We start from the raw sequence: 46131 nt of genomic DNA, 5'->3' as shown, positions 1-46131 counted from the left end.
CCCCCTTGTGTGCTTCGCGCGGGTTCTGAGGGTGGTGTCGCCGCGGGCCGCGCGCGCGGGCGGGGGGCCCCGTCCGGGTGAGCGGGGGAGAGACGTGGACAGCGCCCTGGTGGCCGCGGGTGAGCGGAGGATCGGGTGGGCGGCGCGGGCGATGCCGGTGCTCACCGCCCTGGGCGAGCGTTTCGCCGCCGAGCGCCCCTTCGAGGGCCTGCGGATCGCCGCCTGCCTGCACGTCACCGCCGAGACCGCCGTGCTCATGGGCACGCTCCGGGCGGGCGGGGCCGAGATCGCCCTGGCCGCCTCCAACCCCCTGTCCACCCAGGACGACGTGGCCGAGGCGTTGCGCGACTACGGGCTCGTCGTGCACGCGCAGGCCGGGGTGACCCGGGAGGCCTACTACCGCCACATCCACCAGGCGCTCGACCTGCGTCCCGACATCGTGCTGGACGACGGCTGCGACCTGGTCAACATCCTGCACACCGAGCGGACCGAGCTGCTGGACGGGGTCTCCGGAGGGTGTGAGGAGACCACCACCGGGATCATCAGGCTCCGCCAGATGGCCGCGGAGGACGCCCTGAGGTTCCCCGTGGTGGCCGTCAACGACACCCGGACGAAGCGGATGTTCGACAACCGCTACGGCACCGGCCAGTCGACCATGGACGGCATCATGCGCGCCACCAACACGCTGCTGGCAGGGAAGGTCGTGGTCGTCGCCGGGTTCGGCTACTGCGGCCGGGGTGTCGCCGAGCGGGCCAGGGGGCTGGGGGCGCGGGTCGTGGTGACCGAGGTCGACCCGGTCAAGGCGGTGGACGCCCTGCTCCAGGGCTACGACGTGCGGTCGATGGCCGCCGCCGCCGAGATCGGCGACGTCTTCGTCACGGTCACCGGCAACCGCGACGTCATCAGGGGCGAGCACCTGGTCCTGATGAAGGACGGCGCGATCCTGGCCAATGCCGGTCACTTCGACGTCGAGATCGACGTTCGCGCCCTGGACGACCTGTCGCAGGCCGTCCACCGCGGGGTGCGTCCCAGCACCGACGAGTACGTCCTCGCCGACGGCCGCAGGATCCTGCTGCTCGCCGAGGGCCGCCTGGTGAACCTGAGCGCCGCCGAGGGTCACCCGGCCGCCGTGATGGACATGTCCTTCTCCGCGCAGGCACTCTCGGTGGCGTGGCTGGCCCGCGAGCGGACGCGGCTCGCACCCGGCGTGTACGACGTGCCGGAGGAGGTGGACGTGGAGGTGGCCCGCCTCAAGCTGGCCGCGACCGGCGTCGAGGTGGACGCGCTCACCCCCGACCAGGAGGAGTACCTGCACTCCTGGCGGCTGGGCTCGTAACCGCGCCCGCCCCTCGCGCTCACACCCGGCTGAGAGCCGCGCCGGGTTCAGGGCCGCTCAGAGCCGCGCCGGGCTCAGGGGCACGCCCGGCTCAGAGCTCGGCCTGCATCTCCCGCATCCTGCGGATCTCGGCGGCCTGGCCGACCGAGACGTCGTTGGCCAGCTCCTCGATCCGCTGGTGCGAGCCGGAGACCAGCACCTTCTCGGACATGGTGAGGGCGCCCAGGTGGTGGGCGGTCATGAGCCTGATGAAGAGCCGGTCGAAATCCTTGCCCGAGGAGGCCCTGAGCGCCTTCAGCTGCTCCGGCGTGGCCATTCCGGGCATGGTGTCGTGCCGGGCGTGGTGCTCGGGCGCGCGCAGCCCCTGCTGCTGGAGCCAGGAGGTCATGAACTGGATCTCCGGGCCCTGCGAGTCCGCGATGCGCGAGGCGAGGCCCTTCAGCCGGACGTGCTCACCCCTGGACGGGGCCATGGAGGCCATCTCCAGGGCCTGGCGGTGGTGGACCACCATGTCCTGGACGTACGTCACGTCGGCGGCGTTGGCGGTGTCGGGGGGCACGATCGTGGCCGCCTCGCTGGGGTCGACGGTCCTGGCGGGCTCGCCCGGCCTGCCCGGGACGATCACCGGTGCCGAGCCGCGGGAGGCCGCGGGGGGAGCCGCCTCCGCGGTGCACGCGGCGAGGGAGAGTGCGGCGATCACGACGGCGAACGCGGCGCGCACCCGGCCTCCTTCCGGCGGTGTCCAGTAGTGAAGGACCGTAACCCTCCGATGGTCTGCCCGTAAAGGGTTTATCTCGACAGCAGTTGCTAACACTATGACAACTTGTCGCGGGAGTCGGGAAGAGAGAGCATTTGGCTTTTATGCTCCTTTTATTGGTGCATGTCCCAAGGAGGTCCACACGTGTCCATCCTATTCAGGAAGGGCCTGACCGGCCGTTTCCTGGTCACGGCGGGGATCGCCGTCGCGACGGCCCTGGCCGCGTTACCCGCGCAGGCCGCAGACATCCCGGCGCCCGGTGAGATCGCCAAGAGCGAGAACATCGAGCACGTCCTCAACGTCCCCAAGCCCGCCGAGCTGACGGACATCCACACCGACATGGCGTTCCAGGGCGACTACGCCTACGTCGGCAACTACTCCGGTTTCTCGATCTACGACATCAGGAAGCCGAAGAAGACCTCGCTGGTCAGCTCGGTGATCTGCCCCGGCGGCCAGATGGACGTGGCGGTCTACGGCAACCTCCTCTTCGGTGCGGTCGACTCCTCCCGCAACAACGACTCCTGCTCCAGCGTCGGCCAGGGCGCCGACATCAAGGAGTCGTGGGAGGGTGTGCGGATCTTCGACATCAGCGACAAGAAGAACCCCAGGTACATCAAGGCGGTCGAGACCAACTGCGGATCGCACACGCTGACCCTGGTCCCGGGCAAGGGCAGGGACCGCGGGAACGTCTACGTGTACGTCTCCTCGTACCGGCCGGGCGACTCGTTCCCGGACTGCCAGCCGCCGCACGACAAGATCTCGATCATCAAGGTGCCGCTGCGCGACCCGGCCTCCGCCGCGGTGGCGGCCACCCCGGTGCTCTTCCCGGACGGCGGCAACCCCGGTGACGGGCTGCCGTACCCGGAGGGGACCTCGGCGACGAGCGGCTGCCACGACATCACCTCCTACCCGGAGAAGAACATCGCCGCCGGCGCCTGCATGGGCGAGGGCATCCTGATGGACATCTCCGACCCGCTCGCGCCGAAGGTCACCGCCACGGTCCGGGACGACGTGAACTTCGCGTTCTGGCACTCGGCGACCTTCAACAACGAGGGCACCAAGGTGATCTTCACCGACGAGCTCGGCGGCGGCAGCAGGGCCACCTGCAACGAGGCCATCGGCCCCAACCGCGGCGCCAACGCCTACTTCGACATCGAGAGGGGGCAGTTCGTCTTCAAGAGCTACTTCAAGATCGCCCGCCACCAGGCCGACACGGAGAACTGCGTCGCGCACAACGGCTCGCTGATCCCGGTCAAGGGCAAGGACATCATGGTCCAGGCCTGGTACCAGGGCGGCATCTCGGTCGTGGACTTCACCGACTCGGCCCGTCCGAAGGAGATCGCCTTCTTCGAGCGCGGCCCCGACGAGACCGCCTCCCCGCTCAGCGGCGGCTTCTGGTCCGCGTACTACTACAACGGGTACATCTACGGTAGTGACTTCAACCTCGGCCTCGACGTGCTGAAGATCAACGACCGGCGTACGGACAAGGCGTCCAAGGTCAGGTTCGACATCCTGAACGCGCAGACCCAGGCGTCCTACCGCGAGGGGCACGGTCACGGTCACCACTGACCCCTGATCTCCCCTGACGGACGGCACGACGGCCGCCGGGCGCTCGACGGAGCGTCCGGCGGTCGCCGTTTCCGGGGGGATACGACCGCGGTCCTTGTTGGCGCATAAAAGCGTATAAAAATACTATTTATATGGCGACGAGTAAAGGCCTGAAATAACATATTTCTGTGACAAAGCGGCAGGGTATCGACATGTGATGCCGAGGGTGTCGCGTGTCAATTCACGGGTGGATCGTCTCCACCCGCAGGAGGCGTCCCCGTGTTCGCTCCCCGAAAGGCTTTACGGGCATCGGTGCCGGTGGGCTGGGCGGTGGCGGTGGCCGTCGCCGTCGCCGTGCCGGCGTCCACCGCCACCGCGCGGGCCGACGACATCCCCGCGCCCGGCAAGGTCGTGACCAGCGCCAACGTGAGGCACCTGGGCACCCTGCCCAAGCTCCCCGGTCTCGAGGCCACCACCAACAGCGACATCGCCTTCCAGGGCGATTACGCCTACGTCGGCAACTACGGCGGCTTCTCGATCTACGACATCGGGAACCCCGCGCGGGCCAGGCTGGTCAGCGGTGTCCTGTGCCCGGGGTACCAGATGGACGTCGCCGTCCACGGCGACCTGCTGTTCACCGACGAGCTCGGTGGCGGGGCCGCGTCCACCTGCAACGAGGCCACCGGCCCGAACCAGGGTGCCGACGCCGTCCACGAGATCGTCAAGGGCCGGCTCGTCCTCAGGAGCTACTTCAAGATCCCTCGCCGTCAGGCCTACGCGGAGAACTGTGTCGCGCACAACGGCTCGCTGATCCCGGTCAGGGGCAGGGACCTCATGGTCCAGGCCTGGTGCCAGGGCGGCGTCTCCTTCGTGGACTTCACCGACCCGGTCCGTCCCAGGGAGTTCGGCCACTTCGAGCGCGGCCCCGAGCCCGACGGGGGCAGAGGCGGCATCTGGTCCGCCTACTACTGCAACGGTCACGTCTACGCGAGCGACTACCGCCGGGGGCTGGACGTCCTGCGGATCGACGACCCCCGGACCGACCCGGCCGAACGGGTCCGCATGGACCGGCTGAACGCGCAGACCCAGAGCTCCTTCCCGGAGCGCCGGCGCTGACCGTCCGTCGGGCCGCGGCCCCTCTTCCCCAACTGTTTAGACTGTTATAGTCTAATGCAAACAGTTGGAGGTGGAATCATGTCCCTGTCCGCTGTGGCTCCTGGCCACGCCGATCACACCGCGCCGAGACGGATACGTCGGCTGATCCTGACGATCCTCGGCCCGGTGTTCCTCCTGGTCCTGCCGCTGGCCGTGGTCAGGCTGTACGGCGACGACCTCCCCGGCCACGTCTTCTTCGTTGGCTGGCCCGTCGACCCCCGGTACGAGCTCACCTGGCGAGGCGTGTCCTCCCAGCCGGCCTTCGGGGTGATGATGTGGCTTGAGGTGTTGCTCGTCGTCCCCTTCGTCTACTACTGGCGCCTGCCCCGGATCCAGCGGGGACTGGTCGCCCTCGGCTTCGCCGTCGGCCTGGCCTTTCCGGTGTCGGGCGTGCTGTCGGTGCTGGCGCCGGCCTCGGGCTCCGGGGCCCGGCCGGCATGGCACCTGGCGGTGGAGATCGTCGTGTTCGCCGGCGCGTTCGCACTGGGCCGGGTGGCGGCCGGTCCGCTGCCGCAGCCGCCCGAGGTGACCGCCGCGCCACCGCCGCACGCGCCCGCCATGGCGCTCGGCCCACGGCAGCGTGTCCTGTTCACCACCTCGACCTGGTCGGTTCGCACGCTGCTGGTCGCCGCGGCTCTGTCGGTGTTCACCGTGTCGGTCGTTCTGTGGGACGACCTCGAATGGTGGCGCGAGGCGTCTCTCACCGGGATGACGCTCTTCGTGGCGGCACAGGCGCGTACCCGCCTGCAGATCGACGGCTCGGGCGTGACCCTGCGGGTGCCCTGGATGCCCGTGCTGAGCCGTACCGTGTCGTACGCGCTGATACGGTTCGCCGAGGCCGGGAACGAGCCCCCTCCCCGTCGTCACGGCAGGCCCCCCGAGGTGGGGGCGGAGAAGGCCGGCGGGCCTCCTCCCGGGCGCTACGGCCTGGGCGACAGCCCGGAGGGATGGGGTGCCGTCAGCGGGAAGGGCCCGGTGCTCGCCCTGTCCCTGGCCGACGACCGGTGGTTCGTCTGCTCCACGCGCGAGGCGCGGGACGCGGCGGCCCTGGTCAACGGGGAGCTGAGCAGGCGACGACAGGTGGAGACGGCACAATGTTGATCACGGTTGACCCCTCGTCGGCCCGGCCGCTCGCCGACCAGGTGGCGGACTCGGTCCGCGTCGCCCTGGCCAACGGTACGGCGGCACCCGGGGACCGGCTCCCCTCGGCGCGGAACGTGGCCGCCTCCCTGGACATCAACCTGCACACCGTCCTGCGCGGCTACCAGCAACTGCGCGAGGAGGGGCTGGTGGAGCTGCGCCGGGGCCGTGCGGCCGTGATCACCGGGCAGGCCGACGGGCTCCGCCTGGGGCTCGCCGCGGCGGCCGAGGAGTTCGCCAGGGCCGCCCGGCATGCCGGTGCCTCCACCGAGGACGCGCTCGCCGCGGCGCGAGAGGCGCTGGCCCGCTGACCGGCGGCACGACGGGCACGACGAGCGCCGCGACGGGTACGACAAGCGCGGCGAGCGCCGCGGGCGCGGCGGAAGGTCAGACCGGAGGGGCGAAACCGTCCCGGGAGGGCTCGGGGGCGACCGGAGGATGAACGGGCCGGGGCGGGAGGACCTGAGGGTACGCGCCGCCGGGCGGGTACGTACCCCCGGACGAGGGGACACCGGGCGGGTACGCGCCGGTGCCCCGCTCCAGGCGGAGCTGCTCGCGCCGCCGGCGCTCGGCCAGGACGGCGGTCAGGTAGGCGAACGGCGGCGCGCCGGGCGGCGCGGGCGGGGAGACGAAGGCCGACATCTCGGTGGCGATGCGCACGCCCATCTCGTGCTGGACGGCGGGCGAAAGGTCGTGCCAGCGCAGGAGGTACTGGCGCGCGGTGGCCGCGACCTCCTCGGGCAGCCGCGACAGCTCCAGCGTCGCCGCCCACGCGGCCAGCGGCGGGGGCATGTACAGCATCGGCCCGTACTGCCGGGGAGCGCGCTCGGAGATCACCACGGTGCCGGCGAAGATGTCGCCGAGCCTCTTGCCCCGCTCCGAGATCAGCGAGCTGATCAGCGCGGGGGCACCGGTGAGGATCCAGAACTCCAGCACGCCGGCCAGCCCGCGGAACAGGGCCTGCCGGAACCGCTCCGGGCCGCCGTCGTCGCTGACCACCCGCAGTCCCATGGCGAGCTTGCCCAGGCTGCGCCCCCGGGTGAGCGTCTCGAAGATCACCGGATAGCCGACGAGCACGAGAACGCTGAGCGAGAGGTAGACCATCGTGGTCAGGGCCGGGTCGCTCAGCAGGCCCAGGCTGCCGACCAGCAGGGAGACACCCAGCAACGTCGAGATCTGGACCGCCATGTCGATCAGCAGCGCCGCCGCCCTGCTCGGCGGCAGGGCGACACGTACTTCCAGGACCACGGCCTCGCCGGTCACGACATCGGACACAATGAGCACCCTACCGCCGACTGGATAGGCTGCCGGAGTGGACATCGACGCTTTCGTCACCGCGCACCGGCCCGCCTGGGACCGCCTGGAGGCCCTGATCCGGCGGCGCAGGTCGCTGAACGGCGCCGAGGTCGACGAACTGGTCGACCTCTACCAGCGGGTGGCCACGCATCTGTCGCAGGTCCGCTCCACCTCGGCCGACCCGATCCTGGTGGGCCGCCTGTCGGCGCTGGTGGCCCGCGCGCGCTCGGCCGTGACCGGCGCGCACACCCCCGCCTGGCGGGAGCTGGCCCGCTTCTTCACGGTCTCCTTCCCGGTGGTCGCCTACCGGGCCCGTTACTGGTGGGCGGGCACCACCGCCGCGTTCCTCCTGGTGTCGGCCGTCGTCGCCGTATGGGTGGCCAGGGATCCCGCGGTCCAGTCGGCGATCGCGACGCCCGAGCAGATCACCCGGCTCGTCGAGCACGACTTCGCCGACTACTACTCGGAGAACCCGGCGGCCTCGTTCGCGGGACAGGTCTGGGTCAACAACGCCTGGGTGTCGATGCAGGTCATCATCATGTCCGTCCTGCTCGGCCTGCCGATCCCGTACATCCTGTGGGAGAACGCCCTGAACGTGGCGACCTCGGCCGGGCTGATGGCCTCGCGGGACAGGCTCGACGTCTTCTTCGGCCTGATCACCCCGCACGGGCTGCTGGAGCTGACCGCGGTGTTCCTGGCCGCGGCCGTCGGCATGCGCCTGGGCTGGACGGTCGTGGACCCGGGCCCGCGCGGGCGCCTGGAGGCCCTGGCCGAACAGGGCAGGGCCGTGATGAGCGTCGCGCTGGGCCTGGTCGTGGTGCTGTTCGTCTCGGGACTGATCGAGGGCCTGGTGACACCCTCGGGGCTGCCCACCTGGGTGCGGATCGGCATCGGGGTGGTCGCCGAGGCCGTCTTCCTCGCCTATGTGATCTTCTTCGGCCGCCGGGCGCTGGCCGACCGCGAGACCGGTGACCTGGAACGCGCCCCCGACCTCGCCCCGAGCGCCGGCTGACCGCCCCTCCGGCCGGCGTGGGCGAGGGCACGGACGTCCGCGCTCTCGCCCGCCGGTGAGATTCGCGGACGGCCGCGTCGCGGGCGTCCGCCGCTCAGAGGCGTCCGGCCGCCTTCAGCGCCAGGTAGGCGTCGGCCAGGGCCGGGGCGAGCCGCTCGGGGGCGGCGTCCACCACCTCCACGCCCTGCCCGCGGAGCAGCGCGGTGATCCTGCGCCGTCCCGCGGCCAGGTGCTCGGCCGCCGCGGCGCCGTAGACCAGCTCGGAGGTGCCGCGCCCGGCCGCCATCTCGGCCACCTGCGGGTCCGAGACCGCCGCCAGGAGCACCAGGTGCCGCGAGGAGAGCCGGGGGAGCACCGGCAGCAGGCCCTCCTCCAGCGCCGCCGGGTTGAGGTCGGTCAGCACCACGACCAGGCAGCGCCGCCTGGCCCGCGACAGGACGGCCGCGACCATCCCGGCCGAGTCGGCCTCGACCAGCTCGGCCTCGATCGGAGCCATGGTGGTGACCAGCGAGGAGAGCAACTCCGTGCGGCCGGTGCCGGCCACCCAGGCGCGTACGGACCGGTCGTGGGCCAGGAAGTCGACCTGGTCGCCGGCCCGGGAGGCCAGCGCGGCCAGCAGCAGCGCCGCGTCCATCGACCAGTCCAGGCGGGGCCAGCCGGGCACGACCCGGGGCTCGCCGGCCCGGCCGGTCCGCGACACCGCGACGTCGGCCGTGGGGACCGGGGCGATGCCCACCCGCCCCGCGGAGGTGCGGCCGGTGTCGAGCACGATCAGCACCCGCCGGTCCCGTTCGGGCCGCCAGGTGCGCACCACGACGTCGTTGCGGCGCGCGGTGGCCCGCCAGTCGATCGAGCGGACGTCGTCGCCGGCCACGTACTCCCGCAGCGAGTCGAACTCGGTGCCCTGTCCCCGGACCATCGAGGGGTGCTGCCCCTCCAGCTCCCTGAGCCTGGACAGCTTGGCGGGCAGGTGCTTGCGGCTGAGGAAGGGCGGCAGCACCCGGACCGACCAGGGCACCCGGTGCGAGCCCTGACGCGCCGCGACGCCCAGCGGGCCCAGCGTCCGCACGGTCACCGTGACCGCCTCGCGGTCGCCCCTGCGGACGGGGGCGAGCGTGGTGACCAGGCGGCGGCGCTCGCCCGGGGGCACGTCCAGCGGCAGGTGCCGGGGGCCGGCCCCCGCCGAGGGGGGCCAGGCGTCCCTGAGCACGCCGCGCGCCCGGCGCGGGCCGGGGTTCTCCACGATCAGCTCCACCGTGACCGACTCGCCGAGCCGTACCAGCCGCTCGCCCGCCCGGGTGAGGCGCAGCGAGCGCACGCTCCCGGCCAGCAGCAGGTCGACCGTGACCAGCGCCGCGATCAGCAGCGCCACCCCGGCCATCGCCAGGCCCGGCCGGGGGGCGAACAGCACGGCCAGGGTGCCCACCAGGGCCAGCAGGGCGGCCCGTCCCGTCAGCGCCATGGTCAGCGGGGCACGGGGACGGAGGCGAGGATGGCGTCGATGAGGCCGTCGGCGCTCGCGCCCTCCAGCTCGGCCTCGGGCCGCAACTGGACGCGGTGCCGCATCACGGGCCTGGCCAGCGCCTTGACGTCGTCGGGCGTCACGTAGCCGCGGCCGGACAGCCAGGCCCAGGCGCGGGACGCGGCCAGCAGCGCGGTGGCGCCACGCGGCGAGACCCCGAGCCGCAGCGCGGGCGACTGGCGGGTGGCCCTGGCGACGTCCACGATGTAGCCGAGCACCTCGGGGCTCGTGTGCACCCGCGCGACCGCGGCGCGCCCGGCGGCGAGGTCGGCGGCACCGGCCACGGCCCGGACGTGCGACAGGTCGCGCGGGTCGAAGCCGAGCGCGTGCCGCTCCAGCACCGCGATCTCCTGGTCGCGGGGCGGCAGCGGGACGGTCAGCTTGAGCAGGAACCGGTCGAGCTGCGCCTCGGGGAGCTGGTAGGTGCCCTCGTACTCCACGGGGTTCTGGGTGGCTGCCACGATGAACGGGTCGGGCAGGGCGCGCGGGTCGCCCTCCACGCTGACCTGCCGCTCCTCCATCGCCTCCAGCAGCGCGGCCTGCGTCTTCGGGGGCGTGCGGTTGATCTCGTCGGCGAGCATGAGGTTGGTGAAGACCGGTCCCTCGCGGAACTCGAACTCCGAGCTCTTCGCGTCGTAGATCAGCGAGCCCGTGATGTCGCCGGGCATCAGGTCGGGGGTGAACTGCACCCGCTTGAAGTCGAGCGAGAGCGCCGCCGCCAGCGTCCTGACCAGCAGGGTCTTGGCGACGCCCGGCACCCCTTCGAGCAGGACGTGTCCCCGGCACAGCAGCGCGATCACCAGGCCGGTGACCACGGCGTCCTGGCCGACGACGGCCTTGGAGACCTCCGTCCTGAGGGCCGCCAGCGCCTGCCGTGCGGCGTCCGCCCCGGGCCCGTCCGGCGTGCCGGGCCCGTTCGGTACGCCCCGGGTCCCGGGCACTCCGAAGGCCCCGGAAGGCCCGGAAGGCCCGGAAGGCCCGGAAGGCCCGGAAGGCAAGGTTCCGGGCGTCGCCGGCGCCCCGGGCCCGTTCGGCGTGCCCGGCGTGCCGGGTCCGTTCGGTGTCCCCGGTGTGCCGGGTCCGTCAGGTGTGCCGGGTGCGCCGGGTGTGCCCGGCTCGGTCCCGGCGGGGGAGGAGACCCCTGCGGCGAGATCGCCGTTCCCCGGTGGTGTGGTCACGACTGTCCGACCTGCCTTTCCACGAAGTCCATGTATGCGGCCAGGGCCACCAGCCCTGCCTCGTCGGCCGGTGGCGGCCCGTACAGGGCGGCGCCGACGTACGGCGCGGCCTGGCCGGTCCGCTCGGCGACGGCGTTCACCAGGGCGTCGGCGCCCGCCCCGGAGGGCAGCCCGAGCCGGGGGGTGACCCGGTCGGTGAAGCCGGCGCGCAGCGCCGCGGCGGCCCGGTCCCGGGCGCGTCTCGCCCGGTACAGCCTGGCACGCCCCTCGACGGTCTCGGCCGCCCTGACCACGACGGGCAGCCGCTCGGTCACCACCGGGCCCAGCCTGCGGCCCCGCCACAGCGCCAGCAGCAGCACCGCGAGGAACACCTGCGCCACCGCCCACCTGACGCCCTCGGGCACCAGGTCGTAGAACCCCGCCGCCCCCGTCGCGGCCGCCCGCGGCCCGGCCTCGGGCGGCGTCAGCCAGATCAGGGCGGGCCTGGCGCCGGCGAGGTTCATCGCCAGCGCGGCGTTGCCGTCCTCCGCCAGCCGCAGGTTGCTCATGAACGCGTCGTCGCCGGTCACGGTGACCGTCCTGGCCCCGGTCCGCAGGGAGACCAGGGTGGGCCTGCGGCCGGAGGGGTAGCAGCCGACGGCGTCGGCGGGCAGGGTGAGGGTCACACCGCCCAGGTGGGCGCTGCCCGCCCGTGTCGCGGCCGGAAGGTCGCACCGGGGTTCGCGGGAACGCGCCCGCGCCTCACCGTCCGCGCCCACCCCCGGGGCCAGCAGCCACAGGCGTGAGCGCACCCCCGCCAGCAGCAGGTCGGAGGGCGTCGTGGCGAGCCGCTCGGCCTCGTCGGTCGTGAGCGGGAAGCCGGAGCTCAGCAGCAGGGTGCTGCCCGCCGGGCCCGCCCGGCCCGCCAGCGAGACGGCCTCGGCGACCGAGGTGACGCGCTGCACCCGTACGCCACGGGCCTGCAGCAGCCGGGCCAGGCCCTTGCCGCCCGACAGCGAGGCGTCGGCGGGGTCGAGGGGCCTTCCGCCCTGGCCGGAGCCGCTCAGCAGCACGGTGGCCAGCGCGCCGGCGACCATCACGACCACCACCAGCAGGACGCTCCTGCCGCCGCGCCAGAGACCGGCCGCTGTGGGTGAGACGGAGGTCGCGGGGACGGCACGCCCGGCCGGGGCCGGGGGAACCGGCGGGGCGGGCGCGACGGGCGCGTCGGCCCGGCCGGGTGCGGACGGGCTCACGGCGCCGCCACCCGCGCGGCGGGCGACGGGCGGGCCGCGCGCAGGTGCTCGTCGAGGTCGCGCATGATCCGGTACGCCTCGGGCGTGCCGGGCACCTCGCCGTAGGTCACGTCGTCGAACACCCTGGCCGCCTCGGCCAGCTCGGCGGCCAGGGCGGGCAGCGCCCGCCCGGCCTCGGCCGCGAGCTCCCCGGCGGTACGGCTCGGGACGACGTCGACGATCACGCGGTCCTCCAGGTCGCGGGCGACGGCCCGGAGCCGTTCGCGGACCGCCTCGGCCCACCTGCCCTCCTCCGCCAGCCGCTCGGCCGCCTCGCGGTGCTCGGCGGCGGTGAGGCGGCGGTCGCCGAAGACCCCCCTGGTCCGCGGGGTGCCCCTCCCGGTGGTCCTGCGGGCGACCAGGAGCAGGGCGACGACGACGCAGACCACGATCGCGACGAGGGCGATCCGCGCGGCCACGCTGCCGACGACGCCGATGGACTCCTGGTCCAGCAGGTCGCCGAGGAACTGGTCCGTCCACCGCCAGAAACGGTCGAACAGGGACTCCCTGGCGTAGCCGGGTCCGAGCAGCTCCTGGACGGCTCCGTTCCGGGCCTCCTCGCGGCCGATGCCGCCCGGGGGCGTCAGGAGCGTGATCACGAGGCTCCCCGGGCCGGCCGCGCCTGTCCGGCGAACAGGCCGGGGGTGAGGGAGGGGTTCCACAGGTCGTCGGACGGGGGCTGCTCCCGGCCCTGCCGCCGCTGTTCGAGCGCCGCGGTCTGCAGTTCCAGGTCGAACGCCTCGGCGCGCATCCGCCGGTCCGCGTACAGCAGGCCGTTGACGCCGGCCCGCAGGGGGTGGGCGATCGCCGCGCCGACGGTGACGCCCACCGTGATGAGGACGGTCGCGGTGATCTGCGAGGCGGGGAAGTCGCCCAGCGCGCCGACGAGGGTCCCGGCGAGCACGAAGGGCAGCCCGAGCACCTGGCCGACGAGGAGCGCGATGAGCCAGGTGAGGAGCAGGATGCCGAGGGTGCGCCAGAAGCCGCCCGAGACCAGTTGCCAGGACCGGCGCAGCGAACCGGCGATCCCGCGCCGCTCCAGCACCGCGATGGAGGGGGCCAGCGCCAGCCGGGTGGTGAGGAAGGCGAGGCCGGCCAGGAGGGCCGGCACCGCCAGCACGCCCACGAGCGCCGTCGTCGCCGGCCCGGCCCCGGCCGCGCCGATCGCGGCGATGAGCCCCATGGTCAGGAGCAGCGGGACGAGCACGAGGAGGAGGACGGCGAACACCAGCCCGAACAGGGTGGGTACCCGGCCGCGGGTCCGCGCCCAGGCCTCGCCCACCGTCATCGTGCCGCCGAAGACCGCGCGGCCCAGGATGGCGGTCAGCATGCCGGTCAGCAGCGTGATCACGACGAACTCCACCCCGTAGGACAGGAGGGTGTCGCCGAGGAGGGATCCGAACGCCGGGGCGGGCTCGCCGAAGGAGGCGAGCTCCTGGTCGCCCGCGGGATCCTGCGCCAGTACGGACAGGTCGATCGGGTCCATGAAGAGCACCTGCGTGAGGGCCGACAGCGTGGCGGCGACCGCGGACAGGCCCAGGACGCTCCTGCGGTTGGAGCGGATCAGCTTGGTCGCGCCGTCCAGGATGTCGCCCAGGCCGAGCGGGCGCAGCGGGATGATCCCGGTGTGCGTCGCGGGGGGCGGCGTCCGCGCGCCGTACGGTGACGGGGCGTAGGGCCACTGCGGGGCCGGCGCCTCGTCGTACGGCGGCCAGGGGCCCGGGGGGACCTGCGGCGCGGGCCCGGCACCCGGAGCCGCGAAGGCGCCGGGAGCGCCCGTGGCACCAGGGACACCCGTGGCACCCGAAGCACCCGGGGCACCCGGGGCACCCGAAGCACCCGGGGCACCTGGGACACCGGGAGGAGCCGGGGCGCTCGGGGTGTCCCGAGCCCCGGAAGTGCCCGGGGCGCCCGAGGGATCAGGAGCACCCGAGGCGCCGGGAGCGGGGCCGTGACCGTCTGACATATCCCAATCCTGGCATGTGGACACACCGTTCGTGGTGATCGGGTGATCCGGCGGCCGTTTCGTCCCGGCGGGCGATCCCATGGCCCTCCCGCGGCCCTCCCGCCCCGGGCCCGGCGCTCAGGGGCTTCGCACGGGGCCTTCGCGCGGGGACCCTCCCGCGTCCGGAGATCGGCGGAGATGGCGGAGAGATGGCCGAGACGCGGTCGTTTACCGCAGACTGGGACCGTGGTCATCACCGCCCGGTGTCCGCAGTCGCCGGGGCCGGAGACGGCCGTGCGGGGGCATCACTGCGCGCTTCACGTCGTGTACGCCTAAAATTCGTCATTCGGACGCCCGGTCGTCGGCCGGTGTCATCTGGTAGGCGGACGAGGGTAATCTTCGACCACCGAGCGGTTTATCCCATTACTCCCGAACTGCGTAAACCGAATGAGGGGCCATGAAAGGACGCGTGCTGGTCGTCGACGACGACGCGGCTCTCGCCGAGATGCTCGGGATCGTGCTGCGCGGGGAGGGTTTCGAGCCTTCCTTCGTCTCCGACGGGGACAAGGCGCTCGACGCGTTCCGCGACACCCGGCCGGACCTGGTCCTGCTCGACCTGATGCTGCCCGGTGCCGACGGCATCGACGTCTGCCGGCGCATCCGGGCCGAGTCGGGGGTGCCGATCGTCATGCTGACGGCCAAGAGCGACACCATCGACGTGGTACTCGGGCTGGAGTCGGGGGCCGACGACTACATCGTCAAGCCCTTCAAGCCCAAGGAGCTCGTCGCCAGGGTGCGCGCCCGGCTGCGCCGCACCGACGAGCCGACGCCGGAGATCCTGCAGATCGGCGACATCACGATCGACGTCGCCGGGCACTCGGTCAAGCGGGAGGAGGAGACCATCAACCTCACCCCGCTGGAGTTCGACCTGCTGGTCGCCCTGGCGCGCAAGCCGCGCCAGGTCTTCACCCGCGAGGTCCTGCTGGAGCAGGTCTGGGGGTACCGCCACGCGGCCGACACCCGCCTGGTCAACGTGCACGTCCAGCGGCTCCGGGCCAAGATCGAGAAGGATCCCGAGCACCCCGAGATCGTGGTCACGGTCCGCGGGGTCGGGTACAAGGCCGGACCGGCCTAGCCACGGCTCCCCCCGGACCCGAGATGCCTTCCGCACCGAAGAGACGCCGTCGCACCCCGCGCCAGCTGCTGCGGGGTGCGCGGCGGCGTACCCGGCGCGCGGCCGGGCGGGTACGCCGGATCTTCTGGCGTTCGCTTCAGTTGCGCGTGGTCACCAGCACGATGGTCATCTCCATCGTGGTCGTCGCCGTGCTCGGCGTCTTCCTGATGCAGCAGATCGTCAGCGCCACCCTGGAGAACAGGGAGCGCGCCGCCAAGAGCGAGGCGCAGGCCGACAGGAACGCGGTGCTCGGCTACCTCAGCCAGCCGGCCGCCGAGGCCGCCAAGCCGCCCGCCGACGCGGACCAGGCGCTCCCGGGGGCGGGTGACACCCCGCTGGGCCAGGCCACCGCCGCGCTGGCCCGCCGCGCCGGGTCCGCCAGCCGCTACTCGGTGATCATCCGCAACGAGAAGCGGCCGGGGGAGTTCTACGGGACCACGGACATCGACCCGCGCAGCATCCCGGCCAGGCAGCGCGAGGAGCTGTTCAGGAAGCAGCCCGGCGAGGAGAGCACCTGGTACACCCCGCTGCACTACCTGGGCCAGAAGACCGTCCCCGGCATCGTCATCGGCACCCGCCTGGACACCTCGGGCACCGCCCTGGACTCCACGTACGAGATCTACCACCTGGTCCCGCTGGAGCGGGAGGAGCTGATCCTGGCCTCGGTGCAGCGGATGCTCGTCCTGGTCGGGGTGGGGCTGGTGCTGCTGCTGGCCGCGATCGCCTCGCTGGTCACCCGGCAGGTCGTCACGCCGGTCCGGCTGGCCAGGCAGGCCGCCGAGCGGCTGGCCGCGGGACGCCTGGACGAGCGCCTGAGGGTCCGCGGCGAGGACGACCTGGCCCGGCTGGCCGCCTCCTTCAACGAGATGGCCGCGAACCTGGCCCTCAAGATCCACCAGCTGGAGGAGCTCTCCCAGGTCCAGCGGCAGTTCGTCTCGGACGTCTCGCACGAGCTGCGCACCCCGCTGACCACCGTGCGGATGGCCGCCGACCTGCTCTTCGACGCCCGCGAGGACTTCGACCCGATGGCCGCCCGGTCGGCCGAGCTGATGCAGAACCAGCTCAACCGCTTCGAGGAGATGCTCGCCGACCTGCTGGAGATCAGCCGCTACGACGCGGGCGCGGCCGACCTCGACGTCGACTCCGTCGACGTCAGGGACGTGGTGCTGCGCGCCGTGGCCGACTCCGAGGCGCTGGCCGAGCGCCACTCCACCCGCTTCGACCTGCGCCTTCCCGGCGAGCCCTGCATGGCGGAGATGGACAGCCGCCGGGTCGAGCGGATCCTGCGCAACCTGCTGTTCAACGCCATCGAGCACGGCGAGGGCCGCGACATCGTGGTCTCGGTCGCCGCCGACAGGGACGCGGTGGCGGTGGCCGTACGCGACCACGGGGTGGGGCTGAAGGCCGGCGAGGAGAACATGGTCTTCGACCGGTTCTGGCGGGCCGACCCGTCCCGGGCGCGCACCATCGGCGGTACGGGCCTGGGCCTGGCGATCTCCCGCGAGGACGCGATCCTGCACGGCGGCTGGCTGCAGGCGTGGGGCGCGCACGGGGAGGGGTCGCAGTTCCGGCTCTCCCTGCCCCGGGTGGCCGGGGCGGTGCTCCGGGGCTCGCCGCTGCCGCTGGTCCCGCCGGAGGTGGAGATGCGCCGTACCTGGCGTGGTCAGATGACGCCGGTGCTCTCGCCGGCGGCGGCCGACGGGGGGCGCGATGCCGACTAGAGGCGGCCCGCGGCGTCACGCGCGGCGGGTCCGGGAGGTGCTCCCGGCCCTGACCCTGAGCCTTGCCCTGCTGGCGGGGACCGTCTCCTGCTCGGTAATCCCCACCGGCGGCAGGTCCGTCATGTCCGTCGACGACGAGAGCAAGGGCAGCCCGCTGGGGGACCCGTACGCGCGCGTCGTCGCCATGCCGCCGAAGGCCGGCTGGTCGCCCGAGGAGGTCGTCACCGGGTTCCGCTCCGCCATGGCGAGCCCGGACGACTCCGGTTTCGGGATCGCCCGCCAGTACCTCGCCGCCGACTTCGCCGCCAAGTGGAACCCGCGCAGCGGCGTCACGGTCTACCGGCAGGGCGCGTACGACAAGTTCGCGCCGATCGGGGCCGAGGACAGGCAGGCCCAGGTCACGCTCAAGGGCACCAAGATCGCGCTCATCGACCCGGACGGCCGCTACCGCCCGAGCGGCGGCCCGCTGAACCAGCCCTTCACGCTCGCCAGGCAGGCGGACGGGGAGTGGCGCATCAGCACGGCCCCGGACGGGCTGCTGCTGTCCGAGGCCGACGTCGCCCGCGGCTACCCGCCGGTGGACCTGTACTTCCTCGACGCCCGGCGCAAGGCGCTGGTGGTCGACCAGGTACGGGTGCCGATCGACCCGGGGGCCAACTTCGCCAAGACGACGGTCGAGCGGCTGCTGCGGGGGCCGAGCAGCTCCCTGAGGGACGCGGTGCGCACCGCCTTCACCGGCATCGGGCTCGTCGACGTCACCACCGAGAACAACCGGGTCGTGGTCGACCTCGACGGCAGGGTGGCCGAGGACCTGGTCGACCCGATGTCGGCCCAGCTCGCCGCGACGCTGTCCGCGCTCACCAAGGGGGGCTGGGGCTTCGAGGTCAAGGTGAACGGCGAGTCCTACCACCCGGACGCGCCGCTGCGCGTCGACGCCCAGAAGCAGTCCGGCTTCGACCCCTGGCTGACCCCCGGCGCCGTCGACCCGTACTACCTCGCCGCGGGCGGCCTGCGGCTGCTGGGCAAGGAGAACACCGGGCAGCCCGTACCGGGCAGGGCGGGACAGAAGCGGCTCGGCCTCGACCGGCCGGCGATCAGCGGGCAGAGCGTCAAGCAGGTGGCGGAGCTCTCCGCGGACCGCAGGAGCCTGTCGGTCGCGCCGCTCGCCGCGGGAGGCGAGTGGCGGGTGTGGGCCAGCGGGGAGTCACTCGCCCCGCCCTCCTGGGACCGCTACGACACGCTCTGGGCGGTGGACCGGCCCAACGACCACACCTCGGTCCTGACCCGGTACGACGGCGACGGCAAGCGGCACTACCGGGTGACGGCCCCCGACCTGGAGACGGTCTACGTCAAGTCGCTCAAGGTCGCGCGGGACGGGGTGCACGTCGCGGTGATCGTCAGGGACGGGCTGGGCGAGCAGGTCAGGATCGGCACCGTGATCGGCGAGAAGGAGCGCACCCGCATCGCCAACCTGCAGACCGTGGTGGACAGCGAGAACGGCCGGAGGATCAAGGACATCACCTGGGACGACGGCAAGACCCTCTACGCGCTCACCGACAGGTCCGAGCTCCTGGAGGCGTCGATCGCCGCCGAGCCCATGTCGCTGGGCACGGGCTCGCGGATCGACAGCATCGCCGCCCTGGACGGCAGGCTGCTGGCCGGGAGCACGGACGAGCAGGGCGGCAAGCAGGTCTTCTACTGGACCTCCAGCAAGTGGGAGGCGCTGGTCAGGCACGAGAACGGCACGGCCGACTTCGTGGAGAACGGCCCCTCCTTCCCGGCCTTCCCGCTGGGCTGAACACCGGTCTTCCCGCTGGGCTGGACACCTGCCTTCCCGCTGGGCCGAGCACCGGCCGGGCATCGGCCGCACGCCTGCCGGGAGCCGGGTCCCGCCCCGCCGGGTGGGTGATCGCCGGAAACCGGGCCCCGATCCTCAGGACGTGCGTCCCCCGGGCGGGCACGGGCCCCCGCCGGTGCTCTGGGCTGGGCTTTTTGTCGGTGCGGTGTGGCACGGTGGATGCGTGACGACCGCCATGCTCGACCTGATCCTGCCGCCCCGCTGCGCCGGATGCGACGCGCCGGGCGCCCTCGTCTGCCCCCGATGCGCGGCGGAGCTGCACGGGGAGCCCGCCCGCCGGATGCCCGACCCCGTCCCGGCCGGCCTGCCCGACTGCTGGTCGGCCGCCGAGTACACCCCCGCCGTGCGGCGGGCGATCATCGCCTACAAGGAGCGCGGGCGCACCGCCCTGGCCCCGCCCCTGGCCGGGGCACTGGCCCTGGCCGTGGCCACCGCGGCGGGCGAGCGGCCGGTGCTGCTGGTGCCGGTGCCCAGCGCCCGCCCGGCCCTGCGCCGCCGCGGGCACGACCCGGTGGCGCGGCTCGCCGAGCTCGCGGCCGGCTACCTCCGGGAGGCCGGCTGGCCGGCGACCGTGGCGCGGGTGCTCGCGCAGCGTCGCAGGGTCGCCGACCAGGCGGGGCTGAGCTCTCTCCAGCGGGCCGCGAACCTCTCCTCGGCCTTCACGGTCGCCGTCGGCCGGAACGCGCCCGTGCCGCGCTCCTGGGGCGGTACGGAGGCGGTCGTGCTGGTCGACGACGTCGTCACCACCGGGGCGACGCTCGCCGAGGCGGCCAGGGCGCTGCGGCAGGTGGGCGTCACGCCCTCGCTGGCCGCCACGGTCGCCGCGACACGCCGGAGAACACGATCGGATGATCGTGACCGAGGGTGAGGCGCCCGCGGCCCGGTCGTCCGGGCCGCGCGTCCGCCGGAGGCCGCGCCCCCGGGGTCGTCGGCGCTGATCACCGACGGGGGCCGGTCCCCGCTCCCGTCGTCCCGCCGCCCCGGCCGCCGGTGTCCCGCCGGAGCCGGGGCCGGGCCCGGATCACGCAAAGTGATCCCTCGATCGGCCGTCGCGGTGACATTCGGCCTGGATACGGATAGCGTCAGAGCCATGGCACCCGCTCGGGTCCGTGGTTGCACCGGACCGACCTCGGAAACGAGGCCGGCCCGGCTAGCCGATGCCAGCCGCAGGCGAAACGGTCCACGTAAGACGACTTCTCGTCGATCGATCACGGTGCGGCTTAGAGGTAAGTCCTGCCTTCCCAAGGAGCCAGATGTTCCTTGCCCGGAGAGAAGGGAATGTAGTGGCAAAGAGCTGCGAAACCCTCTGCAGGCGGATGTGGGGACGAAGACCAGGTCGGCCGAGCGGGTGTCGTAATACCACCGTCGTGATTCGAAGGGGGGCTGTGCATGGAGATCATCGTCAAGGGTCGGCACACCGGAGTGAGTGACCGATTCCGTGACCAGGTGAACGCCAAGCTGGCCAGGATCGAGCGTTTGGACCACAAGCTCATCCGCGTTGACGTGGAGGTGTCCAAGGAGAGTAATCCGCGCATCGTCGACCAGCGGGAACGTGTCGAACTCACCATCCACTCACGTGGTCCGGCGGTCCGCGCGGAGGCGTCCGCCGACGACCGCTTCGCCGCCCTTGACATAGCACTCGGAAAACTGGAAGGGCGCCTGCGGCGCCTGGCAGACCGCCGGAAGATCCACCACGGCAACCACTGCCCCCCGTCGGTCGCCGAGCTGACGGCCACCGCGCTGGCGCAGTCCCTGGAGAACGAGTCCGGCACGGTGCTCACGGAGCGGGCCCCGGCCGAGGTCGAGACGGACGTCAAGGACGACATCGCCGAGGACGAGGCGCTCATCCCGATCGAGATGGACGGCGACGGGCCGCTGATCGTCCGGGAGAAGTCCCACAAGGCCGAACCGATGACGATCGACCAGGCGCTTCTCGAGATGGAACTGGTCGGGCACGACTTCTACCTCTTCCGTGACAAGGAGAGCGGGCAGCCGAGCGTCGTGTACCTCCGCCAGGGGTACAACTACGGCGTACTGCGGCTCATCGAACCCTGACGGACGCGTTCGAAGATCCTCTCCGACCAACCGAGGACCATGAAACCCGTGTCATCATGGCGGTCCACCGGCTCTGGCCCCCCGAGGAGGAGGCGTGACGGAACCCGACGACGCAACCGGCCCGACCGGGCGCGGCGAACCGATCCGCGTGCTGATCGTTGACGATCACGCGCTGATCCGGCGCAGCCTGGAGATGGCGCTGGCCGCCGAGACGGACATAGAGGTGGTCGGAGAGGCGAGCGACGGCCAGGAGGCCGTCGAGCTCGCCGACCGTCTCACCCCGGACGTCATGCTCATGGACGTCCGGATGCCACGGAGGAGCGGCATCGAGGCCACTCGTGAGATCAAGGCCTCGGTGCCGAGCACGCGGATCATCATGTTGACGGTCAGTGACGAGGAGGAGGACCTCTTCGAGGCGATCAAGGCGGGTGCCACCGGCTACCTGCTGAAGAACGTCCAGCTGGACGAGGTCCCGGAGGCCGTGCGCGGCGTCCACGAGGGACAGTCGCTGATCAACCCGGCGATGGCCGCCAAACTCATCAGCGAGTTCGCCAACATGAGCCGCAAGGAGGCCGAAAGGCCCCCGCAGCTCCCCGTCCCGCGCCTGACCGACCGGGAGATGGAGGTCCTTCGCCTGGTCGCCAAGGGGATGAACAACCGGGAGATCGCCAAACAGCTGTTCATCTCGGAGAACACCGTGAAGAACCACGTCAGGAACATCCTGGACAAGCTTCAGCTCCACTCCAGGATGGAGGCGGTGGTCTACGCGGTCCGCGAGCGGATGCTGGAGATCACCTGATCCACCGCCGGCGAGGTGGGGGCGCCCGGCGCCCCTGCCCCGCCGCCGTCACGCTCGCCCTCAGGGCGTCCGGCTCCCGGCGTCCCGGCCCAGGGCCTCCCGGAGGGGACCGGCCAGCAGCGGGTCCACCCGGTCGACGCGGACGGTGTCGCAGCCGACCCACCCGGCGGCCTCCCGGAGCGCCGCCGCCAGCGGAACGGCTCCCCTGGCCGGGGTGACGCCCTCCTCCAGGCTCACCTGGCGGGCCACCAGCACCGAGCCCTCCCGCGCCGGATCGACCCGGCCGATCAGGCGGCCCCCCGCCAGGACCGGCATCGTGAAGTAGCCGTGGACGCGCTTCTCCTTGGGCACGTACGCCTCCAGGCGATGGTTGAAACCGAACACCCGCGCGGTGCGGGCGCGATCCCAGACCAGGGAGTCGAACGGGGAGAGCAGGGTCGTGCGGTGACGGCCCGCGGAGGACTCCTCCAGCGCGGCGGGATCGGCCCAGGCGTCGGCGGCCCGCTCCGGCCACCCCGGGACGCGGACCGGGACCAGCCCGGCGGTCCCCTCGGCCAGGCACCCGTCCAGCAGCCGTGCCTCGGGTGCCTTCAGGCGCAGGAAGTCGACGAGATCGGCGCGGGTGGCCACCCCGAGCGCGCGCCCGGCCATCCCGGCCAGGCGGGTGACGCACTCGGCGTCGGAGAGGTCCTCGGCCAGCAGGTCCGCCGGGACCGCCCGCTCGGCCAGGTCGTAGACGCGCCGCCAGCCCACCCGGCGGGTGCAGACCACCTCGCCGGTGTCGAGCAGCCACTCAATGGCGATCTTGGAGTCCGACCAGTCCCACCACGGGCCGCCCTTCTTGGCGCCGCCGATGTCGGCGGTGGTGATCGGGCCGTTCTCGCGGACCAGGTGAAGGACCTTGCCCACGCTGTCGGGCACCTCGTGCCAGCGGAACCTCCTGGCCGTGAAGTACCTGCGGCGGAAGGCGTACAGCGGCCAGTCGCCGATCGGCAGGACGCACGCGGCGTGACACCAGTACTCGAACGCGCGGGCGGGCTCGTCCCAGTAGGCCCGCTCCACCGTGGCCCGGCCCACGGCGCCCAGGCGGGCGTAGGCCACCAGTTCGTGGGAGCGGGCCAGCACGGAGATCGTGTCGAGCTGGACGGCCCCGAGCCGTCGCAGGGTCGCGGGGACGCCGCCGCGCCGGGCCCGCGCGCCCAGGAACCCCTGCGCGACCAGGATCGCGCGGCGGGCCTCGTCGGGGGAGAGGGAGAGCTTCATGACCGCCCCAGGGGAGACAACACGTCGTACGGCCAGAGGCTAGCGCCTCACACCGACGAAAACGCTATGCCGGTGTCAGCCGGAGCCCGGAACGTCGTGGCCGGCGCGCTCGTCGGCGCGGTCGCGGGCCGGTGGGGTGCGTGCCGGCCGAGGACGCTCCGGCCGGTGTGCTCCCCGGCCGGTGAGGCCCGTGTCAGTCGAGGACGCTCTCGCCGGTACGGCCCTCGCTCGTGTTCGTGCGCGGGGCGTCCACGACGACGTCGGAGAAGACGTTGAAGACGAGCGTCAGCACACCGCCCATCGCGCAGACCGCCGCGCCCATCCAGAAGAGCGTCCAGTTCGGGCCGACGCACAGGGCGACCCCCGCGATCGCGAAGCCCAGCAGGATCACGGTCACCGCGAGCCAGGACGACGCCCTGCCCCCGTGGCTCCCCTCGGGCGTCTCCCGCGTCCGGGGGTGCCCCTGCTCTGTGGCCCTGGGGTTCTCCTGCGCCGTCACGGCCACTCCTTCCAGGTACGGAGACACGACCGGATATCGATCATCGCGGAAGTGACAAACTCCGACATACCCTTTAAAGCTGGTCGTACTCTCTCAAAGAAGTGGGCAAGGAACTCCATGGCCCACAAGCGCGTCTTTGAGGGTGGCTGTGTCTGGTGGCAGAACCGCCTACGATGGCAGCGGAGAACCATGTCTCGTCCTCAGCCGGGCCGGTCCGGCCGCGGAAGACCTGCGAGGAGCTTTACCTAGTGCCAGCCTTTCTCGATAGAATTCTTCGCGCCGGCGAAGGCAAGCTTCTGCGTAAGCTCAAGCGGATCGCCGACCAGGTCAACTCCATCGAAGACGACTTCACGAGCCTGACCGACGCCGAGCTTCGCGCGCTCACCGACGACTACAAGAAGCGCTACGCCGAGGGCGAGTCCCTCGACGACCTGCTTCCCGAGGCCTTCGCCACCGTCCGCGAGGCCTCCCGCAGGGTGCTGGGCAAGCGCCACTTCGACGTGCAGATCATGGGCGGGGCCAACCTGCACATGGGAAACATCGCGGAGATGCGCACCGGTGAGGGCAAGACCCTCACCTGTACGCTGCCCACCTACCTCAACGCCATCGCGGGCAACGGCGTCCACGTCATCACGGTCAACGACTACCTGGCCAAGCGTGACGGCGACGAGATGGGCCGCATCCACCGCTTCCTGGGCCTCGAAGTGGGCGTGATCCTGGCGAACATGCCCGCCGACGAGCGCCGCAAGCAGTACAACGCGGACATCACGTACGGCACGAACAACGAGTTCGGCTTCGACTACCTGCGCGACAACATGGCCTGGTCGCTCGACGAGTGCGTGCAGCGCGGCCACCACTTCGCCGTGGTCGACGAGGTCGACTCGATCCTCATCGACGAGGCCAGGACGCCGCTGATCATCTCCGGTCCCGGGGAGCAGTCCGGCAAGTGGTACTCCGAGTTCGCCAAGATCGTCCCCCGGCTCCGCAGGGGCACCGAGGGCAAGGACGGCGAGGAGAACACCGGCGACTACGCCGTCGACGAGAAGAAGCGCACCGTGGGCATCTTCGAGTCCGGTGTGGAGAAGGTCGAGGACTGGCTCGGCATCGAGAACCTCTACAAGCCCGAGCACACCCACCTGGTCGGCTTCCTGAACAACGCGCTGAAGGCCAAGGAGCTCTACAAGAAGGACAAGGACTACATCGTCGTCGACGGCGAGGTCCTGATCGTCGACGAGTTCACCGGTCGCGTCCTGCACGGCCGCCGCTACAACGAGGGCATGCACCAGGCCATCGAGGCGAAGGAAGGCGTGAAGATCAAGGACGAGAACCAGACTCTCGCCACGATCACGCTGCAGAACTACTTCCGCCTCTACGAGACGCTGTCGGGCATGACCGGTACCGCGGCGACCGAGGCCAACGAGTTCCACCAGACCTACAAGCTCGGCGTCGTCCCGATCCCCACGAACCGGCCGATGATCCGCAAGGACCAGGCCGACGTGGTCTACAAGACCGAGGACGCCAAGTTCGTGGCCGCGGTCGAGGACATCAAGGAGCGCTACGAGCGCGGCCAGCCCGTCCTGGTCGGCACCACCAGCGTCGCCAAGTCCGAGCGCCTGGCCAAGGAGCTCAAGCGCCGGGGCGTCAAGCACGAGGTGCTCAACGCCAAGAACCACGCGCGTGAGGCGGCGATCATCGCCGAGGCGGGCCGCAAGCACGCCGTCACCGTGGCCACCAACATGGCCGGTCGTGGCACCGACATCATGCTCGGCGGCAACCCCGACTTCCGCGCCGACCTGGAGCTGCGCGGCCGCGGCCTCGACCCGGTCGAGACCCCGGAGGAGTACGACAAGGCCTGGGGCGAGGCGCTGGACAAGGCCAGGGAGGCCGTCCAGGCCGAGCACGACGAGGTCACCGAGCTCGGCGGCCTCTACGTCCTGGGCACCGAGCGGCACGAGTCGCGGCGGATCGACAACCAGCTCCGCGGTCGTTCCGGCCGTCAGGGCGACCCCGGCGAGTCGCGCTTCTACCTCTCGCTGGAAGACGACCTGATGCGGCTGTTCAACTCGGCCAGGGTCGAGATGATCATGACGCGCCTCAACATCCCGGACGACGTGCCGATCGAGTCGGGCATCGTCTCCAAGGCGATCGCCTCGGCCCAGCACCAGGTCGAGCAGCAGAACTTCGAGATCCGCAAGAACGTCCTGAAGTACGACGAGGTCATGAACCGGCAGCGCAAGGTGATCTACGCCGAGCGCCACCGGGTCCTGGAGGGCGCGGACCTGCGCGACCAGATCCGCGGCTTCGTCAACGACGTGATCGACGAGTACGTCACGGCGGCCACCTCGGAGGGCTTCGCCGAGGAGTGGGACCTCGACAAGCTGTGGAAGGCCCTGGGCCAGCTCTACCCGATCGGCATCACGATCGACGAGGTCGTCGAGGAGGCCGGCAGCCGCGAGGAGCTCAACGCCAAGCTCCTGGAGGAGCGGGTGAAGGCCGACGCGATGGCCGCCTACGACCGTCGCGAGGAGGAGATCAACGCGCAGGCCATGGACCCGGAGGGCATGCGGGTCCTGGAGCGCCGCGTCATCCTGTCGGTCCTCGACCGCAAGTGGCGCGAGCACCTGTACGAGATGGACTACCTCCAGGAGGGCATCGGCCTGCGCGCGATGGCTCAGCGCGACCCGCTGATCGAGTACCAGCGCGAGGGCTTCGAGATGTTCACCCAGATGCTCGACGGCATCAAGGAGGAGTCGGTCGGCTACCTGTTCAACCTCGAGGTCGAGGTGCAGAGCAACCCGATCGTCGAGGAGGCCGACCCCACCGAGGACGCGGCCGTCGCGGAGGCCCGCTCGATCATCGCCCGCGGACTGCGCGGCCCGCAGCGCCCGGCGGAGCTGGAGTACACGGCGCCGGGTGAGAGCGGCGAGGCCGAGCACACCCGGGTCAGCACCAAGGCCCAGCGTGACGCGTACGGCAACGTCGAGCGCAACGCCCCGTGCCCCTGCGGTTCGGGCAAGAAGTACAAGCGCTGCCACGGCGACCCCAGGCACGTCGAAGCCTGATCGCCGACCGGAGGGCCCGCACATCGTGCGGGCCCTCCGGCATGTCGTGCCTCGGGACCATGTCGTGCTTCGGGACCGTGTCATGCCTGGGGAGCGTGTCATGTCCGGGACCATGTCGTGGGACGGCCCAGGATCACCGCCGAGGCGCGATCCTGGCCGTGTGGCACAGCCCAGGATCACCGCCGGGCGCGACCCTGGGACCACCCCCGTGTCATGGTGCGGCCCACGAGCGCGGCCGTGGCACGGCACGGCTCACGGCGGCGGTCAGGGGGTCGTCTCGACCTCGACGCACAGCCATCGCACGCCCCTGCGTTCCAGTCTCAGCGCCAGCACGTGTGAGCGGTCGCCGCAGTCGACCACGGCGCACATCTCCACGACCCCGTCCTCGGGCCGGGAGACGTGCGCCCTGCCCGCCCGGGGAGGGCGCGTGCACCGCATCGTCCTCCCGCTCCCGGCCAGTTCCGCGCGGGCCCTGGCGGTCAGATGGTCCGAGACGGTCGCCGGGGAGCGCCTGCCGGCCAGGATCTCCGCGACGGCCTGGGCGAGGGCACGCAGCCACCGCTCGTCGGGGACCGCGTCCGGCGTCCTCGCTCCCGCGGGCTTGTAAGGACCCGTGCCCGCCGGCCCGGGCGCCCTCGTGGCCGGGGAACCCGCCGGTCTCGCGACCGTGGAGCCGGGTGTTCTCGCGGCCGGGACGCTCGTGGGTATCGCGACCGCGGAGCCCGGTGGTCTCGTGACCGGAGGGGGCGGCAGGGACGGCAGGGACGGCAGGGACGGCAGGGACGGCAGGGACAGGGTTCCGGGGGAGGGGCGCCGGTTCACGCCGGGCCGGCGTACCGGCGACGGTGACTCTCGCTCCTCGGGGCCGAGGGTGAGGGCGAGGGTTCCCTGAACGTACGGCGGTACGGCCGAGCCGTCCCCGCAGGGGCGGTCGTCGTCGTAGGGCGGCTCGGCGGCGGGGGACGATGCGAGGCGGGGGAACGTCGCCGGGCGGGGGAGTGTCGCCGGACGTCGAAGGGGGGACATGGGCGACTCCGTGATGGTCGGCTCATGGGCGGTGAAACTCACACATCAAGGAGGTTCCGGTCTGCCGTCCAGATACGCCGCCCACCAACTTCCATGAAATCCGGGTGGTTTCGTCCCGGTCGGTGAGGAAGGTGACCTGGGGGTTGGGGTGGTCGGTCTCTCCGGCGAACGGGTTCCGGTCCGAGCGGTGATCGCGCGGGGACGGCCGGAAACGTCGCCGGGCCGTCAGGGGCCGGGTGGTTCGGTGGGCCGGACAGGCCCGGGAGACGTCGTGGGGCCGGGGGGTTCGGTGGGGGCGGCGGCGGTCGCGGGAGGCTCGCCCGAGTCGACGTCCGGTTCAGGCTCCCGGCCCGGGGTCATGAAGTTCAGTCTCCTGATCAGGAAGCTGAACACGGTGTAGTAGATCACCGCGTAGACCAGCCCCATCGCGATGATGATCGGTACCCCCCGGGCGTTGGGCGCCGTCCCGTACAGGACCAGGTCGATCAGGCCGGAGGAGAAGCTGAAGGCGAGCTTGGCGCCCAGGGCGGAGGCCAGGGCCAGGGAGATACCGGTCAGCACGATGTGGATCACGAACAGGACCGGTGCGACGAAGACGAAGGCGAACTCGATGGGCTCGGTGATCCCGGTGAGGAACGCGGTGAGCGCCGCGGAGATCATGATCGAGCCGACCGCGGTGCGCCGGTGCGGCGGCGCGGCCCGCCAGATGGCGAGCGCGGCGGCGGGCAGCCCGAACATCAGGACCGGGTAGAAACCGGCCTCGAAGCCGCCGTGGCCGACGGCGCCGTTGTTGAAGCAGATCAGGTCCCCGGCGAGCCTCTTGCCGTCGACCACGCACTCGGGGACCTGCGTCCAGATCACGTTGTTGACGATGTGGTGCATGCCGAGCGGGAGCAGTGCGCGGTTGACCATGCCGTAGATCCCGGCGCCGAGCTCGCTGTTGGAGGCGAGCCAGGTCCCGCAGGCGCGGACCCATCCGCCGAGCACCGGCCAGACGGTGCCGAGGAGCACGCCGATCACCAGCCCGGCGAAGGCGGTCAGGATCGGTACCAGGCGGCGTCCGCCGAAGAAGGCCAGCCAGGTGGGCAGCCTGGTGCGGTGGTAGCGCTGCCAGAGCAGCGCCGACACCAGGCCCATGACGATGCCGCCGAGGACCCGGGTCGGGTTCTGCGCGCCGAGGTCGAGCACCACGTCCGGGACACCGGGGGCGGTCCTGTCGAACACCTCGACGGTGATGGACTCCCGCATGTCGGCGTCGAACAGGATGAAGAACATGTTCATGCTGACGGCGTGGAAGACCAGGTAGCCGACGAGCGCGGCCAGCGCGGTGGAGCCGTCGGCCTTGCGGGCGAACCCGATGGCGACGCCGATCGCGAACAGCAGGGGCAGGTTGTCGAAGAGGGCGCCGCCCGCGGTGCCGACGACGCGGGCCACGTCGTCGAGCAGCGCCCCGTCGGTCCGGCCGAGGAGGTCGTCCTGCCCGAGCCGCAGCAGCAGGCCCGCCGCCGGCAGGACCGCGATCGGCAGCATCAGGGAACGCCCCAGCCGCTGGAGCACGCCCATCACGGCGGACCCGGCCGAACGGCTGCTCGGGGCGGACCCGGCCGAACGGTTGCTCGGGGCGGACCCGGCCGGGCGGTCGCTCGCGGTGGACCCGGCCGGGTGGGCGGCGGGTGGGCCCGCGTCCACCGGAGGGGGACTCATGTGAGCTTTCCTCCAGGGGCTGGAAGGAAGGAGGCCGGCGAGGGGCCGGTCACGCGGGGGCGGGCGGCCCGTCGCTCGCCGGATCAGCCGCGGCGGGCCGGTGTCTCCAGGATGGTACGGAGCTGGTAGCGGTCGGCGCGATAGGTGGAGACGCCGAGTTCGGCGCAGACGCCCCCGGCGAACGAACGCCGCTGGAGCAGCAGCACGGCCCCGCCGCGCGGGAGCTTCAGCAGGTCCGCGTCCCCGGGGTCGGCGATCCCGCCGTCGATGGTCAGCTCACCGGCGTCCAGGACCAGGCCGTAACGGGTCTCCAGCAGGGCGTACAGGGATCGGCCGGTCAGGTCGTGGGTGTCCAGGTCGGGGGCGAGGGAGACGGGGATGTGGGCCCGCTCGATGCACATGGGCTCGTCGGCCGCGGTCCGCAGCCGCTCGATGAAGTGCACCTCGTCGCCCGGTCTGATGCCGAGTTCCCTGGCCAGGTGGGCACTGGCCCTGACCAGCCGGCGATCCAGGTCGCGGGAGCCGGGCTCCATGCCGCGGGCGCGCATCTCGTCGCTGAAGGAGGTGAGCCGCAGGGACATCTCGATCTTGGGCCGGGCCACGAAGGTGCCCTTGCCGGCGACCCGCTGGAGCCTGCCCTCGGAGACCAGGTGGTCGACGGCCTGCCGCACGGTCATCCTGGAGAGCCCGAAGCGCTGGCAGAGCTCTCGCTCGGACGGGATCGCGGTGCCGATGGCCAGCTCGTGGTTCTCGATCAGGTCGAGCAGGATCTCCCGTAGCTGGAAGTACTTGGGGACCGGGCTGTCCGGATCGATGTGAGCCATGGAATTCCTCCCCTCTCGATCTGAGATGCCTGATGAGTTATGGTTCGTACTGGTCTAGTCCGGACTAGACCACAGGCCGGAAAAGGGTGTCAACGTACGGACCGGCGACGGATCGATAACGGCCCGATCTCGTCCGTCCGAACCGAAGGATGAGCGCGAGATGACGACCAAGATGCGCAGCGAGATCGCCGAGCAGCCCGCTGCGTTGCGAGCCACGCTCGACGCCCTCCTCCCCAGGACCGCGGAGGTGGAGCGGCTCGCGGGGCAGACCCGTCAGCTGCTGTTCATCGCCCGTGGCACCTCGGACAACGCCGCAGTCTACGGCCGGTACCTGGCCGAGGCGCACACGGGACGGCTCTCCACCCTGGCCGCCCCCTCGATCGCCACCACCTACCGGCGCCGGCTGGACCTGGACGGCGTGCTGGCCGTCGCGCTGTCGCAGTCGGGTCGTACCGAGGAGATCGTCGAGACCCTGACCTGGGCCAAGGACTGCGGCGCCCGGACCGTGGCCATCACCAACGGCGGCGAGGGCAGCCCGCTCGCCCAGGTCGCCGACCTCGCCCTGTGCACGGTGGCGGGCGAGGAGAAGGCCGTACCGGCCACCAAGACCTACACCACCGCGCTGGCCGCGCTGGCCGTGCTCGCCCTGGGCCTGGGCGCCGACGTCGACCCCGACGACCTGCGACGGGTTCCGGACGCGGTGGAGAAGCTGGTCACCGACCCGGGTGATCTGGAGGCGGTCGTCGAGGGCCTGGCCGACAAGCCGGGCGTGGTGGTCTCCGGCCGGGGCCTCGCCTTCTCGACCGCGCTGGAGCTGGCGCTCAAGCTCAAGGAGGCGTGCTACCTGCACGCCATGGGCCTGTCCTACGCCGACCTGCTGCACGGCCCGATCGCGGTGGTGGACGCCGACACCCCGGCCCTGCTGGTCGCGGCCGGCGACGGGCCCACCCTGGCCGGTACGGTGGCGCTCGCCGAGCGGGTGACCGGCGCGGGGGCCTCGGCGTACACGGTGGGCGGCGGCACCGCGCTCTCCTCGGTGGCCACCGCCGCGCTGAACGGCCCGGACCTGCCTGAGTGGGTGGCCCCGATGGGCTTGATCGTCCCGGGCCAGCTCCTCACCGAGGCCCTGGCCCGGAGGCTGGGGATCGACCCCGACTCCCCGCGCGGCCTCAACAAGGTGACGCAGACCGACTGACGCGGACCGGCCGGTGAAGGCCGACCGGCACCGGGTGGGCGTCGGCGTACACCGATCGACGCCCGCGGGCGGGGACGCCTCCTCTAGCCTGGTCATGGCACGGGAGCAGGGTGATCACAATTGGAGGGCGACATGGCGGTCGACGCCGACGCGATCATCGCCGGACTCGGTGGGGCGGGCAACATCATCGAGATCGAGCCGTGCATCACCCGGCTGCGCACCGAGGTGCGCGACGCCTCCAAGGTCGACCGGGCGGCCCTGCGGGCGGCCGGGGCGCACGGTGTCATGGCCGCGGGCAACGTCGTCCAGGTGGTGGTGGGCCCCGAGGCCGACACGATCGCCGGCGACATCGAGGACATCATCGGCTGACGGGACCGTCCTCGCGGGCGGTGGGCGTGCCGAGGGGAGTGCGGTGACCACGGTTCTGGCACCGGTCACGGGGGTGGCCGTCAGGCTCGGCGCGGTGCCCGACCCGGTCTTCTCCGAGGGCCTGGTCGGCGCAGGCATGGCCATCGAACCGGACAGGACGCCCGGCAGGGTGGTCGCCCCCATCGCGGGCACCATCGTCAAGCTGCACCCGCACGCCTTCGTCGTCGTCGGGGACGACGGCCGGGGGGTCCTCGTCCACCTGGGCATCGACACCGTCCAGCTCAGGGGCGAGGGGTTCGAGCCGCTGGCCGTCGAGGGCGACCGGGTGAGGGCGGGGCAGCCGGTCGTGGCGTGGGACCCGGCCGGGATCGAGGCGAGCGGGCGCCATCCCATCTGCCCGGTCGTGGCCCTGGACGCCGCCGCGGGCACGGTCTCCGGCCTCGCGGCGGGCGTGGTGACGGCGGGGGACGGGCTCTTCGAGTGGGACGACCCGGCCTGAGGGCTCGCGCCCCGCCGGGCCGGAGAGGATGCTGGAACCCGGACGGGGACGAACGACGGCGAGAGGGCGAGCCCATCATGGAACCGGTCACGCCGGCCGAACCGGCCGCGGGAGCCGCGAAAGCCGTAGAAGCTGCGGGAGACGCCAAAGCCGCAGGAATCGCGGGAGCGGCGAAAGCCGTGGGAGTCGCGGGAGCGTCGGGAGGCGTTGGAGCCGCCGGGGACTCGGGGCCGGCGGGAGAGGGCGGGGCCGCAGACGCCGCGCAGGCCGTGCGGGACGCGGGGACGCCGGTGAAGGCGGCGCTCTTCGACCTGGACGGGACGCTGATCAACAGCGAGCGGCGGAGCATGGCGATGTGGTCGATGCTGCTGGAGCGGCACGGGGTGAGCCACGACGAGGTCGTGCTGCGCGAGTTCATGGGACGGCGGGGCCGCGACGTGCTGGCCGAACGGGCCCACCTCTTCCCCGGCAGGGAGATCGAGGAGCTGATCACGGAGGTCCTCTCCTACAAGGACCATCCCGGCCTGCCCGACATCGTGCCGGTCCCCGGGGCGGCCGAGCTGATCCGCGCCGTCGCGGCGTACGGCTCGCCGATCGCGGTCGTCACCTCCGCCGGCCGCGACTGGGCCGAGGAGCGGCTGGCCCGGATCGGCGTCCGAGACCTGCTGGACACGCTGGTGTCCGCCCTGGACGTGACCGTGGGCAAGCCCGACCCCGAGGGGTTCCTGCTCGCCGCCTCACGACTGTCCGTGGATCCGGCAGACTGTGTGGTGTTCGAGGACTCGATCGCCGGGATCGTGGCGGCCAAGGCGGCCGGCATGGCCTGCGTGGGCGTGGCGACGACCCACGCGGGCACGGAACTGACCGCGGCCGACCTGGTGGTCGCGGACCTGACCGGGGTCACCTGGCCCCCCTCGGCATGACACCCCACACGACAGAGGAGCCGCGCGGTCTAGACCGCGCGGCCGACGCACAGGAGGAGAACGTGGCCGAGCGCCAAGTCACCGTGAAGTCGGAGGTCGGCCTGCACGCCCGGCCCGCCGCGACGTTCGTGCAGACGGCGGCGAAGGCGTCCCTGGACGTCACCATCGCCAAGGGGTCCGGCACGCCGGTGAACGCCAAGAGCATCCTGTCGGTGCTCTCCCTGGACGTCAGGGAGGGCGACACCGTGGTGATCCGGGCGGAGGGCGAGGGGGCCGACGAGCTCCTCGACGCGCTGGCCGGGATCGCCTCGGCGCCGTGAGCGCGATGGCGGGGGTGGGCGTGAGCCCCGGGGTCGGTCTCGGCCCCGCCTACGTGCTCGCGTACGAGGCACCCGTCCCGGAGCCGGGGTCCCGTCACGACGGGGACGCCGCCGCCGAGCTGGCCAGGGCCGTACGGGCGCTGGAGCGGGTCGCGGCCGACCTGGAGGAGCGCGGTGCCAGGGCCGGCGGCGAGGCCGCGGGGATCCTGGAGGCCCAGGCCATGATGGCGCGCGATCCCGGGCTGGCCGACGGGGTGGCCGAGCTGGTCGGGGCGGGCACCTCGGCGGCCCGCGCGGTCCACGAGACGTTCGGCCGCTACCGCGAGGTGCTCGCCGCCTCCGGCGGGTACCTCGGCGCGCGCGTCGCCGACCTGGACGACGTCAGGGACCGGGCCGTCGCGGTGATCGAGGACCGGCCCTTCCCGGAGGTGCCCACGGGGGACGGGGAGCCGTACGTGCTCGTCGCCAGGGACCTGGCGCCCGCGGACACGGCGCTGCTGTCGAGGGACGTGGTGGCGGCCTTCGTCACCGAGCAGGGCGGGCCGACCAGCCACACCGCGATCCTCGCCCGCGCCATGGGGGTGCCGGCCGTGGTCGCCTGCCCCGGCGCCACATCGATCCTCCCCGGCACCGAGGTGCTGGTGGACGGCACCTCCGGCCTGGTGAGGCCCGCGCCCTCGGGTGAGGACGTCCTGGCCGCGCGCGACGCCGACGCCGCGCGGCAGGCCGTGCTGGCCGCCGCGAGCGGACCGGGGACGACCGCCGACGGGCACGCCGTGCCGCTGCTCGCCAACATCGGCGGGCCGCGCGACGTGGCCGCGGCCCTGGAGCACGGGGCCGAGGGGATCGGCCTCTACCGGACCGAGTTCCTCTTCCTGGACCGGGCCGAGGCGCCGTCGGCGGCCGAGCAGGAGGAGGCCTACCTGGAGGTGCTGGACGCCTTCCCGGGGGGCAGGGTGATCGTGCGGACGCTCGACGCGGGCGCCGACAAGCCCCTGGCGTTCCTGCCGCCGGGGGCGCACGAGCCCAACCCGGCGCTGGGCGAGCGGGGCGTCCGGCTGTTCCGGACGCACCCGGACATCATGGCCACGCAGCTCGCGGCCCTCGCCGCCGCGGCGGCGCGTTCGGCGGGCAGGCTCCAGGTGATGGCGCCGATGGTGGCCACCGCCGAGGAGGCGGCCTGGTTCACCGCCGCCTGCGACGCGGCCGGGCTGCCGTCGGCGGGCGTGATGATCGAGGTACCCGCCGCGGCGCTGCGCGCCTCCGACCTGGCCGTGCACGCGGGTTTCCTCTCGGTCGGCACCAACGACCTGACCCAGTACGCGCTCGCCGCCGACCGGCAGCTCGGCGCGCTGACCGGCCTCCAGGACGCCTGGCAGCCCGCCGTGCTCGACCTCGTCGGCCTGGCCGCGGGGGGTGCGGCCGAGCGCGGCAGGCCGTGCGGGGTGTGCGGGGAGGCCGCGGCGGACCCGGCGCTCGCCTGCGTGCTCGTCGGGCTGGGGGTCACCTCGCTGTCGATGTCGGCACCCGCGCTGCCCGCCGTACGGGCGGCGCTCTCGCGACACACCCGGGACCAGTGCGCGCTCGCGGCCGGCGCCGCGCGGGCCGCGACCTCTCCCGAGGACGCGCGCGCCGCGGCCCGCTCCCACCTGCCGGGCCTGGAGGGCCTCGCCCTCTGACGACGGGGTACGTGAGGGGGGCGGGCCCCGTCTCCCGAGGCCGGGCGCGCGCCGGGAGGGGCGCCGGACGGGTCGTGTCCTTCGACGGGGCGACCCCGGGAACGGCGCCGGGCGGGTCGCCTCCTTCGACGGGGCGCCCCGGGAAGGCCGCCGGGCGGGTCGCGCTTCTTTGACAGGACGCCCCCGGGAAGGGGACAGGCGGCCCGCAGGAGGTTCGCCGGCGGGCGCCGGGGCGTCCGCACGGATAGCGTAGGCGTCATGCTTCGGTGGATGCGTGTGACGGCGATCGCGGCGACGGCGGCCACGGCGGCGATGGCGGCCGGGTGTGCCGGTTCGGTGAGGACGGCCCCGCCCGCGACCGGTGCCGCCGGTCCGGGGGAGAGCTCCGCGAGAGCCACCCCGGCGGGCCCGGCCGGTACGGCGGGCGCCGCGGCGACCCCCAAGGGCTCGGCGACCCCGGCGGCCCGGGGGGTGGAGGCGGTGCTCGGCTCGATGAGCGTGGAGGAGAAGATCGGCCAGCTCTTCATGCCCGTGCTGTACGGGCCGGCGGCCGACACCGTCTCGGGTGAGAACCAGGCGCGGTTCGGAGCGAGCACCCCGGCGAAGGTCGTCGCCCGCCACCGTCCCGGCGGGGTGATCCTGTTCCCGTGGGCGGGCAACATCAAGAGCGTCCGCCAGGTGGTGGCGCTGACCAACGGGCTGCAGAAGGCGTCGCCGGAGATCCCGTTGCTGATCGCCGCCGACCAGGAGAACGGTAAGGTCTCCCGGCTCGCTCCGCTGGTCACCGACATGCCCGGGGCCTCGGTGATCGGCTCCACCGGGGACGCCTCGCTGGCCCGCCGCGCGGCCGAGGTGACCGGTACGGAGCTGCGCGCGCTGGGGATCAACCTCGACTTCGCCCCCGTGGCCGACGTCAACCTCAACCCGCGCAACCCGGTGATCGGCCCGCGCGCGTACGGCTCGGACCCGAGGAAGGTGGCGCCGATGGTGGCCGCCGCCGTCCGGGGGTTCCACGACGCCGGGATCGCGGCCACGGCCAAGCACTTCCCCGGCCACGGCGACACGAACGTCGACAGCCACACCGGCCTGCCGGTGATCAAGCACTCCCGCGCGCAGTGGGGCAGGCTGGACGCGCCGCCGTTCGCCGCCGCCATCGGGAAGGACGTCGACGCGATCATGACGGCGCACGTCGTCATGCCCCGGCTCGACCCCTCGGGGGACCCGGCCACGCTCTCCCGGCCGATCCTGACCGGCCTGCTCCGCGAGAAGCTCGGCTTCGACGGGGTCGTCTCGACCGACGCGCTCGACATGGAGGGCGTGCGGAAGAGGTACGGGGACGGGCAGGTGGCGGTGCGGGCGATCCTGGCGGGGGTGGACCTGCTGCTGATGCCGCCGGACTACGACGAGGCCCACCGCGCGGTGCTGGCCGCCGTGCGGTCCGGGAAGATCTCCGAGGCGCGGCTCGACCAGTCCGTCCGGCGGCTGCTGAAGCTGAAGGCCGCCCGCGGCCTGCTGGTGAGGGCGCCGGTCGCCGACCCGGCCAGGGCCGAGCGGATCCTGCGCTCGGCCGAGCACGTCAAGGTCGCCAGGCTGATCACCGCGAAGGCGCGCTGAACGCGGCCGGACGGCGGATGCCGGACCGGGTACCGGGCCCCTGGTGCTGAGTGCTGAGTGCTGGATGTCGGATCGGGTTCTGGGCCCCGGACCGGGTGCTGGACACCGGATCGGGTACGGGGTCCTGGATGCCGGACGCCGGATCGGGTGCCGGACGCCGGGACGAGCGGGCGGTCGTCGCCGGGTCAGGCGAGGCCGAGGTTGCCCAGCTTGCCGAAGTTGCCGGTCCTGGAGAGCGAGACGACGAGCGACTGGACGATGCGGGTGAGCAGGGCTTCCAGCAGCATCACGACCGCCTTGGCGATCACCGTGGAGAGGAATCCGGACATAATTAACCTCGCAGGGAGAAGGAACGCTTAAGGCGATAATTCATACCAAACGAGGATTAGTCACCTATTAGCAGGTTGCTGTTCGGTGAACGTTCGGTGACGCCTTCCGGTCAGACCCCAGTTCGGCTCCCGGATCGAACCCCAGTTCGGTTCTCGGATCGAACCCTTGGTCGGCCCCAGGTCGGCCCCAGGTCGGCCCCAGGTCGGGACCCTTGGTCGGCCCGCAGATCGGCTCTCAGATCGGACCCTAGGTCGGCCCCAGCTCGGACTCTCGGTCGGGCCTCAGGTCGCGGCCCCCAGATCGGGCCCCTGGTCGGACTCCTGGGTGACCGCCTGGAACGCCATCGCCGCGGCCGTGCTGGCGGCGGCACTGCTCAGGGCGACGGCCCACCCCGCCGGGCCGAGGAAGTGGCAGCCGAAGAACCGGCACAGGCCCGGCACCGAGACCGTCAGTCCCAGCACGGCCAGGGAGACCAGCGAGGCCAGTACCACCATGCGGTCCCGGCTGCCCATGACCAGCGTCTGGAGCAACTGCGTCGCCACCAGCGCGACCAGGCCCATCGTGTCCGCCCGGCCGCGCGTCCCGGTCAGCCTGCCGATCGCCCAGGCCGCGCCCGCCGCACCCGCCGTGGTGACGGCCCGCAGCTGGATGTCACGGGTCAGGGAGGCGCCCAGCGAGGCCTCCGGGCCCTCCTGGAGCAGCCTCTCGGGGCTGGTCGCGGCCGGGGGGCGGGCGGCGACCGCCATGGCGGGCAGCATGTCGGTGAGCAGGTTGACCAGGAGAAGCTGACGGGTGTTCAGCACGTTGGCGCCGCTGATCAGGCTGGACCCGACCGCGAAGACGATCTCGCCGATGTTGCCGCCGAGCAGGATGCTCAGCGCGTCGCGGACCGAGCTCCACATGGCCCTGCCCTCGATGATCGCGTCCACGATCGTCTCGATGCGGTCGTCGGTGACCACGATGTCGGCCGCCGACCGTGCCGCGGGGGTGGCGCGCGACCCCAGGGCGATCCCCACGTCCGCGCCCCGGATCGCGGGGGCGTCGTTGGCGCCGTCGCCGGTGACCGCCACGACTTTCCCGGCCCGGCGCAGGCACTCCACGATCCGGGCCTTGTGGGCCGGGCTAGTCCTGGCGAAGACCGTCACGTCGGGCAGCGCCTCCACCAGCGTGTCGTCGTCCAGGGCGTCGAGCTCGGGACCCGTCATGATCCGCCCGCCGTTGAGCACGTTCAGCTCGGCGGCGATCGCCTCCGCGGTGCTGGGATGGTCCCCCGTGATCATCACGATGCGCACGCCGGCCCGCGTCAGGCGGCCGACGCTCTCGGCCGCCGTGGGCCGTACCGGGTCGGCCAGGCCCAGGAAGCCCAGGAAGCAAAGGTCCTGGATGCGGGACTCGTCGAGGTCGCGGCGGTCGGAGGCGGCGCGTTCGGCGACCGCGAGCACCCGGTAGCCCTGCCGGGCGAGCTGGTCGAGCTCCTTGTGCAGCTCCGCCTCGACGACGTCGGTGAGCGGGACCACCCGCCCGTCGCGCAGCACGCTCGCGCAGCGGGTGACCACGATCTCCGGGGCGCCCTTGACGCTGAGCAGCGGTCCCGACCCGCCCGTGCCGAGTACGGCGTGGTAGCCGCGTCCCGGCTCGAAGGGGAGCTCGTCGACCCGTTCCCAGCCCCCGCCGCCCTCCTCGGGCGTCACGCCCAGCCGCTCGGCCCCGTTCAGCACGGCGCGGTCGGTGGGGTGCGGGACGGGCCGCCCGTCGTCGTGCCGGGGACCGGCCCGCAGCCCCGCGGCCACGATCCTCCTGAGCTCGGGCGTCAGCGCCTCGACGGGACGCTCGTCCTGGCCGTCCGAGACGCACCGCAGGCTGATGCGGCCCTCGGTGAGGGTGCCGGTCTTGTCGAAGCAGAGCACGTTCACCCGGCCGAGGGCCTCGATCGTGGACGGGTTGGGCACCAGGGTGTTGCGGGTCGACAGCCGCCGCGCGGCGGCGAGCTCCGCGACCGAGGCGACGAACGGCAGCCCCTCCGGCACGGCCGCGACGGCGAGGCTCACCGCGGGCGCCAGCGCCGCGGGCAGCGACCTGCCGCGCATCAGGTCGGCGACCAGCAGGACCACGCCCGAGCCCAGCGCGACCGGGAGGATCCGCCGGCTCAGCTCCCGCAGCCGTAGCTGCACGCCCGAGGCGGGGGGCCGCTTCTCGGTGAGCCTGGCGGTCCTGGCCGCCTCGGTGGACTCGCCGGCCGCGACGACCATGGCCAGTCCGACGCCGGCGGCCACCGTCGTCCCCTCGTAGACCATCGAGGTCCGGTCGGCGACGGCGGGCGCGTCGACCGGCGCGGGCGACTTGGTGACGAGCTGGGACTCGCCCGTCAGGGCCGACTCGTCCATCTCCAGGTTCGTCGCCCTGAACACGCGGCAGTCGGCCGGCACGGTGTCGCCCGCGCGCAGCTCGATCACGTCGCCCGGTACGAGGCCGTCGACGGTGGTGCTGACGGGCCGCTGTGGGCGCCTCACCCGTACCGGGGTCGCGACCGCCTCGGTCAGGCGGCTCAGCGCCCGGTCGGCGCTGAAGCGCTGGCCCCCTCCGATGAACGCGTTGGCGGCCACCACCGTGGCGATCATGACCGCGTCGGAGGCCGAGCCGACCATGGCGGACAGGCCGGCCCCGGCCGCCAGGATCGGCGTCATCGGGTTGGCCAGCTCCTCCAGGGACGCGCGGAGCAGCGAGGGAGGGCCCTGCGGCCTCCGCGATCTCGCCGAGGTCCTGCGCAGCGCGGCCTCGTCCTCGGTGATGCCGCCGGGCGAGGACTTCAGCAGGGAGAACACGTCCTCCACCCGCATCGCGTGCCAGGGCGTCCGGTCGTTCCGGACGGGGGGAGCCTCCCGGCCGGCGCGCCAGCCGGCCCACTCGCCCGTGGCGACGGTCGCGATCGCGGTGAAGTCGCTCACGAGCTGGGCCCTGTCGAGCACCCGTGCCGCGGGCCCGAAGGTGGTCAGGGCACCGCCGATCGCGGTCCCCGCGCCGGTGAGCCACACGACCCGCTCGCTCGTCCTCCTGGCCGGGGCCAGGCAGCTCAGCAGCAGGTGCGCCTCCTCCAGTTCGGCGACCACGTCCGCGTCCCAGGGGGTCCGGCGCGACCGGCCCGACACACCGATGCCCAGGTCGGCCTGGGCCAGGGCGGCCATCCGCCGGGCCGACACCACGGCGACCCCGTGTCCCTCCGCCTGGAGCGCGCGGACCGACCGGGCCAGCCGGGGCCCTCCCGGCACGGACTCGCCCACCCCGAGCCGCGCGCCCAGCTCCGGCCCGCCACCGGCCAGCAGCACGGCGCACACGCCCCCGGCCGTGGCCGCGGCGACGACCGCGTCCGCCACCGGATCCACCCCCGGGGCCATGCCGACGAGGGCGACGGGGACGCCCCGCCGGGACACGCGGACGGCCCGCAGGCCCCGCATCTCCCAGCCGGCGGCCTCCGCGGAGACGAGCACGGCCGGAGCCTGGATCGGCTCGGCCGTCCACCCGTCGCGTTCCCGCCGCGCGCCCGGGTCGGTGAGGTCGAGCAGGGAGTGGAGCCGGGCACGCAGCCCGTCGGCGTCCTTCCGGTCCCCTTGGTTTTCCTCGTCCTTCCGGTCTCTTTCGTTCCGCCCGTCCGGTCTGCCTGTCCCGTCCGCCTTGTTGGGAAGGCTCGCCTCGTTCGCCTCGTTCGCCTCGTTCGCCTCGTCCGGTCGGCTCGTCCCGGCCGCCTCGACGGTCAGGGGGATGACGTGGTCGATCTCCCAGGAGCCCGTGCCGAGCACGTCGGCGTCCAGGACGACCGTGTCGACACCGTCCATCTGGCGCAGGGCGCGGGGGTCGAGCACGATCGCCCCGCGTGCGGCCAGGGCACGCGCGATCGAGGAGGCGAAGGACTCCCGGCCCTGCTTCGCGGCCTTGGGCGTCGTCGCGGTGAGTGCGGCGATGGTCCGCCGCCGGTCGCGGCCGAGGAGCTGCGTCAGGCCGGAGAACCCCACCGCTGCGGGGCTCGCGGCCCGCTCGAACCGCTCCACCGGGCTGTGCTTCAGGGGGGCGGGGCGCGGCGTCCGGGGGGCCCGGGTGTGGCGGTAGGAGCCGTCCGCGGAGCTCAGGTCGTGCTCGCGCGCCTCCCACGCCCGGCGCGTGTCGCGCGCCTCCAGGTAGTTCCCGGCGGCGGTGGCCGACTGGATCAGCATGCCCAGCGGGCGCAGCGCCAGCGTGTGCGTGACGATGTTCGCCGTCACGAGCAGGTCGAAGGTGGTCGAGGTGCCCAGGCGGCGTTCCAGCTCGGAGCGTACCTTCGGGGTGGCCTCGGCCAGGTTCAGCAGCGCGGGGACGATCGCGGGCAGGGACGGCGCGCGCACGGCGCGTCCGGCGACCGCCAGGCCCGCCCCGAGCAGGGTCGCTCCGAGCCGGACACCGGCCCGGGCGTGGCGCTCCACCAGCTTGGCGGCATGATGCTCCGCGATCATCGAGACGAGGGCGGCGGGCCCCGCCGACGGGTCCTTCGCGGACTCCGGACCGTCGTCGGTGTCGATGTCGTCAGCGGCCTCGTCGGTGTCGTCGTCGGTGTCGTTGTCGTCGGTGCCGTCCTCGTCGGTGGTGTCCTCGTCGCACTCGGCGTCGTCATCGTCGAACGCCTCGACCAGTTCGAGCACCTTCTCCAGGTCGATCGAGCCGGATGCGCATCCCACGAAGACGGAACCGAGGACGCCGTTCACCTCGGCGCGCCCGATCCCCTCCAGTCGCAGCAGCGCGTCCTCCAGCCGCCGCGCCCTCCCCTCGGTGCCCGGACCGCCGATCGTCCGCAGGTCCACACGGACCCCGCCGGGACAGGCCCGCCTGCCACGGGAACGCGGCAGCAGGCCGCGGACCACCTCGGGCATGACGCCCCGGAGGGCATGGGCGGGAGGTGAGAGCAGGCGGGGCATGAACATTCAGGACTCCGGCAGATGAGATGACGAGGCCGATCAGGCCGCGGTCGTACATGGCCTGATCGGCCTCATCACTGTGATCACCCGGACGCGGTCCTGCCGGCCGAGCTCCTCGACCGCGAGGTGGACGCCCTGGCCCGGGAGGCCGTCGTCCGGCCCGTGGCCGACCGGGACGTGGCCGTTCTCCGTGAGGCGGTGGTCCGGGACGCGGTTCCGGCCCGCGTGGTGGACGACGAGGACCTGGACGCCGGTTTCGTGGTGCGTGAGGCCGATCCGGCGGTCCGTGCCGCGGGCTTCCTGGCGCGCGACGCGGGCTTCGCGGCCCGCGAGGTGGACGCCGTCGCCCGGGAGGTGCCCGCCGTGGACCGCGACGTGGCCGCCGAGGTCCGGGCGGTGCCGCTCCGGGCACCGGACGCGGGCCTCGACGCGGTGGTGCGCGTGGTCCGGGAGGAGGTGCTCGCGGTCCGCGAGGCGGGCCTCGTGGTCCGGGACGCGCTGCCCGCCGTGCGGGACGCCGAGCCTCCGGTACGGGCGGTGGAGCCCGTGGCGCGGGACGCGGTGGTCCTGCTCCGCGACGTGGAACCCGTGCTCCGCGACGCCGGTCTCGTCCCTCCGGTGGCCGAGGCCGCCGTACGGGACGACGCGCTCCGGGTACGGGAGGCGGGGCTCGTGGCCCTGGACGCGGTGCTCGCGGTGCGCGATGCGGGCGTTCTGGTCCGCGAGGTCGTGCCTGCCGTACGGGACGTGGCGGTCCTGGTGCGTGAGGTGGTGCCCGTGGCGCGGCTTGCGGGCGTCCTGGTGGTCCGGGACGTGGTGCCGGTCGCGCGTGAGGTGGTGCTCGACGCGCGGCTCGAGGGTGTCCTGGTCCGCGAGGTGGCGCCCGTCGTGCGGGACGCGGCGGTGCGGGTCCGTGAGGTGGTGCCCGCGGCCGTCCTGGTCCGTGAGGTGGTGCCCGCGGCGGTTCTGGTGCGTGAGGTGGTGCCCGTGGCGCGGCTTGCGGGCGTCCTGGTGGTCCGGGACGTGGTGCCGGTCGCACGCGAGGTGGTGCTCGACGCGCGGCTCGAGGGTGTCCTGGCCCGTGAGGTCGTGCCGGTCGCCGTCCTGGTCCGGGTGGTGGTGCCCGTGGCGCGGCTTGCGGGTGTCCTGGTCCGTGAGGTCGTGCCGGACGTGGCGGTGCGGGTCCGCGGGGTGGTGCCCGTGGCGCGCGATGCCGTGCTCCGGCTACGGGTGGTGGTGCTTCCGGTCCGGGTGGTGCCGCTCGTACGGGAGGCCGTGCCCGTCGCCCGGGAGGTGGAACCCCCGGTCCGGGACGCCGCCGTCCGGGACGCCGCCGTCCGGGATGTCGAGCCTGTCGTCCGGGAGGCCGAACCGCTCGTCCTGGAACCGGTGCTCGTCGTGCCGCCGGTGCGCGAGGCACTGCTCGCCGTGCGGGACGCCGCGGGCCGTGAGGTCCGGGACGCCGTGCCTCCGGACCGCGAGGCGGTGGACCGTGAGGTGCTGGACCGGGAGGTGGAACCTCCCGTGCGGGACGCGGACCCCGTACTGCCGGAGTCCGTTATCGCCGACATCGGGTTCATGCTCTGCGCGGCCGACGCGATGGAGCTCCCGGCCCGGGAGGTGCCGGAGGACCGGCCCCTTCCCCGTGCGCGCTGGGCGATCAGCGTCCCCACCCCGATGGCGGCGGCCACCGGCCACTCGATCAGCCCCGCCACCGCGAGGGCGCCGAGCCCACCGTAGTAGGCGATGCGTTCGGCCGGAGGGAGGAACGATTTGGCGGTGTCAGTGGCCTGGCCCGCCCCCCGTGTGTCGATATGTGGCATACGAACGTTCGGGGGCCGGAGCTGCACGGTCAGCATCGGAAGATTGAGCGTTAGCGAGTTGCCGTCGCGCTTCCGGTCCGTCGTTGCATTCGTGGCTGATGCGGTCGGTCTCGACGCCGTACGGGCGCGAGAGCGGCTCGCCTGAGTTACTGCCATGATCCCTCCTCATGGGAACCGAGGGAAGGTGCGGATGGAGCCCGCAGGAGGTTGATCACGCCTTCTACGTGCGGTTATATGGCATGAGTGCCATTCTCATAATCTTCCTCGAATTAGAGCGGCGAAACTCGCACTAGGCCTTGAATCGGATGTTAGGGGATGAATCTCCGGTCAATGGAACGGTTCTTGTGTCGTTCGGGGAGAGATACGGCTTGAACTCGCGATGGGATGCGGTGCGGGCGGACCCCCGTCGTGACGTCTCGTGGTGTCGCGTGATGCGACGTGATGCGACGTGCCGTGTGGTGGTGTTCGGTGTCCGGCCGGAGACGACCCGTCCGCCGGACACGGGCGCGCGTCGGTGCGCGTCGCGGGCACGGGCGGACACGGGCGGACACGGGCGGACGCGGGGGGCACGGGCGGGCACGGGCGGGCACCGGCGGGCACGGGCGGACACGGTCAGGTACGGGCACAGCGCGGGCGCGATACGGGCACGGTCCGGGAGCCGGATCCGGGGCCGCGACGTGTGAGCCGTCCCCGCGCTCCGGTCGTTCACCGGGGCATCTACCCTGAAAGCCGTTCCATCGAGGAGGACAGATGCTCAAGGGCGTGCTGATCGACTGGGGTGGCGTGCTCACCGTCGGTCTTTCCGAGGCGGTCGCGGAGTGGATCGCCGAGGAGAGGCTCGACGCGGACCACTACGGGCAGGTGATGATCGAGCTGATCTCGCACGCGTACGAGGGATCGCAGAGCGAGGAGAACGCGATCCACGCGCTGGAGCGCGGGGAGATGTCCGGGCTGGACTTCGAGCGGCACCTGGCCGCGCGGCTGGTCACCACGGACGGCCTGCCGCCGGAGGCCGAGGGGCTGCTGTCGCGGATGTTCGCCCGCTTCCACCGGGTCGAGCCGATGTACGAGATGCTCCGCGAGATCCGCGCCTCCGGGCTGCGCACCTGCCTGCTCTCCAACTCGTGGGCGAACGAGTACCCGCGTGAGGGCTGGGACGACGTCTTCGACGAGGTGGTCATCTCCGGGGAGGTCGGCATGCGCAAGCCCGAGCCGAGGATCTTCGAGCACGCCCTCGGCAGGATCGGCCTGGCGGGGGAGGAGTGCGTGTTCGTCGACGACGTCCTGGCCAACATCGAGGCGGCCCGCGGGTTCGGCATCGTCGGCGTGCACCACCGCGATCCCGATCTGACCATCGCCGAGCTGGAGCGCCTGCTCCGGATCTCGTTGCGCTGAGCGGGCCGCGCCGGGGGTCCCGCTCTCCCCGGACGGGCCGTCGCTTCCGCCTGCTCCGGATCTCGCCGCGCCGGGCGGGCGGCGTCCCGCCGTGTCCCGCGCGGGGCGGGGTGGCCCGCTTCGCGCGGGCGGTATCACCGGGGGTCGCCGGTACTGGCACACTCGATGGGTGAATCGGCGCCGAACCGGCGCCGGCGTGGCGAGACGGATCGAGGCATGGATGCGCGTCTACCTGCCGTGTACGCTCCCGGCGCTGGCCCGCGTGGCCGGTGCGGGGGAGGTCGGCCCGGCTCCGCTGACCGGTTACGCGGTGACCCCCTCGCTGATCGAGTGGTACGTCTCGGGTGACACCGAGGAACTGGAGTACGTGGCCCTGACCGAGGCGGCCAGGGCCTCGCTGCGGATGCTGGCGGCCGACCGCGCGGACGGGGTCGAGGTCGCCGCGAGAAGGGTCGTCGTGGCCGTCGACGTACCGGAGGGTGACGTCGCCGCGGGCACGGACCTGGAGGAGCGCGCCCGGGTGCGGCTCGCCGGTGCGGTGTCGCTGGCACGGGTCGCGGCCGTTCACGTGGACGAGCCGGAGGCGGTGAAGGACGTCGAGGCCGCCATCGCGGCGCTGCCCGCGGCCGACCGCGGCGACGACGACGCCCGGTTCACCGTGGACGGCGCCGAGGCCAACGAGCTCCTGTGGTACGCCACCCAGGAGATCCCCGACCTGATCGGCTGACCCCTCCCGGCCACGGCAGGTCCTTCTGCCGATGGCGGCTTTGGCTATTCTTGGAGGCATATGAGACACATCGTGTGGGATTGGAATGGCACGCTTTTTCATGACATCGACGCTGTCGTCGGTGCCACGAACGCGGTGTTCGAGCCGTACGGGCTGGGCTCCTACGACG

The 46131-nt window shown here is 72.8% G+C and carries 38 protein-coding genes (1 of these 38 cut by a window edge); 24 read left to right on the top strand and 14 right to left on the bottom strand.

All coding sequences use genetic code 11. The annotated features are described in order from the left end of the window. The first annotated feature begins 94 nt into the window (after nucleotides 1-94). Nucleotides 95-1336, top strand: a complete 1242-nt coding sequence (locus ACLQ2R_RS21345; protein ID WP_425961922.1) for an adenosylhomocysteinase — start codon at nucleotides 95-97, stop codon at nucleotides 1334-1336. Nucleotides 1337-1427: 91 nt separating this feature from the next. Here the strand turns inward: ACLQ2R_RS21345 and ACLQ2R_RS21340 are convergent, their stop codons facing one another. After that, entirely contained in the window at nucleotides 1428-2057 is a 630-nt protein-coding gene (locus tag ACLQ2R_RS21340) for a DUF305 domain-containing protein (protein ID WP_425961920.1), read from the bottom strand. Between the two features lie 180 nt (nucleotides 2058-2237). Here ACLQ2R_RS21340 and ACLQ2R_RS21335 point away from each other — a divergent pair, with 180 nt between their 5' ends. From ACLQ2R_RS21335 to ACLQ2R_RS21320, 4 genes are all read left to right on the top strand, one after another. Continuing rightward, on the top strand, nucleotides 2238-3662 hold the full coding sequence (locus ACLQ2R_RS21335) for an LVIVD repeat-containing protein (RefSeq protein ID WP_425961918.1): 1425 nt from the start codon (nucleotides 2238-2240) through the stop codon (nucleotides 3660-3662). Between the two features lie 258 nt (nucleotides 3663-3920). Further along, nucleotides 3921-4757: an LVIVD repeat-containing protein gene (locus ACLQ2R_RS21330; RefSeq protein WP_425961916.1), complete on the top strand. Its 837-nt coding sequence runs from the start codon at nucleotides 3921-3923 to the stop codon at nucleotides 4755-4757. A 78-nt stretch (nucleotides 4758-4835) separates the two neighbouring features. Further along, nucleotides 4836-5897, top strand: coding sequence for a hypothetical protein (locus tag ACLQ2R_RS21325; protein WP_425961915.1), 1062 nt, complete (start codon nucleotides 4836-4838; stop codon nucleotides 5895-5897). Next, nucleotides 5891-6247 (top strand): GntR family transcriptional regulator, encoded by a 357-nt coding sequence (locus tag ACLQ2R_RS21320; protein ID WP_425961913.1) that lies wholly within the window; start codon nucleotides 5891-5893, stop codon nucleotides 6245-6247. Before ACLQ2R_RS21325 ends, ACLQ2R_RS21320 begins: the two co-directional genes overlap by 7 nt. 76 nt (nucleotides 6248-6323) lie before the next feature. Here the strand turns inward: ACLQ2R_RS21320 and ACLQ2R_RS21315 are convergent, their stop codons facing one another. Continuing rightward, entirely contained in the window at nucleotides 6324-7211 is an 888-nt protein-coding gene (locus ACLQ2R_RS21315; RefSeq protein WP_425961911.1) for an RDD family protein, read from the bottom strand. Between the two features lie 37 nt (nucleotides 7212-7248). Between ACLQ2R_RS21315 and ACLQ2R_RS21310 the strand changes: the two genes are divergently transcribed. Then, a complete protein-coding gene (locus tag ACLQ2R_RS21310) occupies nucleotides 7249-8244 on the top strand; it encodes a stage II sporulation protein M (RefSeq protein WP_425961909.1) in 996 nt (331 codons plus the stop codon). A 94-nt stretch (nucleotides 8245-8338) separates the two neighbouring features. On the opposite strand, the gene ACLQ2R_RS21305 is transcribed toward ACLQ2R_RS21310, so the two are convergent. The 5 genes from ACLQ2R_RS21305 to ACLQ2R_RS21285 all read right to left on the bottom strand — a co-directional run bounded on the left by ACLQ2R_RS21305 (nucleotide 8339) and on the right by ACLQ2R_RS21285 (nucleotide 14184). Next, nucleotides 8339-9706 (bottom strand): DUF58 domain-containing protein, encoded by a 1368-nt coding sequence (locus tag ACLQ2R_RS21305; protein ID WP_425961907.1) that lies wholly within the window; start codon nucleotides 9704-9706, stop codon nucleotides 8339-8341. Between the two features lie 2 nt (nucleotides 9707-9708). Then, a complete protein-coding gene (locus ACLQ2R_RS21300; protein WP_425961905.1) occupies nucleotides 9709-10707 on the bottom strand; it encodes an AAA family ATPase in 999 nt (332 codons plus the stop codon). A gap of 233 nt (nucleotides 10708-10940) precedes the next feature. Continuing rightward, the gene (locus ACLQ2R_RS21295; protein ID WP_425961903.1) at nucleotides 10941-12179 is read right to left on the bottom strand and encodes a DUF4350 domain-containing protein; all 1239 of its coding nucleotides are present in this window, start codon (nucleotides 12177-12179) and stop codon (nucleotides 10941-10943) included. After that, on the bottom strand, nucleotides 12176-12817 hold the full coding sequence (locus tag ACLQ2R_RS21290) for a DUF4129 domain-containing protein (protein WP_425961901.1): 642 nt from the start codon (nucleotides 12815-12817) through the stop codon (nucleotides 12176-12178). The genes ACLQ2R_RS21295 and ACLQ2R_RS21290 overlap by 4 nt, the downstream gene beginning before the upstream one ends. Continuing rightward, the gene (locus ACLQ2R_RS21285) at nucleotides 12814-14184 is read right to left on the bottom strand and encodes a hypothetical protein (protein ID WP_425961900.1); all 1371 of its coding nucleotides are present in this window, start codon (nucleotides 14182-14184) and stop codon (nucleotides 12814-12816) included. Before ACLQ2R_RS21285 ends, ACLQ2R_RS21290 begins: the two co-directional genes overlap by 4 nt. 436 nt (nucleotides 14185-14620) lie before the next feature. Here ACLQ2R_RS21285 and mtrA point away from each other — a divergent pair, with 436 nt between their 5' ends. The 6 genes from mtrA (at nucleotide 14621) to ACLQ2R_RS21255 (ending at nucleotide 21770) form a co-directional block, all read left to right on the top strand. After that, nucleotides 14621-15298, top strand: coding sequence for an MtrAB system response regulator MtrA (gene mtrA / locus ACLQ2R_RS21280; RefSeq protein ID WP_030907316.1), 678 nt, complete (start codon nucleotides 14621-14623; stop codon nucleotides 15296-15298). Nucleotides 15299-15321: 23 nt separating this feature from the next. Continuing rightward, nucleotides 15322-17058 carry an MtrAB system histidine kinase MtrB gene (gene mtrB / locus ACLQ2R_RS21275; protein WP_425961898.1) on the top strand — a complete coding sequence of 579 codons (1737 nt, stop codon included), beginning with the start codon at nucleotides 15322-15324 and terminating at the stop codon, nucleotides 17056-17058. After that, a complete protein-coding gene (locus ACLQ2R_RS21270; protein WP_425961897.1) occupies nucleotides 17048-18856 on the top strand; it encodes an LpqB family beta-propeller domain-containing protein in 1809 nt (602 codons plus the stop codon). The genes mtrB and ACLQ2R_RS21270 overlap by 11 nt, the downstream gene beginning before the upstream one ends. Before the next feature lie 223 nt (nucleotides 18857-19079). Continuing rightward, entirely contained in the window at nucleotides 19080-19784 is a 705-nt protein-coding gene (locus ACLQ2R_RS21265; RefSeq protein WP_425961895.1) for a ComF family protein, read from the top strand. A gap of 521 nt (nucleotides 19785-20305) precedes the next feature. Continuing rightward, entirely contained in the window at nucleotides 20306-20971 is a 666-nt protein-coding gene (gene hpf, locus ACLQ2R_RS21260; protein WP_425961893.1) for a ribosome hibernation-promoting factor, HPF/YfiA family, read from the top strand. 94 nt (nucleotides 20972-21065) lie between these two features. Next, entirely contained in the window at nucleotides 21066-21770 is a 705-nt protein-coding gene (locus ACLQ2R_RS21255) for a response regulator (protein WP_425961891.1), read from the top strand. A 60-nt stretch (nucleotides 21771-21830) separates the two neighbouring features. Here ACLQ2R_RS21255 and ACLQ2R_RS21250 read toward each other — a convergent pair whose 3' ends face one another. Both ACLQ2R_RS21250 and ACLQ2R_RS21245 read right to left on the bottom strand, forming a co-directional pair. Next, nucleotides 21831-23033: a winged helix-turn-helix domain-containing protein gene (locus ACLQ2R_RS21250; protein ID WP_425961889.1), complete on the bottom strand. Its 1203-nt coding sequence runs from the start codon at nucleotides 23031-23033 to the stop codon at nucleotides 21831-21833. Nucleotides 23034-23226: 193 nt separating this feature from the next. Then, a complete protein-coding gene (locus ACLQ2R_RS21245; RefSeq protein WP_425961888.1) occupies nucleotides 23227-23532 on the bottom strand; it encodes an HGxxPAAW family protein in 306 nt (101 codons plus the stop codon). A 248-nt stretch (nucleotides 23533-23780) separates the two neighbouring features. Between ACLQ2R_RS21245 and secA the strand changes: the two genes are divergently transcribed. After that, nucleotides 23781-26594, top strand: a complete 2814-nt coding sequence (gene secA, locus ACLQ2R_RS21240; protein ID WP_425961887.1) for a preprotein translocase subunit SecA — start codon at nucleotides 23781-23783, stop codon at nucleotides 26592-26594. Between the two features lie 264 nt (nucleotides 26595-26858). Here the strand turns inward: secA and ACLQ2R_RS21235 are convergent, their stop codons facing one another. The 3 genes from ACLQ2R_RS21235 to ACLQ2R_RS21225 form a co-directional block, all read right to left on the bottom strand. Next, the gene (locus tag ACLQ2R_RS21235) at nucleotides 26859-27620 is read right to left on the bottom strand and encodes an Rv3235 family protein (protein WP_425961885.1); all 762 of its coding nucleotides are present in this window, start codon (nucleotides 27618-27620) and stop codon (nucleotides 26859-26861) included. Nucleotides 27621-27845: 225 nt separating this feature from the next. Then, entirely contained in the window at nucleotides 27846-29324 is a 1479-nt protein-coding gene (locus tag ACLQ2R_RS21230; protein ID WP_425961883.1) for a PTS transporter subunit EIIC, read from the bottom strand. An 83-nt stretch (nucleotides 29325-29407) separates the two neighbouring features. Continuing rightward, nucleotides 29408-30148 (bottom strand): GntR family transcriptional regulator, encoded by a 741-nt coding sequence (locus ACLQ2R_RS21225; RefSeq protein ID WP_386235957.1) that lies wholly within the window; start codon nucleotides 30146-30148, stop codon nucleotides 29408-29410. Nucleotides 30149-30308: 160 nt separating this feature from the next. On the opposite strand from ACLQ2R_RS21225, the gene ACLQ2R_RS21220 reads away from it, so the two are divergent. The 7 genes from ACLQ2R_RS21220 to ACLQ2R_RS21190 all read left to right on the top strand — a co-directional run bounded on the left by ACLQ2R_RS21220 (nucleotide 30309) and on the right by ACLQ2R_RS21190 (nucleotide 36747). Continuing rightward, entirely contained in the window at nucleotides 30309-31343 is a 1035-nt protein-coding gene (locus ACLQ2R_RS21220) for an SIS domain-containing protein (RefSeq protein WP_425961881.1), read from the top strand. A gap of 132 nt (nucleotides 31344-31475) precedes the next feature. Beyond that, on the top strand, nucleotides 31476-31712 hold the full coding sequence (locus ACLQ2R_RS21215; RefSeq protein WP_362813464.1) for a PTS glucose/sucrose transporter subunit IIB: 237 nt from the start codon (nucleotides 31476-31478) through the stop codon (nucleotides 31710-31712). A 43-nt stretch (nucleotides 31713-31755) separates the two neighbouring features. Beyond that, nucleotides 31756-32211, top strand: coding sequence for a PTS sugar transporter subunit IIA (locus ACLQ2R_RS21210; RefSeq protein WP_425961879.1), 456 nt, complete (start codon nucleotides 31756-31758; stop codon nucleotides 32209-32211). 290 nt (nucleotides 32212-32501) lie between these two features. Continuing rightward, the gene (locus tag ACLQ2R_RS21205) at nucleotides 32502-33134 is read left to right on the top strand and encodes an HAD family hydrolase (protein ID WP_425961877.1); all 633 of its coding nucleotides are present in this window, start codon (nucleotides 32502-32504) and stop codon (nucleotides 33132-33134) included. Nucleotides 33135-33196: 62 nt separating this feature from the next. Then, complete coding sequence (locus ACLQ2R_RS21200) at nucleotides 33197-33454, top strand: HPr family phosphocarrier protein (protein ID WP_425961875.1); 258 nt, start codon at nucleotides 33197-33199, stop codon at nucleotides 33452-33454. A gap of 5 nt (nucleotides 33455-33459) precedes the next feature. After that, nucleotides 33460-35133: a phosphoenolpyruvate--protein phosphotransferase gene (gene ptsP / locus ACLQ2R_RS21195; protein ID WP_425962007.1), complete on the top strand. Its 1674-nt coding sequence runs from the start codon at nucleotides 33460-33462 to the stop codon at nucleotides 35131-35133. Nucleotides 35134-35403: 270 nt separating this feature from the next. Continuing rightward, nucleotides 35404-36747, top strand: a complete 1344-nt coding sequence (locus tag ACLQ2R_RS21190; RefSeq protein ID WP_425961873.1) for a glycoside hydrolase family 3 protein — start codon at nucleotides 35404-35406, stop codon at nucleotides 36745-36747. A gap of 185 nt (nucleotides 36748-36932) precedes the next feature. Here ACLQ2R_RS21190 and ACLQ2R_RS21185 read toward each other — a convergent pair whose 3' ends face one another. After that, a complete protein-coding gene (locus ACLQ2R_RS21185) occupies nucleotides 36933-37076 on the bottom strand; it encodes a hypothetical protein (protein WP_386235942.1) in 144 nt (47 codons plus the stop codon). Between the two features lie 282 nt (nucleotides 37077-37358). Continuing rightward, nucleotides 37359-42023, bottom strand: a complete 4665-nt coding sequence (locus ACLQ2R_RS21180) for an HAD-IC family P-type ATPase (RefSeq protein WP_425961871.1) — start codon at nucleotides 42021-42023, stop codon at nucleotides 37359-37361. A gap of 120 nt (nucleotides 42024-42143) precedes the next feature. Here ACLQ2R_RS21180 and ACLQ2R_RS21175 point away from each other — a divergent pair, with 120 nt between their 5' ends. The 4 genes from ACLQ2R_RS21175 to ACLQ2R_RS21160 all read left to right on the top strand — a co-directional run. Further along, nucleotides 42144-43757 carry a hypothetical protein gene (locus ACLQ2R_RS21175; protein ID WP_425961870.1) on the top strand — a complete coding sequence of 538 codons (1614 nt, stop codon included), beginning with the start codon at nucleotides 42144-42146 and terminating at the stop codon, nucleotides 43755-43757. A gap of 833 nt (nucleotides 43758-44590) precedes the next feature. Beyond that, a complete protein-coding gene (locus ACLQ2R_RS21170; protein ID WP_425961868.1) occupies nucleotides 44591-45235 on the top strand; it encodes an HAD family hydrolase in 645 nt (214 codons plus the stop codon). A gap of 220 nt (nucleotides 45236-45455) precedes the next feature. After that, on the top strand, nucleotides 45456-45962 hold the full coding sequence (locus tag ACLQ2R_RS21165) for a DUF6912 family protein (RefSeq protein WP_425962005.1): 507 nt from the start codon (nucleotides 45456-45458) through the stop codon (nucleotides 45960-45962). Nucleotides 45963-46034: 72 nt separating this feature from the next. Continuing rightward, nucleotides 46035-46131: the start of an HAD family hydrolase gene (locus tag ACLQ2R_RS21160; protein WP_425961866.1), read on the top strand. 524 nt of this gene lie beyond the right edge of the window; the window shows 97 of its 621 coding nt (coding positions 1-97); it begins with the start codon at nucleotides 46035-46037; its stop codon lies beyond the right edge, outside the window.

The organism is Streptosporangium sp. DT93 (genome assembly GCF_049844535.1).
In the GTDB taxonomy this organism is placed as follows: domain Bacteria; phylum Actinomycetota; class Actinomycetes; order Streptosporangiales; family Streptosporangiaceae; genus Streptosporangium.
Note: the sequence above shows the minus strand (reverse complement) of the source record. Positions and strands in the feature narration are given on the sequence as shown.

What these genes read in the sequence shown, in the direction of transcription:
- mtrB (WP_425961898.1), top strand. Translation starts at nt 15,322, where the DNA reads ATGCCTTCCGCACCGAAGAGACGCCGTCGCACCCCGCGCCAGCTGCTG.
- ACLQ2R_RS21305 (WP_425961907.1), bottom strand. Translation starts at nt 9,706, where the DNA reads ATGGCGCTGACGGGACGGGCCGCCCTGCTGGCCCTGGTGGGCACCCTG.
- ACLQ2R_RS21320 (WP_425961913.1), top strand. Translation starts at nt 5,891, where the DNA reads ATGTTGATCACGGTTGACCCCTCGTCGGCCCGGCCGCTCGCCGACCAG.
- ACLQ2R_RS21220 (WP_425961881.1), top strand. Translation starts at nt 30,309, where the DNA reads ATGACGACCAAGATGCGCAGCGAGATCGCCGAGCAGCCCGCTGCGTTG.
- ACLQ2R_RS21190 (WP_425961873.1), top strand. Translation starts at nt 35,404, where the DNA reads ATGCGTGTGACGGCGATCGCGGCGACGGCGGCCACGGCGGCGATGGCG.
- ACLQ2R_RS21165 (WP_425962005.1), top strand. Translation starts at nt 45,456, where the DNA reads ATGCGCGTCTACCTGCCGTGTACGCTCCCGGCGCTGGCCCGCGTGGCC.
- mtrA (WP_030907316.1), top strand. Translation starts at nt 14,621, where the DNA reads ATGAAAGGACGCGTGCTGGTCGTCGACGACGACGCGGCTCTCGCCGAG.
- hpf (WP_425961893.1), top strand. Translation starts at nt 20,306, where the DNA reads ATGGAGATCATCGTCAAGGGTCGGCACACCGGAGTGAGTGACCGATTC.
- ACLQ2R_RS21180 (WP_425961871.1), bottom strand. Translation starts at nt 42,023, where the DNA reads ATGTTCATGCCCCGCCTGCTCTCACCTCCCGCCCATGCCCTCCGGGGC.
- ACLQ2R_RS21285 (WP_425961900.1), bottom strand. Translation starts at nt 14,184, where the DNA reads ATGTCAGACGGTCACGGCCCCGCTCCCGGCGCCTCGGGTGCTCCTGAT.
- ACLQ2R_RS21230 (WP_425961883.1), bottom strand. Translation starts at nt 29,324, where the DNA reads ATGAGTCCCCCTCCGGTGGACGCGGGCCCACCCGCCGCCCACCCGGCC.
- ACLQ2R_RS21225 (WP_386235957.1), bottom strand. Translation starts at nt 30,148, where the DNA reads ATGGCTCACATCGATCCGGACAGCCCGGTCCCCAAGTACTTCCAGCTA.
- ACLQ2R_RS21235 (WP_425961885.1), bottom strand. Translation starts at nt 27,620, where the DNA reads ATGTCCCCCCTTCGACGTCCGGCGACACTCCCCCGCCCGGCGACGTTC.
- ACLQ2R_RS21270 (WP_425961897.1), top strand. Translation starts at nt 17,048, where the DNA reads ATGCCGACTAGAGGCGGCCCGCGGCGTCACGCGCGGCGGGTCCGGGAG.
- ptsP (WP_425962007.1), top strand. Translation starts at nt 33,460, where the DNA reads ATGGCGGGGGTGGGCGTGAGCCCCGGGGTCGGTCTCGGCCCCGCCTAC.
- ACLQ2R_RS21185 (WP_386235942.1), bottom strand. Translation starts at nt 37,076, where the DNA reads ATGTCCGGATTCCTCTCCACGGTGATCGCCAAGGCGGTCGTGATGCTG.
- ACLQ2R_RS21250 (WP_425961889.1), bottom strand. Translation starts at nt 23,033, where the DNA reads ATGAAGCTCTCCCTCTCCCCCGACGAGGCCCGCCGCGCGATCCTGGTC.
- ACLQ2R_RS21325 (WP_425961915.1), top strand. Translation starts at nt 4,836, where the DNA reads ATGTCCCTGTCCGCTGTGGCTCCTGGCCACGCCGATCACACCGCGCCG.
- ACLQ2R_RS21215 (WP_362813464.1), top strand. Translation starts at nt 31,476, where the DNA reads ATGGCGGTCGACGCCGACGCGATCATCGCCGGACTCGGTGGGGCGGGC.
- ACLQ2R_RS21170 (WP_425961868.1), top strand. Translation starts at nt 44,591, where the DNA reads ATGCTCAAGGGCGTGCTGATCGACTGGGGTGGCGTGCTCACCGTCGGT.